Raw genomic sequence first — 57,671 nt, 5'->3', positions numbered from 1 at the left:
ATTTTTCCTAAACGATATTTATATTGAAACATTCCTTCTTTGACTAAAATGGAAACTATAACGACGACGATTGCAATAGTTGTCGGCGCTTCCAACGGGTGAAAAAACAATTCAATGGACGAAATACCAATTTCGATACCGACAAGGAATAATAGAACGGCTACAATAATCGCCGCAATCGATTCTGCTTTTCCATGTCCGTATGGATGATCTTCATCAGGAGGTTGCTTAGCTGCTTTTAGTCCAATCCATACAGCTAATGAACCAGCTACATCCGAAGCGGAATGGATCGCGTCAGCCATCAATGCTTTACTATTACCGTACCAACCAGCCAGCCATTTTAACACAGCTAGGACGATATTGCCGATAACGCCAATCATGGCTGCCTGCTCTGCTTTTTTGAAACGCTCTTCTGTTGACACTTTTTAGACTCCTTTCCATTCCCACTTCCTCACCTGTAGTGTACCCGATTTGACGAGAAATGCCTATGTTCTTTTCCAAAGAAAATAAATATAGGAATCTTCTTCGCTCAGATAAAGTAAAACTCCTATCAGTAGGGGGCTTAATCCCCCACTGATGGTTAGTTCAACTTATCGGACCTTTACGGGCAGTTGATCCCCATCCAATCTTCTTTTGTTTCATTGTGGGATCTTAATCCCGTTAAGGTGGGATAAAAATAAAATCGGGGCCATCCCCCGATTTTGTTATACTTGTGGTTCATCTGTCCATGTACGCTTTTCTTTGTACGTTTTAATTGTCCCTTTTTTCTTTAGTTCTTTACTTTTTAAAACATACCAGAGTTGGGCAGCAATAAATAGGGACGAATACGTACCTGAAATTAAACCTACGAGTAATGCAATAGAGAAGTTTTGAATTGAATTACTTCCAAATAACAGTAAAGCAATTACTGTTAGGATAACTGTTAACACCGTATTAATGGAACGAGACATCGTTTGTCGCAAGCTGCGATTCACCACTTCAGCAATATCCTCGTTCGATTTAAAGCGTTTTTTACGACGCATATTTTCGCGAATTCGGTCAAACGTAACGATCGTATCGTTAATGGAATAGCCGACGATGGTTAACACGGCAGCAATGAATGGGACATCTACCTCTAAACGCGTTAAGCTGAAGAATGCGATAATAAAGAAAGCATCGTGTAATAGCGCCACAATAGCGGCTAAGGCCATCGACCACTCAAATCGAAGCGTGACATAGAGAATAATACCAATGGAGGCGATGGCTAATGCTTTAAGTGCGTTTTTCGCTAACTCTTTACCAACGATTGGAGAAACGGTACTTACATTTGGTTCGATACCGTATTTGTCCTTAAAATGTGATTTTATTTTACTTATTTCATCTTTTTGCAATACCGTTTTGTAACGAACGACGGCGGTTTCGTTTTGGTCTCCATATAAAATGATATTATCAGAGGCAAAACCAACCTCCTCTAGTTCTTTTGACACTTCTTCCATCGTTAATGGGGAATCACTTGTTAATTCGACTCGTGATCCGCTTGCAAAATCAATTCCTAAATTTAAACGGAAAATTCCTATCACAGCGATTCCTGCTGCAATGAGCAAGGAAGAAATAATAAAGAACATTTTACGCTTCGCCACAAAGTCGAACCGGTCAAATTTGGTTGGTAAATCAAGTGTATCCATGTTCTCCGCTAAGTCGTGAATATCGGAGCGTTTCACGCCAAACCAATGTGGCTTGTCCTTTAAGAAACGGCTCTTTACCCATAATCCTAATAAGAAACGTGAACCGAAAACAGCTGTTAAAAAGCTTGTTAAAATACTGACAATGAGCATCGTCGCAAACCCTTTAACAGAGCTCGTTCCATAAATGAAAAGAACAATACCAGCTAAAATGGTGGTCACATTCGCATCCAAAATCGTCATAAATGACTGTTTGTTACCAGCTTCAAATGCTGAACGAATCGGTTTTCCAACTTTAATTTCTTCACGAATTCGCTCATACGTAATGATGTTGGCGTCAACAGCCATTCCGACCCCTAAAATAAGAGCTGCAATTCCAGGAAGGGTTAACACCGCATTCATCCAATCGAATATTAACAAAATTAAATAAATGTATATGGACAATGTGATTGTAGCGATAACTCCAGGAAAACGATAATAAAAAATCATAAATAAATACACTGCTAAAATACCGATTATACCGGCAAATACCGTTGTCTCAAGCGCTTTTTCACCAAATTTTGCACCAACGGAAGTGGAGTAAATTTCTTTTAGTTCTACAGGAAGTGCACCTGCATTTAAAATCGCTGCAAGGTTTTGCGCTTCTTCTACTGTAAAGCTCCCTTGAATGGTAACTTCTGTTGTGTTAAACGTTTGCTCAACAAACGGTGCGGAAACGAATTTCGGATTGGCTTTTCCTTCTTCTTCGCGGAACGAGTCAACCCCTTCTTTAAAATCCATCCAAATAACAAGACGATTGTCTGGATATGGCATGCTTGAAATTTTTTGTGTGACTTCTTTAAACTTATTAGCATCTTTTAATTGAACAACGACGTTAGGTTGACCGGTTTCCGTGAACGATTGTTTCGCTCCACCTTCTTTTAAATCGGAACCGTCTAACATCAAGTTATCATTTACATCACGAAACGTTAAATTAGCTTGGGTAGCTAACAATTCTCTCGCTTCGTTTTGATCTTCCACACCCGCAAGCTGGATTCGAATCCGATTATCACCTTCTGGTTCGATAATCGGTTCGCTTACACCAAGTACATTAATCCGTTTATCTAACGTTTGAATGGTATTTGTAATGGTATCTTTATCAATTTTTTGCCCCTCTTTTATTGGGTAGACTTCGTAAAGAACTTCAAATCCACCTTGCAAATCTAGGCCTAGTTTCATATTGTTCAAGATGTTGGACGTTGTCATTCCCATTCCGCTTGCTAATAAAAGAAGAATGAGAAAGAACGCCACAATGCGACTTCGTTTTACCATTATGCTAAGTTCCTCCTTAGTTATGTACCACAACAAGCTGCCTAATTTTCCATTTACATTATGGAGTAGATAATGAAAGCTGTCAAATTTTGCCCCTAGGCTTTGAGCGTAACAACTCTCGCAACTCTTCTTCATCTAAATCGACGAACCAATTCGGAGATCGGTACGCTTCTACGGTGGCAAACGTCATGTATTCGGTCGGTTTAATAGACAATATATCATTCACTAATTGAAATAATTTTTTTTCTTCCTTCACATTTTTCCATTTTTTTCTTAACAAATACGTCCACAGTTGATCGGTCGTTACATCATCATAACCAAGAACTTCAAACTCCTCGACTTTACTAAGAAGTGCAGGCTTTAACTGTTCAAAATATTTCTCATAAGGATGACCTTGCATAACATCTCCCCTGTCTTCACAAATTATTTTTTTGAAAATAAAGAAAACTCCATTTAAACGACGGTACACTAAATAGTGCAATATAGAAATAAGGTCGCTTGTCATTCTTTGTCCTACTTCATGCATATATATCATTGTATATGAATTTTCCATTTTTGAGAAGGCAGGGAGTCGTATGTCTAAATTCCTAAAAGGTACGATCATCCTTATGGCGGCAGGTCTAATTACTAGAATTTTAGGGTTTATAAATCGAATAATAGTGGCCCGATTTATCGGTGAAGAAGGGGTCGGTCTCTTTATGATGACCTTTCCAACCCTTATTTTAGTCATCACGATTACCCAGTTAGGACTTCCGGTGGCCATCTCAAAATTTGTCGCCGAAGCCCTTGCACAACACGATTATCGCAAAGTGAAAAAAATTTTAGTCGTCTCGTTGGCAACGACGTTAACTCTGTCGCTTTTATTTACACCAGGCCTCATCTTACTAGCACCATTTTTAGCCGAAACACTTTATACAGATCCGCGGACGTACTACCCTTTAGCGGCCATCTCGCCAATCATTCCCATTATTGCTGTCTCATCTGTCATTCGTGGTTATTTTCAGGGCCGCCAAAACATGAAACCTGCGGCTATTTCACAAATTTTAGAACAACTTGTTCGTATTACATTAATTGCTGTTTTAACGAAAGCCTTTTTACCGCTTGGAATTGAATACGCAGCGGCGGGAGCGATGCTCGCATCGATCATCGGTGAACTTGCTTCACTTATCTATTTGGTAACGATGTTTAAACTTCGGAAAAAATTTCGGTTACGCCGTCAATTTTTCCAATATTTTCTCAAAGGGAAACATACATTTTTTGAACTAATGAGCATCGCTTTACCAGCTACAGGAAGCCGACTTATTGGGTCGATTTCTTGGTTTTTCGAACCAATTGTTGTCGTTCATAGCCTAGCGATTGCTGGTGTACTTGCTACAGAAGCAACCAAACAATACGGAGTGTTAACAGGTTACGCTCTTCCGCTGTTGATGCTACCTTCTTTTATTACGTATTCACTCTCGACGAGTCTTGTCCCGGCCATTAGCGAAGCGTACGCCCAAAAACATTATCAAACGGTCGAGCATCGTGTTCAACAAGCATTACGATTTGCCCTTCTTACAGGGGGGATAGCAGTCGTAGTCTTGTATACGTTTGCAACACCAATTATGAAATTGATGTATAATTCTACAAGTGGTGTTGCCTTACTACAACTTATGGCTCCGTTCTTCATCTTTTATTATTATCAAGGGCCATTGCAAGCCGTTTTACAAGCCCTGAACTTAGCAAAAGCAGGAATGATTAATAGCTTTATAGGGGCCATTGTCAAGATTGGTACAATTTTCATTCTAGCTTCCCAACCGATGTTTGGTATACATGGTGCAGCCCTTGGTATTATTACTGGCTTTGTTCTTGTAACTTTGTTACATTTTGTAACGGTGTTAAAAGTCGTCCCTATGACCATTGTCGTTTCTGATTATGTAAAATTTATCTTGATTGTTGTGGCCAGTAGTTTAGTTGGAAAATGGCTCATTAACCACTTATCAATGGTCAACCTAATCGGAAACCTCCTAAGTTCCGTAACATTAACCACCATTTTTTACTGCCTTTTGCTATTTGCTCTACGTTTGTTACGAAAAGAAGACTTACAACGCATTCCGTTTTTACGCACTTGGTTAAAATAAAAATTGGATAGAAAAAGACCCTCGTATTTAACGAGGGTCTTTTTCATCAATGTAAAATTCACCATTTTGATAACTACAAAATGATATATCTTCAATGTTTTCGTAACCCTTTTTCTTTAATTCCTCTTTTAACCAATGAATGGTTTGATTGATTTTCGATAAATTTTCTTGTTGAATTTTCCCATCTAAAATAAGCGGAAGTGTAAAGGTATTTTCTTTTATACTATTTTTTCTTTTTTTAAAGACGGATAGCCTTCCAGAAGGTTCTAATATCGCATATTCTACATCTGCAATATTATTGATATCTTTTTCACGAAGTTGTACCAACAGGTCATCAAAGTTATACCGTTGTGATTTCATCGCCTTTTCATCAATCCGCCCTTGATTGATAATGATCGTCGGTCTTCCTTCTACAAAGGAACGGACTTTTTGACTTTTCAAGGAAAGCCATGCGCTAACCAGTTGAATCAACATTAATAAAAGCATGGGCCCTGCCGTATGAATAAACGGATCTTTCGGATCTTCAATACCTAATACCGCGATTTCAGCTATCATGATAAAAACAACTAAGTCGAGTAAACTTAGTTCGCCAATTTCTCTTTTCCCCATAACTCGGAAAATAATTAAAATAAGAACATATAACAAAGCTGTTCGTAGGATGATTATGCTTAATTCTTCCACCTTGGTTAAACTCCTTCCAATTTGTTTATGTTTAGTATGGATGAGAACGTAAAATCCATGCGTTACATAAAAGGAAGAAGATAGCGAACATAGACATAGATGGTGGAAATAATTAAGGAAAGAAACATAATTGGCATCCCAATCCATAAATATTCTCGAAAAGAAACCGGGGCTTGCTCTCTAGCAGCAAGACCAGCTATGACGAGATTAGACGATGATCCGAGTAACGTTCCATTACCACCTAAACATGCACCGAGGGCTAACGACCACCAAAGAGGATCCATATGCATAATACCGATTTCTTGAAATTCTTGTAACACCGGAATCATAGCAGCGACAAACGGAATATTATCAATAAATGCCGATAATATCCCTGTACTCCACAAAATAAATAAAGACGTCTTCACCATGTCCCCTTCGGTTATCCGAATGATACTTCGGGCTAATTCATCGATAAATCCCGCTTCTTCCAATCCCCCTACGATTAAAAAGAGCCCGATAAAGAAAAAGATCGTTCCCCATTCGACTTGTTTTAATACTTCTTCCGGTTGATACACGCGTTGAAGCAATAATAATAACAATACTGCCCCCGCTAAGGCCACGGTGGTTACATCTAAATGGAGAAGAGGGTACAACATAAATCCGAGCATGACCATACTAAGAACAATTATGGACGGATAAAGTCCTTTCTCCTTTTTTAAATAGTTAGCTGCACGGATTCCAGCCAATAATAGCTGCTTCTCTCTTTTTACATACAGTTGTTCACGATATAAAACAGCAATCAACAGAATTGTGATAAACATGATGAGAAGAACGACAGGGAGTAAATTTTGCAAAAACGCATTAAACGTTAAATGCTGGACCGTCTGCCCAATCATCATATTTGGGGGATCTCCAATAAGGGTGGCTGTCCCTCCAATATTACAGCTTAAAATGGTAGCAATCATATAAGGAGTCGGTGGCAATTGTAACAACCGTGTTAAGGTAAATAAAATCGGTACAATCAACATTGCAACCGTTACATTGGCCAAAAAAGCTGAACCGACAGCAGATAGTAAAAAAAAGAGAATAAGAAGCAAAATACCATCTCCACGAACCATTTGGGCTAACCGAATAGCTATATATTCAAAAAATCCAGTTTGGCTCGTAATCGATACAATTAACATCATGGCAAATAACAAAGCAATCGTTTTCCAATCTATATACGTAAATAGGGCATCATGGATGGTAAAGGCACCAACAATCAGCATGGCGACCCCTCCAGCGCCCGCAACTAGCATCCGGTCCCATGTTTCCGTAATTAACAAAATATAACTAATGATAAAAATACAAAGTACAACAATTGGTACCATGTAACACTCCCCCCTTACCGATGGGTTCATATCATTGTATGAAACTTGTACAAAAAAAATTTCTATTCTATTTATCTATGACAAACATATGCATGTACTAGAGGAGAAATTGTTTATAACTTTTAGGGGGAGGGAATTCTTATCAAACCAAAAAAATATGGTGGTGCCGTGATTTATGGCCTTGTTACGATTTTTGTAATTGCGATGATATTAAGCTTGATTTTATCAATCGTCCTCCGATTTAGCTCCCTACAAGAACAGTCATTTCAATTGTTCATTACAATTGTTTCTTTTATCGGCTTATTTATCGGTGGGTTTATTTCTGGAGGAAAAGCGAAAGAAAAAGGGTGGCTTATTGGCGGATTGACAGGCGGGGGATATACACTCATCATTTTCTTATACCAATATTTAGGACACGATACGTTATTTACAGTTCAACAATGGATCTATCATACGTGCTACGTGTTAGTCGCCATGATGGGTGGCATCCTTGGTGTTAATCTCATTGGGGGATCTCATAGAGAAGCCTCATAATAGAAGATACCTCTAAAAGAAAGGCTCTACCCTAAAATAACTGTGGATAACTCTTGCTGTTATTTCACTTGCACTCTTCTAGAGAGTTACTTTGTCACAGGGCGCTGGCCTGGATTTCTCCTCCAGTTGCCTGTCAGCTACCGAGCGTCTTGGCACTTACTCGGGTTGGACTTGCACCAACTAGCAGAACAGCTTTGCTGGGCGCGCGCAATGAAAAAGGAGAACTAGCTTTCTTTAAAAGCAGTTCTCCTTTTTTATTATTTATTAGCAGATTCAATCACTTCGCGCACGGCGGAGCGATCGTATGTAAGACGGCTTCCATCGCCACATTTAATGACGATTTTATCTTCGTCTAACGAATCAATGATTCCATGTAAACCACCGATTGTAACGATCTTATCTCCTTTTTGCAAATTGTTTTGCATATCTTGAATCGCCCGTTGTCGTTTTTGTTGCGGACGAATTAAGAGGAAGTAAAAGATCGCAATCATTAGTAAAAACGGAAGTAATTGGTATATCAATTCCATCTTTCTTTTCCCTCCTTTCATGGTTAATTTAGAAATTTTTTGCGTTCGGACGATTAAATCCGTAGCGTTCAAAAAATTCTTCTCTAAAGTCACCAAGACGATCCTCGCGAATCGCTTGTCTGACCTGCTCCATTAATTTTAACAGAAAATACAGATTATGATAAGTCGTCAAACGAATTCCAAACGTTTCGTTACATTTAATTAAGTGACGAATATAGGCTCTAGTATAGTTTTTACATACGTAACAATCACAATTTTCATCTAACGGTCTAAAGTCACGCGCATATTGTGCATTTTTTACGACTAACCGTCCATTGCTTGTCATTAACGTTCCGTTACGAGCAATCCGTGTTGGAAGTACACAGTCAAACATATCAATTCCGCGAATCGCTCCATCTATTAATGAGTCCGGAGACCCTACTCCCATTAAGTAACGAGGCTTATTCGCAGGCAGTAACGGAGTAGTAAATTCTAATACACGATTCATCACTTCTTTTGGTTCACCGACAGACAACCCGCCAACAGCATAACCAGGAAAGTCTAAGGAGACTAAATCTTGGGCGCTTTGACGGCGTAAATCTTCGTATTCTCCCCCTTGGACAATTCCAAACAATCCTTGGTCGTTTGGACGTTGATGGGCTTTTAAACAGCGTTCTGCCCAACGAGACGTTCGTTCAACGGATTTTTTCATATAGTCGTAGGTGGCTGGATATGGAGGACATTCATCAAACGCCATCATTATATCTGACCCAAGTGCATTTTGGATTTCCATTGCTTTTTCAGGGGATAAAAATAATTTGTCTCCGTTTAGATGGTTACGGAAATACACCCCTTCTTCCTCAATTTGACGGAAATCGCTTAAGCTGAATACTTGGAAACCGCCGGAATCAGTTAAAATCGCTTGATCCCAGTTCATGAACGAATGAAGTCCACCCGCTTCTTTGATGATGTCATGTCCTGGACGCAGCCATAAATGATACGTATTGCTTAAAATAATGCCCGCTCCAATTTCTTTTAATTCTTCCGGTGACATCGTTTTCACGGTCGCCAATGTACCAACGGGCATGAACATTGGGGTTTCGTAAGTTCCGTGTGGCGTGTGAATGCGACCTAACCGAGCCCCCGTCTGTTTACACGTTTTAATGAGTTCATATCGTATTGCTGTCACTTCGTACTTTCTCCTTCCAACGATTAAATAATAAGCATGGCATCTCCAAAGCTAAAAAAGCGATACTTTTGTTTCACTGCTTCTTCATACGCACGGAGTACGTTTTCACGTCCAGCTAGTGCGCTTACTAACATAACGAGTGTTGATTTAGGGAGATGAAAATTTGTAATCATCCCATCGATGGCCCGAAATGTAAACCCAGGATAAATAAATATATCCGTCCATCCGCTCTGGGCTTTAAATACTCCATCATGATCACGCGCAATCGTTTCTAGCGTTCGTGTGGACGTCGTACCAACTGAAATAATTCGACCGCCTTTTTGCCTTACTTCATTTAGTAATTGGGCGGTTTCTTCCGACATTTGATAAAACTCGGCATGCATTTCGTGCTCTGTCACATCATCCACACTGACTGGACGAAACGTACCTAGCCCCACATGCAGGGTAATAAACGCTAAATGAACCCCAATGGCCTCAATTTCTTTTAGCAGTTCTTTCGTAAAGTGTAATCCAGCCGTTGGAGCTGCTGCCGATCCCCGTTCACGAGCATAAACCGTTTGATACCGATCACGATCTTCCAACTGCTCTTTAATATAAGGCGGAAGCGGCATTTCTCCTAGGGTATCAAGAACTTCATAAAAAATTCCTTCGTATGTAAACTGCAATATCCGACCACCGTGCTCTTTCATACCGACACAAGTGGCTTTCAACATTCCGTCGCCAAACAAAATGACGGTTCCTTCTTTTACTCGTTTCGCAGGTTTGACTAACGTTTCCCAACAATCGTTGTCCTCTTGCTTTAATAATAGGACTTCAATTTTCGCCCCCGTTTCCTCTTTGACACCAAATAATCGTGCCGGGAGTACTTTCGTATCATTTAGTACTAAACAATCCCCAGGACGTAAATAGTCACTAATATGTTTAAAAATATCGTGCTTTATCTCACCCGTTTGCTTATTAAGGACCATTAATCGACTATCTGCCCGATTATTTAACGGTGTTTGCGCAATAAGTTCTTCCGGTAAGTAAAAATCAAACAAATCTACTTTCAATGCTGTCACCCTTACGTAAAAGTTATTTGAACTTTCCTAGAAAATAGAACACGAGAGATAATAATACACTTAACAAGATGGACGTCATAATGGGAAAATAAAACGTCGTATTTCCTTTTTTTATTAAAATGTCCCCTGGTAATTTGCCAATTTTAATAAACTGGGCTAAAAAACCGATGACAAATATCAATACACCGATAAACATGAGCATTTTTGGAACATTCATCGTTCATTTGGCACCTCCATTTGAAAATGACGGTACACTTGTTCTGTCACCATCCGCCCACGAGGGGTGCGTTGCAAAAAGCCAATTTGAAGTAAGTATGGTTCGTACACGTCCTCAATCGTATGGGCTTCCTCTCCAATCGTAGCGGCAATCGTTTCTAGACCAACCGGGCCGCCACGAAACTTTTCAATAATTCCCTTTAACAACTTATGATCAATGTGGTCAAGTCCAAGTCGATCGACTTGTAATAAGGTGAGTGCTTCGTTCGCTAAAGCAAGTGTAATTTTTCCATCTCCACGAACTTGAGCGTAATCACGGACGCGACGTAACAAACGGTTCGCAATCCGTGGTGTCCCACGTGAACGCCGAGCAATCTCTTCCGCTCCTTGCCTTTCAATGTCTGCCCCGAGGATATCGGAAGTGCGCTCGACAATTTGGGTTAGTTGTTCCACCGTATAATATTCTAACCGACTCAACACTCCAAATCGGTCACGCAATGGCGCTGAAAGAGCACCAGCGCGAGTCGTCGCCCCAATTAACGTAAACGGAGGAAGGTCAAGGCGTACCGAGCGGGCACTTGGGCCTTTTCCGATTACAATATCTAAACAAAAATCTTCCATCGCGGGATAAAGTACTTCTTCTATGGAGCGATGCAGACGATGGATTTCATCAATAAAAAGCACATCCCCTGGCTCTAACGATGTTAAAATGGCTGCTAAATCACCAGGGCGCTCAATGGCTGGACCGGACGTGGTTTTAATGTTGACGCCCATTTCATTCGCAATGACGGTAGCTAAAGTGGTTTTTCCAAGTCCTGGTGGACCGTAAAGTAACACATGATCGAGCGTTTCTTTTCGCATTTTTGCCGCTTCAATAAATACTTCTAAATTGGACTTTACTTTATCTTGGCCGATATATTGTGCTAACCTTTGAGGGCGTAAGCTTTGTTCAAACCTTTGCTCCATCGCTTCCGCTTCCGTCGAGACAAGGCGCTCGTCCATTCCGATCCCCCCTTTACTTTAAAAGTAATTGCAACGCTTTTTTAATAAATTCATCCGTAGATAACGATTCTTGCTGCAATGTTGGTGTAATCTTTTTAATTTCTTTTTCTGAATAGCCTAGCGCTTTTAACGCTAACAGGGCTTCTTCCAGTTCGGCTTGCTCTTGCTTCTTTTGATCGAGCTTTTCTACATTAAACAAGTTTGGTACAAAATCAGGAACAACTTCCGCTAGTTTCCCTTTCAAGTCTAATATCATTTGCCGTGCCGTCTTTTTCCCTACACCAGGAAATTTCGTTAAAAAGGCTTCATCTTCCTCTTCAATGGCTTGAATGACTTGAGCTGGTTCCCCTGAAGCTAAAATAGCGAGGGCCCCTTTCGGCCCAATCCCTGAGACATTTAAAAGTTTTAAAAACATCAACTTTTCTTCACGTGATAAAAACCCATAAAGATGAATAAGATCTTCCCGAACGTATTGATATGTATATACTTTCACTTCTTGTCCTTCGTATTTGGAAAATTGGTACGGATTGGGCGTGAAGAGTTGATACCCAATTCCGTTGTTTTCTACAACAACGTATTCTGGACCTATATAATCGACAATTCCTTTAATATGTTCGTACAACCGTCTTCTCTCCTCTTTACCATGCTTCATTCTATCATAAATCTGCTTCGATTATAAACGGAATGTCTACCGAACGCGTACAGAAAAGCTAAACATAAAAACATCTGTTCTTATATTATCTTCTGTTCTTCTCTAAAAAACAACCGTTACCACAAGAAAAAGGACAGTATCGGCCTGTCCTTTCATTGTTGAGGGAGAGAATATGACTTAAATGTTTCAATCAATTCAAAGTAGCGCTCTTTTGTTCGTACCGGAATTCCATTCATTAATTCTTCCCGTTTTTTACTTTCCAATTTGCTTAAATCAATTTGAAAAAATGATTGAATAATCGTTGAAGGATTCGTTTTTCCATTAAATATCGCCAAGGTTCCATCTTTCGACACTCCAAAATATCCGTTCGCTTTTAATAACGGAGAAATATCTTCTACTTGTTGCTTAAAGATGACTATGTTCTCATCCATATCAACAAGCTGCCAGTGGTCGTATTTTGCCCAAAAATCTTCCATCGCCCAAATCGTTTCATTCACCGTTTCGTGACTCATTTCCCCATCTAAATATTCGCGTTGCAATATAACTTTGACTTGTAATGGGGTAGCGACATGGATCCCTTCATCTGTCTTTGCCTCATAGTCTTTCGCTTCTTTCGTCGATGTAAACAAAAAGATAGATATCGCCAATGTAAGCGTACAGATGAAGATGATTATTCGTCCTAACATAGAGGTCACCTCATTTTCTTCCTCATATGAATGATTGGTGAATGAAGAGTGTAAGCTGCTAACTTTATTTTGTCCCAATGAATACAAATTAATCCAAACTAGACGATTTTTTTAATTTGATGCGAAGGCCCTGAAGTCTTTTGGCAAAAAAAATAACGGTAGCACTAAATGGCTACCGTTTCAATTATTGTTGTTGATAGTTATGGTAAATATCTTGAACATCATCGTCATCTTCAAGCATATCCAGCAATTTTTCCATTTTCGCCTCTTGTTCTTCATTTAATGACGTATATGTTTGCGGAATCATCGTAATTTCAGCAGTAGCAAACGAAAAACCGCTATTTTCTAACGTTGTTTTTACGTCCATGAAACTTTCTGGATCGGTATAAATTTCAAATACTTCTTCACTAGACTCCATCTCTTCCGCTCCAGCTTCAATGACTTGTAGTAGCATGTCATCTTCGTCGACTTCTAGTCCTTCCCGTTCAATCACTAAATACCCTTTTCGATCAAATAAATAAGAAACGCATCCAGTTTCACCAAGGTTTCCACCATTTTTAGAGAAGGCTAGACGAACGTTAGAGGCGGTACGGTTTTTATTATCCGTCAAACATGTCACCATAACGGCCACTCCACCTGGTCCATATCCTTCATATGTAATCTCTTCATAATTTTCAGCCGCTTGGTTCCCAGTTGCTTTATTAATCGCCCGTGTAATGTTATCGTTCGGCATGTTCGCCGCTTTTGCTTTTTCAATGACAAGTCGTAATGCTGGGTTAGACTCTGGGTCACCCCCACCTTGTTTAGCCGCAACATATAGTTCTTTTGCTAACTTTTGAAATATTTTACCGCGTTTTGCATCTTGTGCATTTTTGCGTCGTTGAATGTTTTTCCACTTAGAATGTCCAGCCATTCTAACTTCCCCTCTCATCAAACTTGTCTACCTTACTATATCATAAATGGTTTCATTATAGGTAACAACTCCTTTTCATCAATAGTAAGAATTCCCATCCCGCAAAAGCAGGATGGGAACGTTTATTCATTTCGTTTAACCCAATCGAGTAAATCTTGTAAATCAAAATTAATCGCTTCCCGCGGTCCACCATCTCGGAGGTCATTGTCAATATTACGTACTCGACTAAAAGTCCCTTCGTCTGTCACAACCGTCACCGTGCGCCCATGTAAATAAGGAGTGACTTTTTGACGAATGGTAGCCAATGTCGTTGATTGTTTGGATTCATCCGCTAAATCAACCGCAATTAATATATCGGTACCATAGGCAACGGCTCGGACATCCTCCACATTGGGAACCGATGCGGTCACATCGGCAATTTGTTCGGACAGTTCTCCTTCATACGCATTGTAGTACGACGAGCGCGGGCGATGGCTTTGATCATCTAAGTGTCCATGATAATTAGCATCCCCGCGTGGAAAGCGAATGTCGCGTTCAAAAAAGCTTTTATCATAATTAGCTAGTGGCTTCGACGGATTTTTTGGGTTTCCATATTCGTCTTTTTGGCTCAAATATTTTCTCTTATGCTCTTGAATGGCTTGACCTTCCGCTCCAAACGAATGGTCCATCCATTCGGTTAGTGGACCGTCGTTACGTTCATTCCGCTCATTTGCATGGCCTTCGTTTGAAAAGAAGCCTAACGGTTCGTACGTATCTTCGTACCGTTTTGGTGCAGCTTCTTCATCTTGTGTGTTACATGCAGCCATACTCCCCATGAACAAACATGTTATGGGAATTAGAAGCAAGCTTTTTCGCACGTGAAAACCCCCAATAAAATAAGCTTGAGCTAAATACTTAGCTCAAGCTTATTTTACGTGAAATGTACAAGAACCATTCGAGCAATAATTGGGTTAAAATTTCGGAGGAGCAGCTGCAAGTTGGCGTTTGTGCTCTGAACGTTTATGCAGTCGGTCAATAATTTCACGATCTTTCTCTGGAATTTCTTCTCCTTTTAAGTATTTATCAATCATTTCATACGTCGTTCCCATTTCACTTTCATCGGTTTGTCCTTCCCAAAGACCAGCACTTGGAGCTTTTGTAATTATTTCATTCGGTACTCCTAACAGTTTCGCTAATTCCCTTACCTCTGATTTCATAAAATGAACGAGTGGAACTAAATCAACACCGCCATCACCATACTTCGTAAAATATCCCGTATGCCATTCCGCTGCATTGTCTGTTCCCGTAACTAAGTAATTGTAGTTATTCGCGACCGCATATAATGTAGTCATACGCAGGCGAGCACGTGTATTCGCATCTCCTAAACGAGCACGTTCTTCGTTCCACTCATTTTTTGCTTTTAGCTGTTGTTCAATTTTACTAAATAGTATTTGGTGTGTTTCGGTTAAGTCGATAATGTGATAGTCAATTCCACAACTTTCAACGACTTTTAACGCGTCTTCTTTGTCTTTCGGATTGCTTTTACACGGCATAATAAGTCCTAGAGAATTTTCTGGGAAAGCCCGTTTTATTAAATGAGCGACCACAGCGGAATCGATTCCACCACTAATACCAACAATTAAGCCGTCAGCGTTCGCTTCTTTCACTTTTTCCCGTAACCACTTAATCAGTTGGTCAATTTTTTCTTGCATCACCAATACTTCCTTTCCAATAGTTTCGTCCACTTTATTTTATCATATTTAAAAGGTGTTGATTCAATTGAAATCTCCAAGGAAAGGATCGAATTGTCATATAAATCAATGAGGAAAACATACGTTGTTGATAGGTATAGCCTTTTTTGAAAAAACGATTCCACTCACGAAAAATATCAGTTGGATATAAAAGTGCTACCTTAAAGGGTTCTTGATTTAGGAAGCTTGATATCCCTTTGTGACCATGTAATTCATCCCAATTTCCATGTATATTTGGTATTATTCTATGACAAAATTGCAAATAATCAATCACACTTGGTGCAATCGCTATTAAATCAAAATCGATCATATATAAATGATTTTCGGTCAACAAAAAATTGTGATGGGCTACATCCCCGTGGATAATCGACCATGGTTTTTGGACAAAAAAATCTTCATGATCTTCCATATACTCTAGCGCGTATTCCGCCCATTGTTGATACAAATACAAAAAGTCTGACGGAACCCACTGCTGTATGAGCGGTAACCACATTTTAAATTCCGTATATCTTTCCTTCCATTTTTCCAATTGGTGAAAAAATGGAAGTTGCGATTGAAATTCTGGCACTAGGTAAAAGGTGGTTTCATGAAATTTCTTTAATAAACTGAGCACTTGCTGACGAAAACACGGTGATGAATAAGTTCCCTCTTGTTTTTTATCGCCTAAATAACTCATAACCCCCACGTATTTCCCATCAAACGGCAGAAGTTGATATTGATGGAGGGGATGGAACGTATACGTTTCTCGAAACTGTAAATCAAATAATCTTTTCGTAAACTCGATTTGACGTTCTAATTTTTTTTTCGACGAAAATAATTTAATCAACCATGTTTCTTTTCCAGTCGCTATCCAGACGCCTTCTTTTACAAACGTTAATGTATCTATGGGGAGAAACACTTTGTTCTTTAAAAAAAGAAGGAGACGAGCTTGTAGTTCGTCTCCCCTTACAACAGTACTAAAAATCATTACTTTCCTCATCGCTACGCGGCATTCCAAACGGTTGTTGATATCCCATTCCATACATTGGATAGCCGCCCATCATTGGTTGACCATATCCATAGCCATAAGGATACGGCTGCCCATATGGGTTACCATAGACTGGTGAATCCTCTTGTGCTTCGTGATCTTGAGGGGCAGTTGGTTGCGAAGCACTTCTTGTTGGCATCATTTGACTCATTGGATACATTTGTGGCTCTTGCACTTGTGGCATTGGCGCTCCTACACCATACATTGGATAGCCTGCTCCTGGCATCATAGGAGAAACTGGATAACAAGGACTTGGTGTTGGGTAATAAGGCATCATTGGATATCCCATTTGCGGCATCATTCCATCTATTGGCATTTCTGATGATGTTTGAGCAAAACCTTGTTGCCCATCGTACATTGGCATCATTCCATATGGAGACGATTCATCATCATCGTAATTCCCCATTTGTTGCATCATTTGGCCATCTGCTGGCATCATTTGATTCATTGGATACATCGGCATTCCTGGTTGTGGCATCGGAGCTCCTACACCATGCATCGGATAATGAAAGCCTGCTCCTGGCATCACGGGAGTTACTGGAACGCAGTGTGGGTACGGATAACAATACATTGGTGGAATATATGGCACTTTAGGCATTTCCTTCGGTGGTACCTCAGGTTTTACTTCCTCTTTCACCGGAATAAGTTTTGGTGGTGTTGGAGGAATTTGTTGTGCTTGCTGTACTTGCATATTTGCCATATTCATCATGTAATAATTGTTAATATCGATTTCTGGGACAACTGGTTGAGGCATTTTCGGGATGTATGGCTTCATCGGTACCTCTTTCTTAGGTACTTCTTTTGGAGCGGGAGGTTTCATGTCTGCGTATGGATGTGGTGGGATCGGTACTTCTTTTTTTGGGGCATAATTAATTTTTGTTTCTTTTTTGACCGTACCTCCAGTTGTTGGAACTTTAATTTTCATACCTGGCATAATCATATCGGGGTTCGACAATTGGGTATTCATTTTTTTTAACTCTTCAAAATTAACGCCATATTTTTTGGCGATTTTCCAAAGAGTATCCCCTTTTTGGACAATATGAATTTTCACTCTTTTTCCCTCCTAAGACATAAGTCCATATATTGTATGAAAAAATAGGCCATTTGCTAATAATCTTCATCAAAACTTATGCGTTTTTTTAGGAAATTATGATTCGTGAAGAAAAAAAGGCCTTACCAACCAGTTATTGATCATAAGATGATAGAGGGAAAATATGGAAGTATAGTACATTAGACAAGGGGAAAAAGATTGGAAAGCTATTGGGGTCACTCCTTCCAGCCAGAAAGGGAACTGACGATAAAAAGAGGCCCAACCACGGTTTATCTTGGTGATTAACAACAAACAACACTTTCTCCAGGTTGCTATTTATGAGGTAACCATGTCCGATATGAATGGGTACAAGACTATGGGCCCCATTTAAGAATCGGGAAAAAAATTTGTCGCTTTCATGATTTATTTGTGTACCAGTATATAGAAACAAAGGAGTCGCTAAAAATTTTCCACTCAATTCGATGCTGAGCAGAAGAAAGAGGAGCACAATGGTTACAATGGAACGGCAATCCGACCACTATAAACTTTTAAAAAGGGCTATGTTATATGTCATGGTTGATATTTAAAAAGTTTATTCACATGGAAGCGAAAGGCGGCGACTCCAGCGGGAACAAGAAGCCGCAAGACTCTTACTTGAGCGTAGCGAGGGAAGCGGCTTGCGGCTTGCCCGCGGAAAGCGTCCGCCACAAGCGTAATGTATAAATATCAACAGAATCATTTAACATATCCTTTAAAAAAATCACTTTTTTGACACCCTCAATGATGGATCAACTTCATCATAAGATAATGTTGTCACTTCTGTGTAATCACCTCGAGCAATCTCCTCTTTTGTTGCCTCTTGCCCAAGTTCTTCATCGTCATCAATTCCAGGTGCAATAGTTGGCTCAATATTTTTCATTTCCTTTTTCAACAATTGTGATCATTCCTTTTTAGTATATTTATTCCCAGCATAACTTGAAATTATTTAGACGTGTCTTATTCTCCGGAAGAACCAATCTAAACGTGAATCACACTTATATCATATTTTAACACTATAGCTAATTTAAACTTTTTTAACGATAAAAGGCTGTCCCTAACGCCTAAATTTCCCCCACCATGCAAACATTCTACTATATTGCAATCGTCGCGTGAGTGTCAGACACTTATGGGACAGCCTCTTTTAGTTATATTCCATTTTTTTACGAACGTTGCAACATCCGTTCAAGAGCCAGTCGAGCGTCATTAGCGGTTTGTTCGTGAACTTGAATACGATTGACTGGCTGCCCTTCTACAATGCTTTCGAGAGACCATAATAAATGAGGTAAATCGATTCGGTTCATCGTTAAGCATGGGCACATATGCGGATTTAAGGAAATAATATGTTTATCTTGATGTTGCTGAATTAATCGATTCACCAAATTCATTTCCGTACCGATGGCCCAGGAAGAACCTTTTGGTGCTTTGGCAATCGTTTCAATAATATAATTCGTAGATCCATTTTCATCGGCAAGTTCCACCACTTCTCGGCGACATTCTGGATGAACAATAATTTTCATCTCCGGATACTGTCGTCTCACTTGATAAACATTTTGTACGGTAAAATTCTCATGAACCGAGCAATGCCCTTTCCATAAAATCACTTTTACAGAAGCGATGTCGCCTGCAAAGATTAGCTCTTCTTGAATCGGATCCCACACAGCCATCTCATCTAGTGGAACTCCTAAGTCACAGGCTGTATTTCTCCCTAAGTGTTGGTCAGGTAAAAACAAAATGCGTTCTTTTTGCGTAAATGCCCATTTGAGCATTTTTTTCGCATTCGACGACGTCACCGTAGCTCCACCGTTTTTCCCGACAAACGCCTTAATTTCCGCAGTTGAATTCACATACGTTAATGGAAGAATCGTATCACCAAACATTTCTTGAAGCTTTACCCAAGCCCTGTTCGTCTGATAAATGTTAGCCATATCTGCCATAGAACAACCTGCCCGCATATCTGGTAGATAAACCAACTGTTCGTTATTTGTTAAAATATCGGCCGTTTCTGCCATAAAATGAACCCCACAAAAAACGATGTGCTTCGCTTCTTTATTTTCAGCTGACAGTTGCGCTAATTTCAACGAATCCCCCGTAGCATCTGCAAATTGAATGACTTCGTCTTTTTGATAATGATGACCGGGAATAAATAAGGACGTACCTAGTTCTCGCTTTATTTCAAAAACTCGTTGTTCCATTTCTTCACGCGTCAATTGTCGATACGTTTCAGGAATGGTTTGTTGAGATGACTGAATTGCTTGCAGGAAACTCATTCAAAACCCCTCCATCCTTTATTTAAAAACTTTTGCACTTATGTCCAGTGCTTTTACCGAATGGGTTAAGCACCCAAGAGACAACACATCAATACCGGTTTCGGCATATTCACGAACATTTTCTAAATGAATGCCACCAGAAGCTTCGGTTAAGATGGATTTCGGAACGAACGGTAGCCATTCGCGTAACGTCTGTGGTGAACAATTATCAAACATGATGATATCGACACCGGCTGCAATCGCTTCTTCCATCATTTCTTTTGTTTCTACTTCCACTTCAATTTTTAGCGTATGACCGGCCTTTTTTTTCACCCGGTTCACCGCTTCGGTAATCGAACCAGCATAAGCGATATGGTTGTCTTTAATCATGATGGCATCATCTAAGCTGTTCCGATGATTTTTGCCACCCCCACATCTAACAGCATACTTCTCCAACATCCTTAGCCCCGGTGTTGTTTTTCGGGTATCAGTAATGATGACACCGGTATGAGCGGTTAATTCGACGGCTTTTTTTGTCATAGTCGCGATGCCACTGAGTCGTTGAAGAAGATTTAAAATCACCCGTTCCCCTTTCAACAAGGTAGCGACCTGACCTCGTGCAACCGCAATCGTGTCAAACGGTTTCACGATGTCTCCATCGCTTTTAAATGTGGTCACTTCAATGGAGTCATCTAACACACGAAATCCCACTTCCAAAATGTCCTTACCACAAAAAATACCTGCTTCTTTTGCAACAAAGTACAGTTCATCTTTTTCGGATTCTCGAAAAATGAAATCGCTCGTCACATCAGTATCACCAATATCTTCAATAAAAAATAGTTCAAGCATATGCTTCAATTTCAATACATTCATGCTGTTTCCCCCAACCGTAATCGTTCATTTGTTGCATAATCGTTTTTTGGCGCCAACGTTCATCTTCTAACGGGAAATCTGAACGAAAATGACCTCCGCGACTTTCTCTTCTCTTTATCGCTCCTTGAGAGATTAAATAACTCGTCACCAGCATAAATAACGTTTGAATGTCTTCCTTTTCCATCTGATCTAACGAATGAGTTAACCAGTACGAAAGGTGAAATTGTTCAAGCCACCGTACATGCTCGTTCAATGCTTGTTGATGACGGACGATACCTACCCGTTCCATGTTAAGTTTTCGAATTTCATCCTTTATCGGGAACGATGGCTTTAGTTCGGCAGTTGGCCAGTTTTTTTCTGTGTTTGGCGTGGCGGAAAGGGAGCTCCTATCACTTTTTATCCAAGAGGCTAAACGACGCCCAAAGACAAGCCCCTCTAATAAAGAGTTACTTGCAAGCCGGTTGGCCCCATGAACGCCACTAAAAGCTACTTCCCCGATGGCATAAAAATGAGGCAGTGTGGTCCGACCAACCGAATCTGTCACAATCCCTCCCATAATAAAGTGACAACCCGGGGCAACAGGAATCTTTCCGCTGCTAATGGAAATACCTTGCTTTTCACAAAACTGACTAATGGTCGGAAACTTTTGCTCAAAATAAGACACGCGTGATATGTCTAAATACACGTTTCTTCCTTTACGCATCTCATCAAAAATCGCTTGGGCAACGACATGTCTCGGCGCTAATTCTTTTAACGGGTGTATTCCTTCCATAAAATAGTAGCCGCAGTCATTGACAAGTCTCGCTCCTTCTCCTCGAACGGCTTCAGAAATTAATCCTTTTGCTTTACCATCTTTATAAAATAACGTAGGGTGAAATTGGATAAATTCGACATCAGCAACGGCGACACCATGTCGGTAAGCGATGGCTAATCCATCCCCGACTACTGTTGGGTCGTTCGATGAAAACTCGTATATGCCTCCAACACCACCGGTCGCAAACACGACATGTTCCGCATACATCTTTTGGATTGTTCCATCGTGAGAAATGGACTTAACGCCAATACACCGATGGGTCGTCTCATCCACGATTAAGTCATAAACAAATTCGTTTTCTAGCCATTCTACATAAGGAAACACTTGTTGAAGAAGAAAATCAATGATCTGTTTCCCTGTTTGATCCCCACCACAATGGACGATTCGTCTCGATTGGTGAGCCCCTTCCATCCCTAAAAGAAGCTGGCCTTTTGGATCTGTATCAAATGGCGCACCTTCTGCAATCAACTGTTCGATAGCATTTTTTCCTTCCTTAATAAACGAATAAACTGAATCTTCGTGTTGAGTAAATCTCCCTGCGTTTAACGTATCTTGAACGTGTAGTATTATCGAATCATCCGGTGCAAGAGGTGCTGCAATTCCCCCTTGGGCTAGATAAGAATTACTATGTGTTTTTAATGACTTTGTGATTATCCTCACATGATAGTCCCTCATTAAGTGTTTGGCTAACTGTAAAGCAGCAATGCCACTACCTACAATTAACACGTCACATTTCATCATAAAAAGTCCTCCTGATTCAACAGGTGTCTTGACACTTATATTTACATATATTTAAACTAATGACAAGAGTTTTTCTTCAGAAGATTGAAAAAGGAAAAATTTTTATGTTACATGAAGAAGGGATTTAACATGAGATATTTAGATTTTGCTGCAACAACGCCAATCGATAAGGAAGCTTTACAAGTATACATGGAAGTAGCCCAATCGTTTTATGGGAATACGCATAGCCTTCATGATATTGGGAGTAAGGCCGCCCAATTACTAGAAAACTGTCGCCTGACGTTGGCCAATATTCTTAATGTACCGAAAGAAGGGATTCATTTTACAACTGGTGGAACCGAAGCGAACCAACTCGCTTTATTTACATTTGCTTGGAGTATTAAAGATGGAAAAAATCATATGATTACGACAAAAGGAGAACATTCGTCGATTCGCTCGACGTTTCCTCTTCTCGAACGTCTCGGGGTGGAAATAACAGAGCTTTCTTTAACATCCACAGGGGAAATCGATCTGAAACAATTAGAAAACGAAATTAGACCGTCAACTTTTTTAGTAGCAACCCATCATGTGAATGGGGAAACCGGAGTTGTCCAACCGATCGACGAGCTAAAAAAAATATTGGCTCCACACGATATTTGGTTGCACGTTGACTGTGTCCAATCGTTTGGTAAATTACCGCTATCCTCTATCGTTTCGAACGTTGATAGTCTAAGTATTTCTAGCCATAAAATATACGGACCAAAAGGGGTAGGAGCCTTGTACATTCGCCCAAATTTGTACATCCACTCACTATTTGCCCAAACACCTTCAGATAACCGTTTACGTGGTGGAACGGTTGATCTTCCTAGTATCGCTGCGTTTGTATATGCCGCTAAGAAAGCCGAGTCGAATCAACAAGCGTATTATGCGTTAGGTGCACGCTTACGAAAATTGTTTTTGAACAAGCTTACCTCCCCATCCATTCGGATTATTCAACACCATGATGCGGTAAAACAGCTCCCCCATGTGATAGGCTGTATAATTGATGGAATGGAAGGCAGTTATGTCATGTTAGAAGCGAATCGTCATCAATTTGCGATTTCAACGGGGTCGGCGTGTCAAATTGGTATGCAGCAACCATCCAAAACGTTAACATCGATGGGGATTTCTGAGGAACAGGCGAAACAATTTATTCGCCTATCTGTAGGAAAAACGACTACCGAACAAGACATGATTGATTTTGCTTCTTTTTTACATCATATTTGTCACTGATGATGCATCTTTACGTTAACCTTTAGAAATATGGTACAATGCAATTATGACGAATTTTGTTCGAGGGGAGTCATGATGAAAGAACAGAAGAAGTTATTAGGCGAAGAGCGTCGAAACTTATTACTAAATATGTTAAAAAATAGTCAACAACCCATTACTGGTGCGGAATTAGCGAAAAAAGCGAATGTAAGTCGCCAAGTGATCGTAGGCGATATTACGTTATTAAAGGCACGAAATCAACCTATTATCGCTACCAGTCAAGGATATTTATACTTACATCCCGTCAATGGACAAAAAGAAGCAACAAAAACGATCGCCTGTTATCATCCACCGGAACGAACGGAAGAAGAGCTTAATTTACTTGTTGATCATGGGGTGACCGTCAAAGATGTCAAAATCGAACATCCAGTATATGGTGATCTTACCGCCTCGGTGATGGTGTCTAACCGGAAAGAAGTACAAATGTTTATGGAACGAATACGGTCAACCAATGCCTCTTTTCTTTCAGAATTAACTGATGGAGTACATTTGCACACTATTTCCGCACCGAACGAACAATATTTATTGGAAGCGGAAAAGGCGCTTGAGAAAGCTGGATTTCTAATGATTGTAGAAGAACAAGAGTAATAAAACAACCCACTCAAAAGAGTAACGGGTTCACTTTTGAGGTGCAAAATGATAATTATCAATCTAAATATCAATCCATTTCGCATCTATGCCACACCATAAATCACGTAATAAATCACACAAAAAAGGAGCTTAATTCTAAGCTCCTTTTGACTTGTATTGGAAATTTCAAAAAAAAGATTAACTAATTAGGACTTTTTTAGTTTATTTAACCATTCATCATTCCACTGGAATAATACTTCCTCAGAAGGCGACTCGAAAACTGATTTAGGATATGGTAATGCAAGTTCAGGCATTTCATTTAAGTTGAAATATCTTAATTCAAAAGTTTCATCGTCTATCGGGTTTAGTTCTCCACTTTGAACTTCACATTCAAACAGAAACACATTATATTCAACTTTATGACCGTTTGGATATTGATAACGAAAGTCTTTTCCTCCGAATACTCCTAATAGTTTCTTTGGAGTAACATATAAGCCTGTCTCTTCCCAAACTTCCCGAACCACGGCTTCAGCAGGAGCTTCTCCAAGTTCTATCGCCCCAGCAGGCAGACTCCACTTTTCTCCGTTACCTTTGTTCTGAAATAATATTTCCCCCGAATCATTCCGAACTATTCCTGCTACACAAGGCATAAAAATCAAATCTGCACCAAGTTTATCTCTTAATTTTTTATAGTAGTCTGACATAGCCATTTCTTTCATCCCCTCATTTAATTGATTGTATTTTCTAAAAATAAATTCACAATTAATATTAACATAAAAATCCAATTAACCTAAAAAATCGTCCATATAAAATAGACGATTTACATTGGAGTTCACTTGTGAATTCCAATGCGTTAATGCTTGTTTTTTACTTGTTTGCACCTCTAAACTGAACCCTTTATCAAAAGAGTGGGTTGTTTTATTATGTAAACGAATAGGAAGGGTAGCTCCCTAACACCTTTACTTGACAACCAAGCGCTTCCATTTCCGCTACCGCTCCCGGTAACAATACATCATCCCATTCTTTTTCAATATCGATAATAAAATAATAATTGCCTAATCCCGTTTTCATCGGACGGGATTCGATTTTAGTTAAGTTCAACTTCCGCCACGAAAAAGCAGAAAGAACTTGATGTAACGCTCCTGCATAATCGGACGGTAGCATCACCATCACCGTCGTTTTCACTTGTTTCGTAGACTGGGAAATACAGCGGAAATTTTCTCGAGAGACGACGATAAAACGTGTATGATTATGTTTGTAATCGTGAATATCTTTTTTGAGAATGGTTAAGTCGTACTCTTTTGCTGCTAGTTCATTTCCAATCGCTGCGTACTTTTTCTCGGGATGCTCGCTAATCCATTTAGCAGCTGCGCTTGTTGAAGAAGTATACTCGACAGGAACACCTTTTAGTTGTTGGTGTAAAAATTTGTGACATTGGGCAATGGCATGACTATGCGATAAAACTTTTTCGGGACGTATCTCCTCTTCAGCTGCATACTGAGCATGCATCATTAAATGTTGGCGTATTGGCAAAATCAATTCTGCGATAATTTTTAAGTCTGTCTCTTGTACTAAATAATCGATAGTTAAATTCACTGATCCCTCAAGTGCATTCTCTAACGGAACAACCGCTATATCTACCTCTTTTGCGGAAGCGGCTTCGATACATTCTGGAATCGTCATATATGGATTCAATTGAACATTTGTAAATGCTCGCTTTACAGCTAAATGCGTGAAGCTTGCATTCGGACCTAAATAGCCTACCTTCATTATGCTCCCCCTTTGTTTACATCCATCTCTATAAAAAATTTCTTTTATTATTAAGTATAGCTTCTATCAGTAGAGGTCCCCCGCTGATGGTTAGTGATAAAAAGAAAAGGTCGAGCTGTCGACCTATGCACCTGAGCCGAGCACCTCGACCTTTTCCACAAATTCTAACTGCCGAAGTTGATCAAGTAACTCATCTAACGTAATGGACATGTCAGTAACATTTAATGATAACGTTACATTTGCTCGACCTTGTAATGGAATCGTTTGGTGAATGGTTAACACGTTACAGTGATGTGATGCAACCACACTTAATAACTGTGATAACGTTCCTGAACGGTCTTCTAAATGAAAAAAGAGGGTAATAATTTTTTCCTTCACAATCGTGTGAAACGGAAAAACCGTATCGCGATATTTATAAAAGGCACTGCGACTTAAATCCACCTTTTTAACCGCATCCCATATGGATGAAACTTTTTTTCGTTCAATTAATTCTTTAGCTTCAAGTGTTTTTTTCATCGCTTCTGGAAGAACATCTTCCCTGACTAGATAAAACTTTAGTCCTTGATCCTTTTTATTCAATGGAATTTCCCCCATCTTTGATGCCTCTTATTCAATAAATTCAAATTCATAATCCAATAAGCGTACGGTATCTCCATCTTGGGCTCCTTTTTGCCGCAGAGCTTCATCAACACCCATCGCCCGCATTTGGCGTGCAAAACGACGGACGGATTCGTCTCTAGAGAAGTCGGTCATTTTAAACAATTTCTCAATTTTCTCTCCAGATAAAACGAAACTACCGTCTGAATCTCTCGTAATTGTAAACTCTGGTTTCGGTTGTTCATGCTTATAAACGACGCGATGAACACCCGTTTCTTCTTCGTGAAGCGGAAACTCAGGTGTTTCTTCTAGCTTATCTGCAATTGCAAATAATAAATCCCGTAATCCTTGGCGAGTAAGGGCCGAAATTGGGAAAATCGGTACGTCGTTTCCTACTTTTTCTTTAAATGTCGCTAAATTCTCTTCAGCGCCAGGCATGTCCATTTTGTTCGCAACAATGATTTGAGGTCGTTCTGTTAAACGTAAATTGTATTCTTTCAATTCTTGATTGATGGTGACATAGTCTTCATACGGATCTCTTCCTTCCATAGCCGCCATATCAATGACATGGACGATGACGCGAGTCCGCTCTATGTGGCGTAAAAATTGATGTCCGAGCCCGACTCCTTGGTGGGCACCTTCAATTAATCCTGGTAAATCAGCCATGACAAAACTGCGACCATCTTCTGTTTCCACCATCCCTAAGTTCGGAACAAGTGTCGTGAAATGGTACTCAGCAATTTTCGGTTTCGCCGCTGAGACAACGGAAAGAAGAGTTGATTTACCGACGCTTGGAAAGCCTACAAGGCCAACATCAGCTAATAATTTAAGTTCTAGAATAACTTCACGCTCTTGACCAGGCTCCCCTTTTTCACAAATTTCTGGAGCCGGGTTCGATGGTGTCGCAAAACGAGTATTTCCTCGACCACCTCGTCCACCTTTGGCAATCACAGCTCTTTGGCCGTGTTCGGTTAAATCGGCGATCACTTCTTTTGTATTGGCATCCATTACAACTGTACCTGGTGGAACTTTTACAACCATCTCTGGGGCATTTTTGCCGTGCTGATTTTTTGACATACCGTTTTCTCCACGCGGGGCTTTAAAATGACGTTGATAACGGAAATCCATCAACGTACGTAACCCTTCGTCTACTTCAAAAACGACATCCGCTCCTTTCCCGCCGTCACCACCAGCTGGCCCACCTTTTGGAACGTATTTTTCACGACGGAAGGCGACCATTCCGTTCCCGCCGTCGCCACCTTTCACATAAATTTTGACTTGATCGACAAACATGTTCATTCCCGTCCTTTCACATAATCTGTCATTCTTTTACGGACGAATGTTATAAACATAACTTAAACGATAGCAATTGTGTGTCTACATGAAAAATTTCTATATGTTTAATGTGACCTTTCGCATTCTCTTCTAACCACGTTTTAATTCGATGTGGCTCCTCCATACGACCTGTTAAGCGAAAGGAAAACGTAATGGCTTCTTTAAATGTATGTAAGGTGAGGTGGAGTATGTTTTCGACATCTTTCGATAGTTCGCAGTCGAGCATTTGAAAAAAAGCATCAATCCATTGATCGAGCCACTCATCTGAAATAGAAATTTCATTTGCTTTCGCATGTATTTCGTACGAAATTTGGAATGCATGAGGCTCCCAATTGTGCGTAATTAACCGCTCAGCTACGCGCGGAAGTTGTAAATTGGATAGTTTCGAATCTTCCTGGGCTCGAGCTACAATCTCGTTAATCAGTTCTTTTACCCGATCCAATTTATTTAACGTAATATACCCCTGAATTAATTGGAGCTGATTTAACCAATCATGTCTTGCATGGCGCAAAACTTCCACAATCGTCCATTTTTTATCCATGTTCATACTCCTATTTTATTGACAAAATAAAGATTCATCTTCTTCTTGTAAGTATAACAAAAAAGAGAAGAATCGTTCTATTATTTATGAAATAAAAATAAGAAAACTCTAACCACTAACGGTTAGAGTTTTCTTATCGTCTTATGCTTCTTTCGCTACTGGGTATACGCTCACTTTTTTCTTGTCACGACCCATACGCTCGAAACGTACGATACCGTCAACTTTTGCGTATAATGTGTCGTCACCACCACGACCAACGTTTAGGCCTGGATAGATTTTGGTACCGCGTTGACGATAAAGGATAGAACCACCAGTTACGAACTGGCCATCCGCACGTTTTGCACCAAGACGCTTCGCGATTGAGTCACGACCGTTCTTAGTAGAACCTACCCCTTTTTTGGATGCGAAGAACTGTAGGTCTAGTCTTAGCATTCGTTCCACCTCCTAGCTGAAGGTAATGTGTATATATTTTCCGTAATCACGTTCAATTGTTTGCAAGGAAATGACCATTCCTTGCAATAACAATTGAACTTTTTCTTCTACGTCTTTTGGCAATTGCTCTGGAACCGTAAATCGAAGATATCCACCATCAGAACTTTGATCAATGCGTGGCTTAATCTTCGTTAATTGAAGAATCGCATTAATTGTTCCGAATGATACGGCTGAAGCACCAGCACAAACAATATCTTGACCGTGTTCCGCGAAGTTCGCATGTCCTTTCATGGTAAAGGACATGATTTTGCCATCTGAAGTTTGTTGAATAGCTACCCGTATCATCGTTCGTCGCCTTACGCGTTGATTTTTTCAATCACAACTTTTGTGTAAGGTTGACGATGACCTTGTTTACGACGGTAGTTCTTTTTCGGTTTGTATTTGAATACAACGATTTTCTTTTGACGGCCGTGTTTTTCAACTTTCGCTGTAACAGTAGCACCTTCAACTACAGGGTTACCTACTTTTACAGACTCACCGCCAACGAAAAGAACTTTGTCAAACGTTACTGTTTCACCCTCTGCAACGTTTAACTTCTCAACGTAGATTGTTTGACCTTCTTCTACTTTGATTTGTTTTCCGCCAGTTTCAATAATTGCGTACATGTTTCGCACCTCCTTAGACTAAGACTCGCCAAACTCAGGTGATTGCTAATGCAATGCTTTAAAACCTGGTGTTGTGCGGTTGTAGCATGGGTGCTGCTACAAACAATAACAATAAAAATCCTAACATATTCACTTAATTACTGTCAACTTATTTCTTTTTATGTTGGTTCTGTTAAACGATACTGTTGATATTCATACATATCGCTTGTGGCGGACGCTTTCTGCGGGCAAGCCGCAAGCCCAAGTAAGGGTCTTGCGGCTTCTTGTTCCCGCTGGAGTCGCCGCCTTTCGCTTCATGTAAATAACTTACTAAAAATCAACAATGACATATAACATAGCCTTTATGTTAAAAGAATTCGCTCGGCATCACGTTGTTGTCCAACAAATGAGATACGATAGAAAGGATAGGCATTGTTGATTTCTTTCATATGTATACGAACAAATAACGTTTCTTCTAGCTGCTTATGGTGCTCCCCCTTTTCCCCAATAAAAAATTGTTTTACATCAGGAGTTAATTCAACAATGACCGCTTCATACTCCCCATTTTTTAATTCCCATAGCTCCCTTTCTAATCGAAATGCTAACGATTCTGCGGATACGACTCTCCCCCTACCATCACAAATCGGACATGTCTCTGTTGTCTCGGTTAACCACGAATTTCTTGTTTTTTTACGTGTTAATTGGAGTAATCCTAATTCCGTAAATCCGATTACATGAACGCGTTTTGTGTCCTGCTTAATTTCATTTTGCAGTGCTGTAAGAACAATATTTCGATCCACATCCGATTTCATATCGATAAAATCGACGATGATAATACCGCTTATATCCCTTAACCTGAGCTGTCTAGCAATTTCAACCGCTGCTAATCGATTCGTCTCAACAACCGTGTCTTCCAGGCTATTTTTCCCCGTAAACTTTCCTGTATTGACATCGATGACCGTCATTGCTTCGGTTTGTTCAATCACGATAAAGGAGCCATTCGGCAACCACACTTTTGGTTGACGTAATTTATCCAACTGCCCTTCTACTTGATAAGCAGAAAAAATATTTTCGTTTCCTTGATACCGGTAAATCGACCATTTTGGTGTTTGCTTAAGCCATGTTTTTATTTGCTGGTAGAGGGAAAATTCATCAACGAGAATGGTCCCTCCTTCTCCTGTCAAGATTTCATTTTTTAACTGGGTGAGCCATTCATCGTGTTCATATAAAAGGGCAGGTGGTTTTAGACTTGACAAACGGGATATCATGTTGGAAAAAGCGGTTCGTAATGTGATTAATTCCTGCTCAATCTCATTTGTCGTTGCATTGGCACATTGTGTACGTATAATAACCCCTTCATCATCTTTTAGTAGCTTCCTCACAAAACTTTCTAACTGATACCGAGTTTGTTCATCGGTGATTTTTTTCGATAAATGAATGCGTCGGGCAAACGGTAAATAGATGAGGTACTGTCCTCCCCATTCAATCAGTCCAGTTAAAAACGGCCCTTTTAGTTCTGTTCCGTCTTTTTTTACTTGGACGACGATTTTTTCTCCTTCCCGAACCCAATGATGAATAAGCTTTTCTTTTTTGGTGGATTCATCGAGAGGAGAAAGTAGGTAAGAAGGGAGTTGATCACGATGCAAATACCCGTTTTTTCCTATTCCAATGTCAACAAAGGCGGCATTTAAGCCCTTTTCAATGGAAACTACTTTCCCATAAAATATATTTCCAACTAAGGTTGAATTGGTTACAGGTGATAGTTGGAGCCGTGACAGTACCCCATCATGTAAAATGGCATAGCGCTTTTCTCTTTGTAAGGCGTTAACTATCAATTCGACCAAACGGCATTCTCCTTTTATGTATCTCGAAAATAAGAAAAGGTCTTTATACAGACCTTTTTCTTTAAGTATACACGTTTTCAATACGCATATAAAAGCTCATCGATTCGTGCTGAAAACATGTTGTACGAAAAAAAAGCATGGAGTACTTCATTTTCGTCTAGCGATCCTATTTCTTTTCCGTTTTTTACAACAACAATCGGATGTTTGTATCCTCTTTGAAATTTTTCCAATACGGAAAATAATTTTTCGTCAGCTTGGACATAAATTGTTTTTAATTTTTTGATTGTCGACGCTTTTCCATAATAACGGTCCATTAAAAACCTCATAAACGTATAATGTCTCTTTTTCCATTCCATCCATATAGAAAAATATAGAAAACTAAAAATAATCCATAAGTTTAAATGATATGGGGATAGCCAAAGCATACAACTATGAAATATAAGCAAACTGACTAGTGACCATGCTAAAATGGCTTGATACGCTTGCTGGAACGATAAAAATCTTGATAGGCCTAATAACAGTAATTTTCCCCCATCAAGCGGCCAAATCGGAAGTAAGTTAAAAAATAGAACCATATAGTTAAACGTCATCCATTCACTGTACAGGTATGGTGACATCCAACCTAACCGAAACAATATAAAACCAGCAGCAAGCATCCAAACGTGCTGCAGCGGACCAGCAATAATGAGAATGAATTCTTCTAGCTCGCTGCGATTGCCATGTTCATCTACTTCAGCTACTCCACCAAAAGGTAATAACGAGATTTTTTTTATTCTCCAAGAAAAAAAGAGTGCGGCAAAGGCGTGTCCGAGTTCATGAACAAACACAATGATAAATAAAATAAGCAATGAAATAAAATGTCCAGTAACAATTGCCAAACACATGACAAGCCAAAATAAAGGATGAATCGATAGTTTTTTTCCGATAGAGACCCATTTATTCAAAGGAGATCACCTGTATTGGATCAATGAAATGATTATCTTTTTTAATCGCAAAATAAAATTGTCCGGCCTGCTCGTTCGTCACTTGGGCCGTTCCTATTTTTTCTCCGCTACTAACCGGTTGATAAAGGGTGACATCAATTGTTTGTAAATGTCCATACCACGACTCCGTACGGTCCACATGCTGAATAATCACCGTGTTACCCAATCCTTCTTTTTTCCCAGCAAAAACAACAAGTCCATCGTTAATCGCTTCAATATCCGCCCCAGCCTCTGTTTCGATCATCACGCCTTGTCCGGTTTCATCAAAGCTTTCTTTCACTTTTCCCGAAGCTGGAACCGCATAATCAGGTGTTGCTGTAAAGTTACTTTTATTTCCTGACTTCGTTGGGAACAAGGCTAGCGGTTGATCAAACGTATTTTCGTACCAGTTGGCAATTGACGCAAATTGAAATTCTTGACTCATTGCTTCTTGAATGAGTGCTCTTGTATTTTCTAAGGACGGGGAGGTGTTTTTAAAAATAATGGCTACAGCTAAAGTGAGCAAGGCAGAGCAGAGAATTTTAAACATCAGCACTTCTTTGTTAAACAACGGATGATCATCATCTCCTGATACTTCAAATGATGGATATGAATCCATTCCGAATCGCTCTTCATCCATCGCAGACCAATAGGTTGGAGGTTGACGACTTTTCCTTCTTTTTTCAATTCTTTTTCGGATTTCATCTCGCCGATTCCCCATACGCACATCATGCTCCTTTATCAATTTGTACCAATGTATGTCTTGTCCGAAAAAGATATGACAAGGGAGATGATGAATGTTCATCCGAACTTCATTGGTAACTTTATTACAAATAGTTTAGATTTTTCGTAAACAGCTCCTCAATTTTGCATGAATGACCAAAAAATCCATTAATTACAAGCATTGAACAAGTATTTATTTTGTTTAAACAAACAAATATAAAGTAACTTTATCGTGATTTATGAAAAAGGCTGGGTTATATTTTATTGTTGATTTTTAGTAAGTTGTTCACACGGCGGCGACTCCAGCGGGGACAAGAAACCAGGCAAGACCCATACTTGAGCGTAGCGAGGGAAGCATCTTGCGGCTTGCCCGCGGAAAGCGTCCGCCACAAGCGAAATGGATAAATATCAATAGTATCATTTAACAAAGCCATAAAAAAAGAGACTCAAAGTGAAAAACACTTCAAGTCTACAAATCATTTATCTTACGCCAAACAGTTTTTTAATTTTCGAAAACATACCACCTTTTTCATCTTCTAGTGGCTGTAACGGAATCGATTCACCGAGGATACGGCGGGCAATGTTTCGATAGGCAATTGATGCCTTGTTATTTGGATTTAATACGACTGGTTCTCCTTGATTAGAAGATTTAATTACTTCCTCATCATCGACAACAATACCAATTAATTCGATCGACAAATGGGTCGTTATCTCATCAATATCGAGCATATCACCGTTTTTCATCATTTGACTGCGAATTCGGTTAATGATCAATTTTGGTGGTTCAATGTCTTCTTGCTCCAATAAACCGATAATGCGATCTGCATCGCGAACAGCGGAAATTTCAGGCGTTGTTACAACGATAGCTTTATCCGCGCCAGCGACCGCGTTTTTGTAGCCTTGTTCAATTCCGGCCGGACAATCAATAATTACATAATCAAAATCGTGCTTGAGCTGCTCAACTAGTTCTTTCATTTGCTCCGGCTGAATAGCTGATTTGTCACTTGTTTGAGCGGCTGGTAAAAGGTATAATTGGTCATCAAACCGTTTATCTTTCACTAGTGCTTGGTGCATTTTACAACGTCCATTGACGACGTCAACGAGGTCATAAATAATTCGGTTTTCCAGCCCCATAACAACGTCTAAGTTTCTTAGTCCAATATCAGTATCGACTAAACAAACTTTTTTCCCTTGTAGGGCGAGGGCCGTTCCAACATTTGCAGATGTTGTCGTTTTCCCTACGCCACCCTTTCCGGAAGTAATGACGATTGCCTCACCCACGTTCAAAATCCTCCTTTAAGCTTTGTAATATTCGGTCGAAGCTGCTTTAACACTTTTATACGATCAATGACAATTTGATAAGAATCGTCTATATATGCACATTCCATTTCATGTGATTCATTTTCGTCGTATTGGTCTGGTGCTCGGTTTAAGCAATGATTAATGCGGAGCTGGGATGGCTTCATGACAGAAGCTGCAATGACCGCCTCATCGTTACCAGAGCATCCGGCGTGAGCAATGCCTTTTAATGCTCCCAAAATATAAATATTTCCACCGGCCACTACCGTACCGCCTGGGTTGACGTCGCCAATTAGCAACAAATCACCTGGGACTTCTAAAACTTGTCCAGAACGAACAATCCCGACTACAGAAGTAATTTCTTGCTCGTCTAGTATTCTCTGAACTTCTTGTTTTGTCATCACATTGGAAACAATATCATCAACCACTAAATTTTTTTTATGTCGAACTAACTGCTTGATTTCTTCTATTTGTTCATCGGTTAAAAACCGATTGCCAACATCAATTCGCACGGTAATTAATGGATAGTCGTCTTGATTGATATATTGGGCTGTTAATTTTTCGTCTAATTCTTTTTTCAATTCTTCATAGGAACACTGATCATTTAAAAATAAAGTTAAACCATCTTTTGTTCCTTTTATAAGTACATTTTGCTTTTTCTTCATGGCGTGTCATTTCACCTCAGTTAAACAATAATTCGACAATGAACCACCATTTTCCTCTTTTTTATCATTTTTTCGTGAGTGAAAATCGTTATTCTTCTGAACGTTCATTTTTCCAGCGAAGCAGCTGTTTCCTTAATGGGAACACGACAAGTAAAAAGAAAACGGTGTTTACGAATAGTGTTGGCCACAATCGAAGTTGGACAAATTGGTCAAAAGAAATGGTTGTCGTCTGGATAAGCAGATGGAATTGGTAGACAATAAATTCTAGGAAAACGTTACCAAATAATATAAGTAACGTTACAACCAGCACGTTTGACTGAAGCACAATCATCAACTTCGATGTCCCATAAACTATAAAAGGGAACAAAGCTAAGTAAACACCAATGATTTCCGTGTAATACATATCGTAGAATAAGCCGAATACAAATGATAAAAGAAGCGCACTGCGACGATGATCATATATGACGATAGTCATTAAGATAACTAAGGTGAAATGGGGTATGATGATCCATTCTTTTCCGAATATAGTTGGTGGAAAATGCATCACAAAAATACTTTCAAAAACAAAAGACAAAGCGACGATGAGTGTAAGGATAAAGCGTCTCATTCAGCTTGATCCTCACTTTCATCCTCTAATTGTACTTCGGTTATACTTCGTTTGACGACCATTACATAGACGATATCGTTTAGGTCTGCTGCTGGTTTGACGTACGCCGTTTGGTTTAACCCGTATTGATCTGGTTCAACTTTTGCTACTTCCCCAATTGGAAGCAATCTTGGAAACACGCCACCGAGTCCAGATGTCACTACCTTTTGTCCTTCTTTAATTTCGACATCAAATGGTATTCGTTTCATGAGCAACATCTCTGACTCTTCATCATACCCTTCAATTAATCCGTAAACATTTTCTTTTCCTTGAATAAGAGCAGAAATACGGCTTTTCGAATTGTTCATACTCAATAATTCAATGGTGGAAGTAAACTTGTTGGTGCTTCTTACTTTCCCAATTAATCCTTTCGAAGTGATGACCGCCATATCTTTTTTAACGCCGTCTACTTCTCCTTTATTAATTTTTATATATTTATTCCATTGGTCTGGATTACTGGCAATTACTGTTCCGTGAATCACTTCATAATCTCGAAGGCTTTCCTTCATCCCTATAATTTCCCGTAATTCTTCATTCTCTTTTGTTAATTCACTGACAAGTGTTTCTAATTTCGCCAATTCTTCTAACCGAATTTTTAACTTCTCGTTTTCTTCATATGTATTTTTGATTTCTTCTAAAGTTTCAAAGAAGCCCGCAATATAATGAGCGGGCTTAGCAATTACTACTTGGCCTATTCCAATCATGTCGTTGGCGAACTTTTCCGGCCATGTTAGGCTTCCGCGTTCCCTAAGGGAAAACCCAATCAATGCCACAAGCACAATGATACTTACTAACAATACAATCAGACGTTTATTTCGAAAAAATAGTGGCATGATGTACACCCCAGTTTGTTATCTTAACGAGATTCTTTTGCTTTATTTTTAAACATATGAATATTATCTAATGCTTTTCCTGTTCCTATAGCAACGCAATCTAGCGGGTCTTCGGCAATTAATACAGGCATTTTCGTTTCTTCGCTAATCACTTTGTCTAAGTTTCTTAACAGCGCTCCTCCACCGGTTAAAACAATTCCACGATCCATAATATCAGCTGCGAGCTCTGGAGGAGTTTTTTCAAGCGTACCTTTTACGGCTTCAACAATTGCATAAACGGTATCATGAAGTGCAGCGGCAATCTCTTCAGCGGTTATTTCAATCGTTTTTGGAAGTCCTGTGAGCAGGTCGCGTCCTCGAATTTCCATTGGTCCAATTCCTTCTGGGTTTGCTGCTGAACCAATTTCCACTTTAATTTGCTCGGCTGTTCGATCACCAATCATTAAATTGTATGTCTTGCGAATATATTGAATAATCGCGTCGTCCATTTCATCACCAGCTACGCGAATCGATTGGCTCGTCACGATACCACCTAGCGATATAATTGCGACTTCTGTTGTTCCTCCACCAATATCCACAACCATGCTTCCGGTTGGTTCCCAAACAGGAAGATTTGCACCGATCGCTGCTGCAAATGGTTCTTCAATCGTATACGCGTCTCGTGCACCAGCGGAACGAGTAGCATCAATAACAGCTCGTTTTTCGACAGCTGTTATCCCTGATGGAACACACACCATCACATACGGTTTTCGAGAGAATAGTCCTTGATTTTTCATTGCTTGATTAATGAAATACTTCATCATGGTTGCCGTTGTATCATAGTCAGCAATGACCCCATCCTTCATTGGTCGAGTGGCGACGACATTTCCTGGTGTCCGACCAATCATATTTTTCGCGTCATTTCCTACAGCCACAATTTGTTTCGTATCTTTTTGTAGTGCTACAACCGATGGCTCGCGTAATACAATTCCTTTTCCTTTCACGTAAACGAGCGTATTCGCCGTTCCTAAATCTATTCCAAGGTCTTTTGTTCCAAATCCAAACATGCGTGTATCTCCCTTTCTGATACAGAATCCTTAATATAGTCTTTATACCAAACCTACGTTTAAAGTAAGAAAATTAGTAGCAAAATAATTCTTTGACGAAAAAATCATAACCAATATTATAGCCGAACGTCAATGAATTTCATAGAGTGGAAACCTATCTGTTATAAATATCCTTTTTCTTTTAAGCTAACATATTTCTTTTCGCCAATGATTAAGTGATCGAGTACTTCAATTCCTAACATCTGTCCGCATTCCACTAATCGTCTCGTCACTTCAATATCTTCACGACTTGGCGTTGGATCACCCGAAGGATGGTTGTGTACACAAATTAGAGAAGCAGCAGATCGGCGAAGGGCTTCTTTAAAAACTTCGCGGGGATGAACAATCGATGCATTTAAACTCCCGATAAAGACGGTCTGTTTATGCATTACTTGATTTTTCGTATTTAAATATAAACAGACGAAATGTTCTTGGGATAAAAAGCGTAGCTCTTCCATGACATATTTAGCCCCGTCTTCAGGGGACCGAATGACGTACCTGTCTTCAAACGTCAAGTTATGGATGCGCCTGCCCAACTCAACGGAGGCTAACAATTGAACCGCTTTAGCCTTTCCAATTCCTTTGACCGCCATCAACTCTTCTAACGAAGTATCTTTTAACATACGTAAACCTTCAAAATAAACAAGAAGACGATTAGCCAATTGTAAAACAGATTCTTCTTTCGTTCCTGTCCCAAGCAATATCGCTAATAATTCTTGATTGGAAACACTTTGCGGTCCGTTTTGAATAAACCTCTCCCTCGGACGGTCATTTTGTGGCACATCACGTAGCATCATGCTATTAATCAATATTTATCCTCCTTTTTTAGGAGGAACTTTTTAGGAGCTTACGAAAACTCTACTGACAAACGCTTTAACACACGATGTACCTTTGAGATTGGTAAACCGACTACTGAAAAATAATCTCCGTCAATTCGTTTTACAAATGTTGCACCAAGACCTTGAATACCGTACGCTCCCGCTTTATCAAACGGTTCACCACTATTCAAATATTGTTCGATTTCTTCAGCAGACAGCTCCCAAAAAGTTACCTCCGTCTTTTCGACAAAATGATGAACCGTTTCGTTATATACGATAGCTACCCCAGTTAATACTTCATGTGTGTTTCCTGATAACGCTTGCAACATGTTTCGAGCATTTTCACGATCGACAGGTTTCCCTAATATCTTTCCATTTAATACGACAACGGTATCAGCACCTAAGACGACGTCGTGAGGATATTTATTAGCAACGTCTTTCGCTTTACGTATGGCCAATTCAGCGACTAACTCTTTTGGCGGAAGGTCAGCTTTTACTTCTTCACTAACAGTACTAGGGTGAATGTGAAAAGGTAAGCGAATTTGTTGTAGGAGTTCCTTTCTTCTCGGGGAACTTGAGGCTAAGATGAGGTTTGGCATAAAACCTACACTTCCTTTCTGTTATCGAGGGAGATACAGTATAATCGTACCAAATTCTTTTTTTCCGGACAATAAAAAGCCCGGGATTTGTCGAATTTTGATTTCCCGGAAAATATATATCGATTAATAGATAGAAAACATCGATAAGAGCGTCGCTTGTGTCTTCCACCATTGTATATCATTTTTCCCTTCTCCTAATGAGAGCAATTGTTGAAAGGTTTGATCTATGATTCTAACATACTCCTTTAATTGAGGAGAAAACTCCTTTTCTTTCAACGATTGAATGTTAATATATTCCTTCTCCAATGCCGTATGATCGAGGGAACTACTTGACACGTATTGATCCATTTGTTGCAAAAGGACCTGGAACGATTCATTCAACATAAGGAGGGCGTTTTCTTCCGAAGGTGTAAGCTCTATTGTTTTTCCCGTTAACGTCCATTTTTTTGCATAAGCGTCAATCCCTTTTTCTTTTAATGTGGCTGCTAATTGTTTAGCCGTAGTCAACTCCTTCGTCATGCCAGCAAAAATAAAATACTGGTTCCCATCGTGAACAATTTTTGTCGGTAAGCCGTTTTGTTTCAATGATTGTTCGAATTGCAGGGCCGCCTCTTCTTGCTGAAAGGCTCCTAATTGAATAACACTAACGGAAACGGTAGGTAGTTGGTACGTTTGATTTTCTTTATTTACTGTGGGGGTAGTTTTTGTTACCTTTTGAGATACGGGTTCGTCGCTCGAAAAAAAATTTAACATGATGAGCCCAAATACTCCCCCTGTTACTAAGGCTGATACAATGGTTGTCCACCATTTCAAAATATCTCTTCCACGAAATGGTCCAAAACCTTTTTTACGGTTCCATAAGCTTTTATATGATGAACTCACTACTGGCTTTTCTTCATTTTCGTCTACAAGCACAGCTTCGTCCGTGCTAGCTTGCTCTTCCATTCCTTCGTCCCAGCGGTGAACAATGACACCTTCTTGAAAATGGCGTTCTTTCCCGTTTATTTTTACCGTAATTCGATGTTTTTTATCTTCCGGCTTGTCCAAGCGGAGACACCTCCTGCCTTTTTGTTCCATGCTACCATATGGAATAAAAAAAAGAACAAGACTTTTGTCGTCTTGTCTAGAAAGTTATCGTCAATTTTCGCGGATTAATTCAACCGATAAAGCTTTCAATGGAATCGGTTGAACGCTACCGTCAAAAAAGCATAAATTTTTAGTGTGTCCTTTTAAACAGACACCTTCAACCGTTCCATCTTTGACTGAAACATAGGAATGATTTTCTTGATGGTTAAGTTTTGTAGATGTATATGGATCTATTAATTCTTCCATCCAATCTCTTTCTACTAATAATTGATAAGGTATTCTACCAACGGATTGTCCTTGAATTTGTTGTTCTGTTAGATAAAGGCGAGCAGCTTCTACTAACATATAGGCATTTCCTACAAAGGCTTTGTCACGTTGGGTTTGGATGATGTTCCCAATCGCTATTACGGACACGGTAGCAATAATACTTAAAATAACGACAACAACCAATAACTCTACTAATGTCACACCACGATTGTCTCGAGATAGTTTAACCATTATGAATCACCGTCCGAAAAGAATGGAAACGGATCTTGTTTGTTAGTTGAAGCAGGGACTTGAAGTCTTGGTACTTCATCGAGTAATTCTGTTAAGGTTGGGTAGTAATACGTTGTCACGACGACTTCAAATATGAAATCTTCCTGTGTTTCCATAATCGATGTCACTTCTTTCGGACCTTCAAATACGAGCTCCTTAATTTCGGTAATGCGTTGTAATTCTTCTATTTTGGATAAAAACGATTCCATTTCAAAATAATCGTCTGCCTTGACGCGAAGTTGATAACTCATTCGTTCGATACCGGTTGGAACGAATCCATTGTCAATCGATTGTTCAGAACTTGTCGCTTCCCCCTGCTTGGCCATGTTAAGCGATGGATCTATTTGTTCTTGTGCTTCCATTTGTGAAATTTGTTCAATTGAAACTCCCGATAGCATTTCGGCCATTTCTATGTCCAGCAACAACTGATCGGTTAATGGCTTTACCGGCAATTGTTGTTGTAATCCAATCGAACTCATTATCGTTTGTTGTTCCATGTTCTCGGTTTTTTTACTAATCACAGCTAACAGTTGTTGTTCCGTTTGTAATTCGTTTTCGATTTTTTTAAGCGTATGAACGTTTGGTTGATAAATCAACAGATGAATTGCGATAAGTGCCAAAAAACAGCATAAAGTCACCAGAAGGAGAATGGTCCATTCTTTACGAGTAAATGACTTCATCTATGACGATCCTCCTTCCTGCTCAAAGTGCTCTTTAACCAGTTGTTTATTTAATTTGATTTCATATAGGGCGATATAGCGTGGTAATACGTCTTCATTCTCGTTATTTTCAGCATCATCCGCTACGACTGGTTCTGTTTCGATGGATCGAAGCTGGACGTCACTAATCCATTCTATTTTTGTTAATGAAGTAAAGTAATAGGCTGCATCCCGCTGGGAATCGAACTGAATGGACAATTCAATCGTTTGCTGTTCCATCCATTTAAAATGACGGAAAAAACCGCGCTCAGGCAAAATAGAAATAAGTTCTTTCATGATTGGAACCGCTTGGATAGGATATTGAGAGGCCCAAGTAACCGCCTGTTCTAATTGTTGATACGCTTTATTGGAGGTATATGATAATGATTTTTGTTCCTCTGTTTCACGAATTTGTCTCGTTTGATTAACCATTTGCTCCAACGTCTCTATTTTTTGAAAAACAATATGAAGTTGAAACCAATATATTCCTCCTGTAATAAGCGTAAGGGCGATGATAATAATTAATATATATTTAGGTGCACGATGCCTATCTTCTTTTCTCGGTAGTAGATTAATATCAATAATCATTTTAGCACCTCTTTTAATGCTAACCCAATCGCAAGTTCCATAGATGAAGGTATCGGCTCGTTGTCGCGGTCCATGAAATGTTGTTCAGGAACTTTAAACACTTCTTTTCCCCAGCGTTCTTTTAACGCTTCTCCAAATACATCTAATACAGGGTAGTCGCCGCTTAGTAAAAAGCACGTAATATCCACATCCCCATGAAAGAGGGAATAACGGTAAAAGTTGATGACCCGCTCAATTTCATTATATAAATCTTCCAGAGGCAAACTCCAATGATTAACCTCTTTTTCTTCCACCTGATTCCATTCAACCGGAATGGGTCGCATAAACACCGGTTGATAACCGTGAAAAATGGAAACGGTTAACAAATGACGATCAAGCTGTAACATCATATAATGTCCGTTTCCATCGATTACCTTTGAATATAAAAACAAGCGGTAAAGGGCTAAAATGGACATATCAGCGGTAAGTGGCTTCAATTTGGCTTCCTCCAAGAGATTGGCATACGAAGCCACAATATCTTCACGAGAAGCAAAAAGCAATGCTTCTTGTTTTTTCTCTTTTTCCCCTAATGGAATAACATCGAAAGCTGGATTTTCAAATGGCAAATGAATACTGGTGCCGATCTCTAAAAAAATATAGCTATGTAATTCATCTTCTTTTACATCTTTCGGAATCGAAAGTCGACGGACGATGGCGTATTGATCGGGTACTAAAAATTGGACAGGACGATGTTTAAGACCCCAATCGGCCACTATTTCTTCTAATATAAATAATAGTGTTTGCGAATCATAAATGATGCCCCCTTTAATCGTTTCTGGCGGAAGCTCTCGTTCCGTCCACCGAGTAACCGCAAATGGGGGAGTCGTTTTTGCTTCGACCACCCTAAGTGCATAATCAGTAAACACGATATTGATCACTTTCCTACCTTGAGAAAACCACGGTAGCTTCATACTTCTTTGCCCCTTCTAACAAAAAATTAATAGAATGAAAAATACCATTGTAAAATGTCCTGTCCATAAAAATAGCTAATAAGGGCACCTATCCCGATAAATGGACCAAACGGCATCGGTTGTTTCTTCTTCACTTTTCCGACGGCCAGTCCTATCACTCCACCAACTGTTCCGACGAGGGTGGCTAAAAAGAAGGTTAGCAAAATGAGTTTTGTTCCTAAAAGAAGGCCTAACACCCCAAATAGCTTAATATCACCGCCACCCATTCCACCTTTGCTCACGATGCTGATGAATAAAAGTAAGCCGAAGCCAACGACTGCACCAAAAAGACTATCCCACCAAGGATGTAACGGGATTAAAATTCTCTCAAGAAGAAACAATCCCAAAAAAAAGAGGAGTATTCGGTCAGGAATCATCATATAACGAATATCAGACACCGTAATAATAATCAGTAGCGAGATTATTGATAAACTAATCAACAACTGAAACGAAATTCCATGATAGAGATACGCAAAAACGAACAAACAACCTGTTAGCATTTCAATGAATGGATAAAGGGGGGAAATCCGTTCGCGACAAAAACGACATTTTCCCCCTTGAATGACATATGACAAAACAGGTATCAGCTCCATCGGCGTCAACACGTGCTGACAATGCGGGCACGCCGACCTAGGTCGAACGATCGACTGCTTCATCGGTACCCGTAACCCAACGACGTTAAAAAACGAACCAAATATGAGGCCGTAAAGAAATAATATAATTTTCATTGCTTTTCTAACGATTAATAATTGTGAAGATCCTCTTCAGTTGCTTCCTTAGCACTACTGCCATTAACTATAGTTACAGCATTATGATTCTTTATTGTGTAGCTATATTTCCCAGTGGTTTCGTCTTGATCTACTACCACTTCAAAACCATCATCATGTACATTTTCTAAGTAATTTTGTAAATCAGAGTATTTTAATGTTTTATCCCCAGGATCTTCGGAAGCAACATACAACTTTGCCGCATTAATAATTTGAATCGCTTCGGCAACTTTCGCATCATCTTTCGTCTTGTTAATAAGCCCACCAATACTCGGCACGGCAATCGCGGAAATAATCCCTAAAATAACGATAACAGCTAAAAGTTCTACTAAGGTCAATCCTCGCTGCTCTTTTAAACGTTTTTTCAATTGACTCATCATCATTCATTTCCTCCTATTCGACTATATATTTATGAGTCTAAAGTCATTATACCGTACAATCTATTTTCAGTGGGGTAATTTTTGTCAAATTTTCAATAATATTGTATTTGATTAAACATTTCAAACATTGGGACTATGATAGCAGTCACGATTATCCCGACAAGTCCAGCTAACAGCACAATCATCAATGGCTCAATCAACGATTTTAACCGTTCGGCCGTATTTTCTACTTCTTTTTCATAAAAGTCGGCCACTTTATCGAGCATTAAATCGAGCGATCCCGTTTCTTCACCAATCGCAATCATATGTGTGACGAGTGGCGGGAACACCCAGTGGCGTTTCAACGGAACGGTTAATGAACTTCCTTGTTCTAACGATTTTCGTGCATCACGAATGACTTTGGCGATGACTTCGTTTCCGACCACTTTTTCAACCATCGTTAACGCTTGTAAAATGGGAACCGAACTTGTGACAAGCGAGCTTAACGTTCGAGTCATTCGGGCAATCGCTGCTTTTTGTAACATCCCACCAAACACAGGAATGCGCAGCAAGACATAATCTAGATACCTTCTCGTTCGATCAAACTTTTTTAAAACAGCAAAAACAATGGTAATAACTCCAACCGTAAGTAGTACCAAGTACCAATATGTTTGCATTATTTCACTGGACTTTAGAACAAATTTCGTAATGGCCGGTAATTCCCCGCCAAAATCTTCAAACATGGAGACAAACGTGGGAACAACCGCAACGAGAAGAAAGAGGACGACACCGATCGCTAGCGTTCCGACGATAATGGGATAAGCGAGTGCTGATTGCACTTTTTGTCGCATCTGATATTGCTTTTCGTAATGGTTCCCGAGTCGCTCCAGCGTATCATCGAGGTTACCAGACATTTCTCCAGCCTTAACCATGTTAATAAATAACGGTTCAAAAATCCGTTTTTGCTTCGCACACGCTTCGGACAACGGATGTCCTTGTCGAACGTCTTGCTCCATTTCAAGCAAAGCTTTTTTTAGCGCTTTACTTTCTGTTTGAGCGGCTAAAATGTTTGTCGCCTCAACGACGGTTACCCCTGCGCGCAGCAAAGTAGAAAATTGTCGCAAAAAGATGACGAAATGTTGGAGTTTTACCGGACTCCCAATCACAATTTCCTTCGTCCAAATATTTTCTGGAACTTCCGCTATTTCGGTAACGCGAATTTGTTGCTCTCTTAACTTTAATAACGCATCCCGTTTCGACGAGGCGACGATGACGCCTTTTTTCTTCCCACGTGGATCTCTTCCTTCATATTGATACCTTGGCATTACGACCCGTTAGCCTCCTGTAAAAATGGTAAAGCGTCTTCTTTTGAAATGACTCCGGACTGATATAGCTCCCGAATATGCCCTTCCATCAATTGCATTCCTTGCGCTTTGGACGACTGCATAATGTTTTTAATTTGATGAATTTTTTCCGAGCGAATTAAGTTGGCAATGGCCGATGAATTAATTAAAACTTCGACCGCTGCTCGTCTTCCCTTTTTATCTGTCGTTGGAAATAATCGTTGCGAAATAATGGCTTTTAAAACAGAAGCCAGTTGGATTCGAATTTGCGACTGTTGCTGTGGTGGGAACACGTCAATAATACGGTCAATCGTCGACGGTGCGCTTGACGTATGGAGCGTACCTAAAACTAAATGCCCCGTTTCCGCTGCAGTAATAGCTGTTTGAATCGTCTCTAAATCGCGCATTTCGCCAACGAGAATCACATCTGGGTCTTGACGCAGGGCACTTCTTAAACCGTTGGCAAAATTTTTCGTATCAAAGCCGACTTCTCGTTGATCAATAATACAATTCCCATGTTTGTGTAAATATTCGATCGGGTCTTCTAATGTGATAATATGCTTTTTCATCGTTTGATTCATATAATCAATCATCGCTGCTAAGGTTGTTGATTTTCCGCTTCCGGTCGGTCCAGTTACGAGAACAAGCCCTTGGGGATATTCGGCGATTCGTTTAATTACATGTGGTAATTTTAACTCGTCAATGGAAGGAATCGTCGTTGGCACGACTCGAATGGCCATGGAAACACAGGAGCGCTGGTGAAACACATTCACACGAAAGCGTGATACTCCAGGAATACCGTACGAAAAGTCTAATTCTCCTTCCTCTTTAAACGTCTCCCACAAATGCTCAGGAATGATCGCTTTAGCCATTCCTTCTGTATCAGCCGGCGTCAACACTGTTCGTCCGTACCTTTTTAACTCCCCGTGAATTCGTAATACAGGAGCCGAACCGACTGTTAAATGGATGTCGGATGCTTGTAATTCAAACGCTGAACGAAGTAAATAATCAATTTTATCTTTCATACGCTCACCTACTCTATAACAGCTACACGCAATACTTCTTCTGTCGTGGTCAAACCTTGCTTCACTTTTAATAACCCATCATCTATTAAGAAAATCGTTTTGTTTTTAATGGCAATTTCGCGAAGTTTAGATAATGGTTCACCGTTCATAATGAGTTTTTTCATTTCTTCATTGACCATTAGTACTTCATGGATGGCAATTCGTCCCTTATACCCAGTCATATTACACGAAGCACAGCCTTTTCCACGGACGATCTTCGAAATGGAAATTCCTCGCCGTGCAAACATTTCTTTTTCCCGTTTGGAAGGAGGATGGACTTCGGCACAGTCACGACAAACTTTTCTAACTAAACGTTGGGCGATGATTCCACTAATGGACGTTGCGACGAGAAACGGCTCAACACCCATATCGATTAATCGGGTAATGGTGCTAATGGTGTCATTCGTATGGATCGTACTTAACACTAAATGACCTGTCAGCGACGCACGAATCGCGACTTCAACGGTTTCTTTATCCCGAATTTCTCCGACCATGATAATATTTGGGTCTTGACGTAAAATGGCACGTAATCCTTTCGCAAACGTTAACCCGACGTTCGGATTGACTTGTATTTGGTTGACCCCTTCTAATTGGTATTCGACAGGATCTTCAATAGTAATGATGTTTACCTCTTCATCGTTTAAATAATTTAACGCGGCATATAACGTCGATGATTTACCAGAACCTGTTGGTCCAGTAATTAAAATAATTCCGGTTGGTTTTTCGATTAACGTTTTAAATCGTTTTAAATTGAGTGAATTGAAACCAAGTTGTTCAATATCGTTTAAGGCACTGCTTAAATCAAGAATCCGCATCACCACTTTTTCGCCGAATACCGTTGGCAAAGTGGAAACACGTAAGTCCACCGGGCGAAATTCAATGTTTGTTTTAATGCGCCCATCTTGAGGAATCCGAAATTCCGTAATATCCATATTGGCCATAATTTTTATACGGGCAACTAACATGCTTTGCATATGTTTCGGCAGAGTACGCTCTGTTCGTAAAATGCCATCGATTCGATAGCGAATGACCACTTTCGATTCTTGGGGATCGATATGAATGTCACTGGCTTTTTGAGCAATCGCATTCGACAATAATTGGTTCACGAGGCGAACGACCGGAGAATCTTGGTCTACGATCGCTTCTTCTTCAATTCCTTCTCCTTCCTTCGACGCATCAGGAATGTCGTCAAACACATCATCTACATCGTAATATTTATTAATGGTACGGAGGATATCATCTTTTGTAGCAATCGCTGGTTGAATTTGAAAACCTGTTGATAAACGCAAATCTTCGATGGCATAAAAGTCCATCGGATCGGCCATGGCGACAAATAATTTGTCTTCTTCCTTTTTTAAAGGAATCATTAAATGGCGTTTCGCTGTTTCTTTGGGAATGAGGTTAAATAGCTTCGTATCAAACGGATATCGGTATAAACTCACATGGGGAATGCCTAATTGAAACTCCAACACTTCAATTAATTGTTGTTCTGTAATGTGCCCGCGCTGTAATAAAGCATCCCCTAATTTTTGATTAGGGCTTTTTTCTTTTAATGTTGCTTCAAGCTGTTCCTTTGTAATTAAACCGGATTCAACGAGTAAATCCCCTAAACGTTTCCGTGTTGTAACCATATGAATCCCCCGTTTATGGTTATTTAATAATGGTTTCCCCATTATCGTAGACCGATTCTAGCTCGTTTTTGTCGTTTTGTTCGCTCTCACTCGTCATAGAAGTGGTTTCACCGTCAATCGGATGAAGCTCGACCCGATGAATCGGTGGATAATAATCTTCCGATATCGTTTCTTCGGTAAGTAATTCCCCTTTTGAAGTATACGTTTGTCTTACGACTTTCGCGTATTCACCGTTTTTTCCTTTTTCGATTACTTTCACTTTGTTGTCTTCAACAAAAGGATGATAACGAACAATCGTCTTTGGGGTAAACGTCTGATAATCTTTTACTTTGATCTCATATTTATGAGAAAAAGGATATCCAGTTAGCACTAAATATAGGTTCCCTTGAACCATCGACCATTCAATAGAATAAGCCACATTATTTCCATTTAAAAAGGAAAAATCATACTGATCTTTTCCTTTTACGTATACGTCATAACCAATTTTGGCATATTCAGGTAACTGTTGGTGACGATTCCGTTCAATGATTTGAAAATTGGTCGGGAGAATTAATTCATACAAATACGTTCCTAGTACACTTAAATCATTGTCAGAAAGATAGGAAATTCGTTCTTTTTCGATCCAATTTAATAGGGAAAAAATTTGATGTTCTTTTATTTCTATGGTCGGATGTTCTTCAACTAGTTGTTGCAAACCTTTCGTAGTGAAAGAGGATGGAGCTAACACTTCGTTAAGCACCGTGATGTTTTGATCTTCCAATTGAAAATTAGTAAGATCAACATTTACGGTATGGTTTTTCCAATTAGAAGCCCACTCTTTAAGAAAAGACGTTAGTTTGGCTAAATCAATGTTTTCTTTCTTAATTGATAAGAAATTTTCAACTATCTTGTCTGCTAACTCTTTACTGTTTACGTTTATAATAGGGGAATTAAGTTCACCACTTTGTGAACGATTAACCGATTCTTCAACGTTGAGGTCAAAAAAAAATTTTCCATCAATTTCTACTTGTTCATCCGACCAAGATAATTCAATATGAATCTCTCTTTCCTCCCACGATCGCCGTAATAGAAGGATGGCTTCGTTTTTCGTTTTCCCCGACACATCCACTGTAGCGATGTATGTGTTTTCAGCAAACACTTCACCATCTTCTGAGAAAAAAAAGGCGCTAATCCGGGAAGCAGCGTAAAAATAGAAGGTACAGATCACGATAGAAAGTAAAGTGAATAAAAAGGGTCTTGCATGCACCCTAACAGCGCCTCCTTAATGTTATTCTTTAATATTCATTGTGAGCTCGACCATCACTACTGGTCCAGCTGCTTGTGCCTGCTCTATTTGTTCTTTCGTTAGAACGGACCCTTTGGAAATTAACAGTTGGCCATTGGCATCATAAAGGTCTTTCGCTACCTCTTTTCCTATTAATAACTCAACTTGTTTTTTACGAATGTCTTCTAATGGATTTAGGTCTTGTAACTTACCAATGGATTCTTCGTCCACTTGAACTAACTGGTCAGCTGAATCAACAGCATGTTGGGAGGCTTCTTCAGAAACGATGATGATATCTTTTCCATATGTAGAAACGAAGGAAGCAGGTAAAATAGCCTCTCGTTCTCCCCATTTCATATCTAATCCAATAATTTCACCTGTTTCGTCATTGACAAAAAACTCAGTTACTTGTCCGAGAAGTTGTCCTTTTCGGGTCATCACTTTCGTATCAATGACGCGAATATTTTTATTCACTAGGTTGTTCGCAATCGGAATTTCATTCAAATCTATAATGGCACTTTCATTTTCCACCGTTACGGCATATTCTCCAATTCCAATCACTTTTTTAAAAGGGATCGCTTTGACACTGACTTGCCAATCTTGGTGTTCAACTGTTAAAAAATCAACCGATCCTTTTTCTGGATTCACAATAAGTGACTTCACCTTTCCTAATTCAGTTCCATCAGAAAGACAAATAATCGGTAATCCTTTGATTTCCACACTTTTCTTCATCCTACTTCACCACACCTATCTTATTGTCATTCAGTTAGTTGTTTTATCATTTGCAATTGTTTCATCAGTAACGGATACGCTTCATATCGGTTTTCAATCGATTGAATAAATGATTTTAATGCTTGTTTATTATCTGTTTCTACATAATGCTCCATTAATAGTTGAGCAAAAAGAAAATATTCATGGTCGTGTAACGAAGGATGTAAATGATGGCGAATCAATTGTTCGTATTCGATTGGAGATACAAAGTTTTTGGATAAAATTAATTGTTCGACCATTGTATGTAACAACTCTTTTTGAAGAGCGGTGCTACTGTTTTGTTCGTCCTCCAAACGTACCTCTTCTACGTTTTTATTTTTAATAGTTTCGTAGTTTTGTTTGATTTCATCTTTCGGTGTTTCTTGTAAACTAAGCTCTTCTTCTCCATCGTTTTCACTCGATGTTGATTCATCAGACAACCACTCTGGCATTTCGTGATTACGTTCGATAGAATCTTCTATCAGCTCAACATCTTGCTGTTCTGAGGATTCATCTAATTTTTGCTTTTGTATATCCTCTTCAAGTTGGTTATTTGGCATTCCGAATGAATCCGTCAATTCTTCAATGTCCTCAGTTCTTTCTAGTTCGAGCACGTCAAATTGATTTTCATCAAGCTGTTCATTTTCATAAATCCTATCAATGATTGATTCATTCTCTTCAGCAATCCATTTTTCGACATCGCTAAAATCATTGTCTTGTTCGCTGAAAAGTTCATCTTCACCTAATGGTTCAATGACATCGTCATTCTCCTCAGCAATCCATTGTTCCACACGGCTTACAACATCATCAACTTGTTCTTCAACTTCCTTTTTTTCAATCGGCTCAATCCCATTGTTTTCTTCACGGACCAACCATTCTTCCATATTTGTTGATGTTTGAGTATCACTTTCGTCCTCTAATTGCACTTTTAAAACGTCCATGACATCCTCTTTTTTAATCAACACATTCGATTCGTGGTCAAAGGTATCGTTTAAATCCGTACTGGATGACCCCGCTTTTTCTTCAACATGATTCGTTTCAAATTCAGATGTAGATGTCATTCCGTCTATTTCATTTTGGTCCTTACGTTCATTTTTTTCGACGTCCAAAACTTCTTCACCGGTCTCCCATATGTCTTCTTCTGTACTACTTGAACCGTGAGCAAATAAAAGAGGGGAGTACCTTTTCACTAAAAAATACGACGATAATAAAGCCAACATTGAAAGGAAGAGGAGTATTTGCCATGGCCCATAAACGGATTGGGCAAATATACCTAGAAGAGCGATTATACAAGAAACGCTAGCAATAATTGATTTTCCTTTATTAGAAAACGGTAAAGGTAATACAAATAAAATAATGACTAAAACGATCAGCGAAATGCCTATCCCAATAAATTGACCCATTTACTCACTCCCATCCGTTCAAACAAAAGTCCTAAAAATAGACAAAAGGTGCCATATTTTGACTACTAAATATTGTATAATAAAGTTACATATTTTGAAAGAAGGGATGAAATGAAAAAATCTATCATCAATCAAGATGGAATGACGTTATTAGAGCTTTTAGCCTCGGTAACGATTTTATCTATCATTCTTTTGTCCTTCTTAAAATTTTTTATCCAAGGCTACCATTTTACGAATCTTAATCAGAAAAAAACGGTCGGAGTGAATGTGGCTCGTAACGTTTTAATGTATATGGAAAAGCAAAGCTTTATTGCGATGCGGAACGAATTCGAAGGAGTAAATACGGGAGAGGTCAAACCTGAAAACCAATACTTACGAGTCGTCGTTTGCAATGATTCGTACAAATATTTTCGCCCAAATGAAACGATTCCAGCTTTTTGTCAACCGATCACGATTAATAATTTACCTTATGAAGTTTTCGTCTATTCAGAAAAAGCAGATCCGGAAGAAAATGTCAATTATTTTATCCCGATTACAGTGGAAGTGCGGTGGGAAATTAATGGAAATGAATTTCATACAGATGTGGACGGAACGATTCAAAGCGAAGATATCCGATAATCATGGAATGACCCTTCTGGAGTTGTTATTGACGATCACGATTATGATGATTTTACTCCCCGCCACTTACGGGATATTTGTGATGGGGTATAAAGTGTACGAAAAAATAAACTATGATTCTCAAATGCGCGAAGACGCTGACTACGTATCCACTATGATTATGAATACGCTCTACTCCGTTCCCTTTGATCGTGTCCAATTATGTCAAGAGGGAGATACTTGTTTAGAAATTATTAATGACCAAGAAACGAGTGTCCAAAAGTACGAAAAAGAAAATAGTAAGTTTTATGATATAACAACTTCTGAAAAGGGAACTCCTGAAAGTGAAAAGATCGTGTTAACGACTTCCTCTGATGGCAATAAAAAAGTGTTTAATATCAATCATCATGAGTTAACGACTGTCTCTGATTTTACGAATTCATCGATTGGGTTAATCTGCTCCGAACAAGAACAAAACGGGTGCACAAGCGGCATTATTAAACTTCATTTTGAAGTAAGACACCCAAAAACGGAAGATGATTTAACACTTGAAAGTCAGTTCGGCTTTTAGAAAGGAGGATAGGATCCCTTGAATGAACGTGGAAATACGCTCATAAATGTATTAGTGACGACCCTTGTTTTTACAGTGATCGGAATGTCGATCATCGCCTCTACCATTGGTGGAGCGAAACGAACCGAACTTCGGGAAAGTGAAATATCGGTAACTTTTGATGCGATGAAAGCGGTGGATGAATTTGTCACTAACTTATCTATTCAATTAGATCAAATCGATATTTCCTTGATCCAAGCAAATGCCTTTTCGACTCAGATAAGCGAATGGATAAAGAATTTTATCGAGACGGCTAGTCAAGAGAAATCATTTATGGAGTGTATGTATGTAATCGATTTAAGCGGAGAAACTGCTACGTACGTCGGAGAAGAACCACCATCAGCATGTGGGGAAGAAAATTTAAACGCTCGTTCCACATTTCATATTGATTCAGATTTTACTAAAGTGTACGAGCTCGTCCTAGTCACTAAAAATCCGAATAACCATGAAGGAAATGTAAAAAAAACGATTCGAAAACGACTTTTTTTATCTCCCATTCCTAGCTTTTTAAAATATGCGGTAGGGACGAACAATGAGCTTTATTTAAATGGCTCCCCTCATATTGTCGGAAACATTTACTCTCCTAAACTAACGATTCAAGAGGATGCGTACTACTATTTGACCAATGGAATGAAAAAAGAAGTAAGCACCCCTTTCCCATCGGTGTATGGTGATATTTATACGAATTCGATTGATGTATTCCAATCGTTAACGAAAGACCAATTTTATCAACAACAAATGCCTAAGATCAAACACGAAAGCCGTTTTGTTCCTATACAGTTTGATGAAACGATTAAACAACAAGGTGAAAAAATGTTGGAAGATGTCGGTATTACCTTTTCTATTACCGATGAAATAACATCTTCGTTACAAACAGCAATTGAACAACAGTTTGGACTGGAAGGTCTTTCGTGGAGTTCTGTCGCCGATATTTTTGGACTAGAAGAACCGACCGATCAATTTTTTCTTATCAATAGAGATGTCGCAGGTCCATTGAAAGTCCCTGGTGATTTATACATTTCCTCAACTATAGAAAGCGTTTTGACATTTGATGATTTAATAGTAGATGGAGATGTATGGGTGATCGGTAATGGACCAATTAACTTTTCTAATATTATCTCTACAGGTAATGTTCATTTCATTAACGAAGGTGGTAAACTCAATATATTCGGAAACATCGTTTCTTCTGGCCAAATTCATATCGAAAGTAGAAACAATTTAACGATTGAAGGAAACCTTTTTGCAAGCGATGAAATTGCCTTCCGTCCATTAAATGGAGATATTCGTGTCAATGGAACGTTAGTCACTTTTGGAAATTTAGAAATCAAAGGAGACGCAAACGATCCATCCCAAGAAAATGACCAAATGATCGTCGATTCAGTTATGTACGTGAATGGTGAGACACAAATTTCAAATGTCAATATTTTAGGCTCTAACAACCAAGAAAAACAATTAATCTTACTTTCAAAAGATAAACTTACAATTACCCGTATTAATGAATTTACTAACTTTCAAAATAGCCAGGAACCAGAGTTGTATGATGGTATACCGTTAGATGACCAGATTAAACCGCTTAAAGCGTTCTTTTATACAGAGAATAAAGCCGAATTATATGGGGTTGGTTCATTATTTTACATTCACGGTGGCTTGTTTGCGAAAAATGTTTTAGAAATTAATGCCGTTAGAGGAGAAGTGGACGATATCACTAATGTTCAAACGATGACCATTAGTCAGCAAAATAACCGCTTATCTCGGTTTAATGTGATTTATAACAAAGATGTGTTGTTACAACGAATTGATGCCTTACCACAAGTGAAGCATGTAAGTTTATTCGCAGATGAAGTTTTTATCGAATAATAAAAGGCTAATGCCTGCATCTCGGCATTAGCCTTTTTCCTTACCATTTTCCTTCGGTAGATGAATCGTTACCCCCACTTGAATCGTGTGGAATCACTTCAAATAGGGCCGACGCTTGTAGACCTTCTTTTGTTTCGACTGTTACGGTCGCGTACCCTATATCTACTCCTTCGACAAACCAATGCTCTCCATCTTGGTATACGTTTATTATTGCCGGTGAAGTAATGACGTTTGTAATCTGTTTATTCGTTGAATTTGATGGTGACCATTTTAGTTCTCCTGTCAAGTTCATTTTGTTACCTTTTTTCAGCGTATACTTGCCTTTTTTAAATTGAACTGACTCTAAAGGGATTATAGGGTCCTTCACATAAATGGGAACCATTATTTGAATGTCTTCTCTTTCTTTTGAAGAAACAATCAATGTGGTTTCTCCTTCTGATAAGCCAACAATACGACCATTTTCATTTTGATATATTGCAATATCTGAGTTAACTACATGAATATTTAAATCGTTCCATTTAGCTTCGTATGGAGAAGTTTGAATATGAAGCTCCACCGATGTCCCCACATCCAGTTCAATCGGGTTCGGTTGCACTTCTATTGATTGAATTTTCGACTTACGAATCGTTTTTGTGACTGTTTTCTCTCCACCTAATACAAATCCACTAGACGCTTTTACAGACACTTGAATCGTTCCATAGAATGATTTAGGTATAGAGATAATATCCTCTGGTTGCAATTCTGTCCAATCAATCAAACCGTTATCAGCAATGATTCGGAACATATAGGAAGTATCGTCACCAGCCACTTCTTCGGTTAATTTAAAGTATGCATCGCCATCTACCCATCCGTTTTCATTAATCGGTTCGCTCGTCGATGAATCAAAAATATCAAAATCATGTACAAATCGCCATTGGTCAACCGAATCATCGAAGTAAATGACTTCTAAACCGACTCCCCCTTGTGAAAATTTTAACCCTTTCACCGGCTTAGTCACCCGTTTACCTTCAGCTAAAATCAATCCTTCAAATCCGTCTACTTTGCGAACATTTCCTAAATGATCTCCTACGTAAAATACAGAGCTGGCAAACTCATCTAATCGAATTTTCATACTAATTTGTTGATTAGTCGTGTTTAAATGTAATGAAGAATAACCGAAGCGACTGTCATGATAGGTTAATGTTGCTCGTGGTAACGTCACATAACTCATCGCATAATCGACATGCAATACAACCTCAAATACAAGTTCATCGACGGAAAATGCGCCGTTTTCATATGTAATTGGGTGTGGAATGGTGATGACTAGTTGCTTCTCTCCATTATTCTCTGATAAGACTACTTCAGCTTGATGTAATATTTCGTTTCCTTTTAAAACTATTAGCTTATCCTCTTTTAAAACCATTCCCTGTGGAAGCGGCTGAACGATTTGGATGTTCGTAAGCTCACCCGTCATTCTCTTACTAATTACTCCTTCCGGTTCCAATGTATACCGAATTTTGAACGAGTTCGTATCAGAATGACTTGTTCCAAACTTTATTAATTGGTCAGGAGCATAGCTCGAGTTTTTTCGTACTTCTACAAAACTATGAAACGTTGGTGCCACCTCTTTTTTTACTGAAATCGTTACTGGTGGATGATCAACGACCACTCGTTTTCCTTCCAAGTCTGTGTAAACTAAATGTATACCTTCAAACGTAAAGTCTCCGACTTGTGTAAACTGAAGCGGTAAAGAAATTTGTTTCAACGATGGGAGGGGTGAACCGTTCACAGGAAAGTTAAATGTAAACGGAACATGAACAACGCCTCTTTCATCGATATATGCCCCATTTACTTCTTTCAATGAAGCGCCTTGATGTTGTAACTCAGCAAGTGGAATCGTTACCTCCCCGCTAATAGATGGAGAGTCAAATTGATTGGAAATTTCCTTAAACAAGGAAGACAAACTTTCTGGATTCGCTGAAATCGCATAGCCACCCGTTTCATTTGACATCTCTTCTAGTAATTGATAGTTTACATCCCCTTCTTCAGCAAAGGCAATACTATACATGGTAACATTATGTTGGGCTAGTTTTTTAGCGGTGTTTTTCGCTTCTTGTTCAATGATTTGTTTTGTCTCATTGAAATCCAGCCATTTCCATTCACGTATTGGATCCCACCGAGAAGCCGTGTTATCTGCATAAAGGTAATACTCTACTATTGTGGTTTCAGTAACCCACTCATATCTCTTATTGTTTCCATATCCAATCCGTTTTTCATAACTCACTTCTTCTTCACGATATAGCGTTGTCGGCTCTCCATCAGTTAGAAAAATAATGTATTTGCTTTTTTCAGAGTAAGGTTCAAACAAATTTAAGGCAGTGTGTAATGCTAGCGAATAGTTTGTTCCTCCGTAACTAACATCATCCAAATGCTTTAGCACAAGACTAATTAAATGCAAATCATTTGGATGATCTTTCGTGTTCGGATTCGGACGTATCTTTACACTTTTATTGTTTGTAATCTCACTGTTAAAAGGAACAAACCAAAACTGATCGTCTTCGATTCTATTTTTCTCAAAATATTCAAGTGCTTCCGCTAAGGCATATTTCGCGCTTTTATCTTTTCTCACCCCATGAAACTTGTATGCCATCGAACCTGACGTATCATGAACAAAAATCAGTTCAATAGGCTTTCGTTGTTCATTCGTTGCCATACCGACCGGTTGAATTTGGATATCAAGCCTTCCTTCAGCCACTCCATCTTCAGGAAGAACGATTTCATTAGAGGAAGGTTGAATCGTAAAGTGAACTCCAGGTGGTTGTGTAGTCGAGTGAACCTTACTTGTGGAATAACAACCGATGAACAATACACAAATGAGAAACGGTATGAGCCTGATCCTTTTCTTTTTCATTCTTCCCCCCACCTTATACGATAACAGTCGTGGCGAAAAACCCACATAAGTAGTTATTTTGTCCCATTTATTCTAATCTTATTTTCTCATAAACTATTCCAATTTTCACTTAAAATTGTATTGTTGATTGAGTCAAGTATTTGTGGGCAGTTTTTTTCTCCCTAACAATGAAAGCGGATTCACTATTTTAGGGTACTCTCT

The 57,671-nt window shown here is 39.3% G+C and carries 62 protein-coding genes and 1 other annotated feature (1 of these 63 running past the window's edge); of the genes, 9 read left to right on the top strand and 53 right to left on the bottom strand.

What is annotated here, in order from left to right; all coding sequences use genetic code 11:
* The 3 genes from H0Z31_08870 to H0Z31_08860 form a co-directional block, all read right to left on the bottom strand.
* A protein-coding gene (locus tag H0Z31_08870; GenBank protein ID MBO8177553.1) for a cation transporter crosses the window boundary here: on the bottom strand, positions 1 to 422 show its 5' end (the start). 475 nt of this gene lie to the left of the window's left edge; 422 of the gene's 897 nt are visible here — the first part of the coding sequence; the start codon lies at positions 420 to 422; its stop codon lies off the left edge, out of view.
* Between the two features lie 282 nt (positions 423 to 704).
* Positions 705 to 2,972: a protein translocase subunit SecDF gene (secDF, locus tag H0Z31_08865; GenBank protein ID MBO8177552.1), complete on the bottom strand. Its 2,268-nt coding sequence runs from the start codon at positions 2,970 to 2,972 to the stop codon at positions 705 to 707.
* 82 nt (positions 2,973 to 3,054) lie between these two features.
* On the bottom strand, positions 3,055 to 3,372 hold the full coding sequence (locus H0Z31_08860; protein ID MBO8177551.1) for a post-transcriptional regulator: 318 nt from the start codon (positions 3,370 to 3,372) through the stop codon (positions 3,055 to 3,057).
* Between the two features lie 175 nt (positions 3,373 to 3,547).
* Here H0Z31_08860 and spoVB point away from each other — a divergent pair, with 175 nt between their 5' ends.
* Positions 3,548 to 5,092, top strand: coding sequence for a stage V sporulation protein B (spoVB, locus tag H0Z31_08855; GenBank protein ID MBO8177550.1), 1,545 nt, complete (start codon positions 3,548 to 3,550; stop codon positions 5,090 to 5,092).
* 27 nt (positions 5,093 to 5,119) lie between these two features.
* Here the strand turns inward: spoVB and H0Z31_08850 are convergent, their stop codons facing one another.
* On the bottom strand, positions 5,120 to 5,920 hold the full coding sequence (locus H0Z31_08850; protein MBO8177549.1) for a DUF421 domain-containing protein: 801 nt from the start codon (positions 5,918 to 5,920) through the stop codon (positions 5,120 to 5,122).
* Positions 5,836 to 7,155, bottom strand: a complete 1,320-nt coding sequence (locus H0Z31_08845; protein ID MBO8177548.1) for an ArsB/NhaD family transporter — start codon at positions 7,153 to 7,155, stop codon at positions 5,836 to 5,838. Before H0Z31_08845 ends, H0Z31_08850 begins: the two co-directional genes overlap by 85 nt.
* Positions 7,156 to 7,260: 105 nt before the next feature.
* On the opposite strand from H0Z31_08845, the gene H0Z31_08840 reads away from it, so the two are divergent.
* Positions 7,261 to 7,659, top strand: a complete 399-nt coding sequence (locus tag H0Z31_08840; protein MBO8177547.1) for a TIGR04086 family membrane protein — start codon at positions 7,261 to 7,263, stop codon at positions 7,657 to 7,659.
* Positions 7,660 to 7,916: 257 nt separating this feature from the next.
* Here H0Z31_08840 and yajC read toward each other — a convergent pair whose 3' ends face one another.
* From yajC to safA, 12 genes are all read right to left on the bottom strand, one after another.
* Positions 7,917 to 8,186 (bottom strand): preprotein translocase subunit YajC, encoded by a 270-nt coding sequence (gene yajC, locus H0Z31_08835; GenBank protein MBO8177546.1) that lies wholly within the window; start codon positions 8,184 to 8,186, stop codon positions 7,917 to 7,919.
* A gap of 28 nt (positions 8,187 to 8,214) precedes the next feature.
* Positions 8,215 to 9,354, bottom strand: coding sequence for a tRNA guanosine(34) transglycosylase Tgt (gene tgt, locus H0Z31_08830; GenBank protein MBO8177545.1), 1,140 nt, complete (start codon positions 9,352 to 9,354; stop codon positions 8,215 to 8,217).
* Positions 9,355 to 9,377: 23 nt separating this feature from the next.
* The gene (gene queA / locus H0Z31_08825) at positions 9,378 to 10,406 is read right to left on the bottom strand and encodes a tRNA preQ1(34) S-adenosylmethionine ribosyltransferase-isomerase QueA (protein MBO8177544.1); all 1,029 of its coding nucleotides are present in this window, start codon (positions 10,404 to 10,406) and stop codon (positions 9,378 to 9,380) included.
* A gap of 22 nt (positions 10,407 to 10,428) precedes the next feature.
* On the bottom strand, positions 10,429 to 10,632 hold the full coding sequence (locus tag H0Z31_08820) for a DUF2905 domain-containing protein (protein ID MBO8177543.1): 204 nt from the start codon (positions 10,630 to 10,632) through the stop codon (positions 10,429 to 10,431).
* A complete protein-coding gene (ruvB, locus tag H0Z31_08815) occupies positions 10,629 to 11,633 on the bottom strand; it encodes a Holliday junction branch migration DNA helicase RuvB (GenBank protein MBO8177542.1) in 1,005 nt (334 codons plus the stop codon). Before ruvB ends, H0Z31_08820 begins: the two co-directional genes overlap by 4 nt.
* Positions 11,634 to 11,646: 13 nt before the next feature.
* Positions 11,647 to 12,255, bottom strand: coding sequence for a Holliday junction branch migration protein RuvA (gene ruvA, locus H0Z31_08810; protein MBO8177541.1), 609 nt, complete (start codon positions 12,253 to 12,255; stop codon positions 11,647 to 11,649).
* A 182-nt stretch (positions 12,256 to 12,437) separates the two neighbouring features.
* Entirely contained in the window at positions 12,438 to 12,971 is a 534-nt protein-coding gene (locus tag H0Z31_08805) for an intercompartmental signaling factor BofC (protein MBO8177540.1), read from the bottom strand.
* 184 nt (positions 12,972 to 13,155) lie between these two features.
* Complete coding sequence (locus H0Z31_08800; protein ID MBO8177539.1) at positions 13,156 to 13,884, bottom strand: YebC/PmpR family DNA-binding transcriptional regulator; 729 nt, start codon at positions 13,882 to 13,884, stop codon at positions 13,156 to 13,158.
* A 122-nt stretch (positions 13,885 to 14,006) separates the two neighbouring features.
* Entirely contained in the window at positions 14,007 to 14,699 is a 693-nt protein-coding gene (locus H0Z31_08795; protein ID MBO8177538.1) for a YhcN/YlaJ family sporulation lipoprotein, read from the bottom strand.
* A 135-nt stretch (positions 14,700 to 14,834) separates the two neighbouring features.
* Positions 14,835 to 15,575, bottom strand: a complete 741-nt coding sequence (gene nadE / locus H0Z31_08790; protein MBO8177537.1) for an NAD(+) synthase — start codon at positions 15,573 to 15,575, stop codon at positions 14,835 to 14,837.
* A gap of 34 nt (positions 15,576 to 15,609) precedes the next feature.
* A complete protein-coding gene (locus tag H0Z31_08785) occupies positions 15,610 to 16,581 on the bottom strand; it encodes a phosphotransferase (protein ID MBO8177536.1) in 972 nt (323 codons plus the stop codon).
* Positions 16,571 to 17,692 (bottom strand): SafA/ExsA family spore coat assembly protein, encoded by a 1,122-nt coding sequence (gene safA, locus H0Z31_08780; GenBank protein MBO8177535.1) that lies wholly within the window; start codon positions 17,690 to 17,692, stop codon positions 16,571 to 16,573. The genes H0Z31_08785 and safA overlap by 11 nt, the downstream gene beginning before the upstream one ends.
* Positions 17,693 to 18,238: 546 nt before the next feature.
* Between safA and H0Z31_08775 the strand changes: the two genes are divergently transcribed.
* Entirely contained in the window at positions 18,239 to 18,394 is a 156-nt protein-coding gene (locus H0Z31_08775; protein MBO8177534.1) for a hypothetical protein, read from the top strand.
* 37 nt (positions 18,395 to 18,431) lie between these two features.
* Here the strand turns inward: H0Z31_08775 and H0Z31_08770 are convergent, their stop codons facing one another.
* The 4 genes from H0Z31_08770 to nadB all read right to left on the bottom strand — a co-directional run bounded on the left by H0Z31_08770 (position 18,432) and on the right by nadB (position 22,384).
* Complete coding sequence (locus tag H0Z31_08770) at positions 18,432 to 18,605, bottom strand: hypothetical protein (GenBank protein ID MBO8177533.1); 174 nt, start codon at positions 18,603 to 18,605, stop codon at positions 18,432 to 18,434.
* 265 nt (positions 18,606 to 18,870) lie between these two features.
* A complete protein-coding gene (gene nadA / locus H0Z31_08765) occupies positions 18,871 to 19,977 on the bottom strand; it encodes a quinolinate synthase NadA (GenBank protein ID MBO8177532.1) in 1,107 nt (368 codons plus the stop codon).
* A gap of 18 nt (positions 19,978 to 19,995) precedes the next feature.
* Positions 19,996 to 20,829, bottom strand: coding sequence for a carboxylating nicotinate-nucleotide diphosphorylase (gene nadC, locus H0Z31_08760; GenBank protein MBO8177531.1), 834 nt, complete (start codon positions 20,827 to 20,829; stop codon positions 19,996 to 19,998).
* Complete coding sequence (gene nadB / locus H0Z31_08755; protein ID MBO8177530.1) at positions 20,798 to 22,384, bottom strand: L-aspartate oxidase; 1,587 nt, start codon at positions 22,382 to 22,384, stop codon at positions 20,798 to 20,800. The genes nadC and nadB overlap by 32 nt, the downstream gene beginning before the upstream one ends.
* A 129-nt stretch (positions 22,385 to 22,513) precedes the next feature.
* On the opposite strand from nadB, the gene H0Z31_08750 reads away from it, so the two are divergent.
* Together H0Z31_08750 and H0Z31_08745 are read left to right on the top strand one after the other, a co-directional pair.
* Positions 22,514 to 23,635, top strand: coding sequence for an IscS subfamily cysteine desulfurase (locus H0Z31_08750; GenBank protein ID MBO8177529.1), 1,122 nt, complete (start codon positions 22,514 to 22,516; stop codon positions 23,633 to 23,635).
* A 75-nt stretch (positions 23,636 to 23,710) separates the two neighbouring features.
* Entirely contained in the window at positions 23,711 to 24,262 is a 552-nt protein-coding gene (locus H0Z31_08745) for a transcription repressor NadR (GenBank protein MBO8177528.1), read from the top strand.
* A 188-nt stretch (positions 24,263 to 24,450) separates the two neighbouring features.
* Here the strand turns inward: H0Z31_08745 and H0Z31_08740 are convergent, their stop codons facing one another.
* The 11 genes from H0Z31_08740 to H0Z31_08690 all read right to left on the bottom strand — a co-directional run bounded on the left by H0Z31_08740 (position 24,451) and on the right by H0Z31_08690 (position 33,090).
* Positions 24,451 to 24,954 carry an NUDIX domain-containing protein gene (locus tag H0Z31_08740; protein MBO8177527.1) on the bottom strand — a complete coding sequence of 168 codons (504 nt, stop codon included), beginning with the start codon at positions 24,952 to 24,954 and terminating at the stop codon, positions 24,451 to 24,453.
* A gap of 211 nt (positions 24,955 to 25,165) precedes the next feature.
* Entirely contained in the window at positions 25,166 to 26,014 is an 849-nt protein-coding gene (gene pheA / locus H0Z31_08735) for a prephenate dehydratase (GenBank protein MBO8177526.1), read from the bottom strand.
* 123 nt (positions 26,015 to 26,137) lie between these two features.
* Positions 26,138 to 26,608, bottom strand: coding sequence for an ACT domain-containing protein (locus tag H0Z31_08730; protein ID MBO8177525.1), 471 nt, complete (start codon positions 26,606 to 26,608; stop codon positions 26,138 to 26,140).
* A gap of 12 nt (positions 26,609 to 26,620) precedes the next feature.
* Positions 26,621 to 27,904 (bottom strand): GTPase ObgE, encoded by a 1,284-nt coding sequence (gene obgE, locus H0Z31_08725; GenBank protein MBO8177524.1) that lies wholly within the window; start codon positions 27,902 to 27,904, stop codon positions 26,621 to 26,623.
* 49 nt (positions 27,905 to 27,953) lie between these two features.
* On the bottom strand, positions 27,954 to 28,487 hold the full coding sequence (locus H0Z31_08720) for a Spo0B domain-containing protein (protein MBO8177523.1): 534 nt from the start codon (positions 28,485 to 28,487) through the stop codon (positions 27,954 to 27,956).
* Between the two features lie 141 nt (positions 28,488 to 28,628).
* Positions 28,629 to 28,919, bottom strand: coding sequence for a 50S ribosomal protein L27 (gene rpmA, locus H0Z31_08715; protein MBO8177522.1), 291 nt, complete (start codon positions 28,917 to 28,919; stop codon positions 28,629 to 28,631).
* Positions 28,920 to 28,931: 12 nt separating this feature from the next.
* A complete protein-coding gene (locus H0Z31_08710; GenBank protein ID MBO8177521.1) occupies positions 28,932 to 29,264 on the bottom strand; it encodes a ribosomal-processing cysteine protease Prp in 333 nt (110 codons plus the stop codon).
* A gap of 11 nt (positions 29,265 to 29,275) precedes the next feature.
* Entirely contained in the window at positions 29,276 to 29,584 is a 309-nt protein-coding gene (rplU, locus tag H0Z31_08705) for a 50S ribosomal protein L21 (GenBank protein MBO8177520.1), read from the bottom strand.
* A gap of 11 nt (positions 29,585 to 29,595) precedes the next feature.
* Positions 29,596 to 29,675: a sequence feature (ribosomal protein L21 leader region), on the bottom strand.
* Between the two features lie 250 nt (positions 29,676 to 29,925).
* On the bottom strand, positions 29,926 to 31,407 hold the full coding sequence (locus H0Z31_08700; GenBank protein MBO8177519.1) for an Rne/Rng family ribonuclease: 1,482 nt from the start codon (positions 31,405 to 31,407) through the stop codon (positions 29,926 to 29,928).
* 77 nt (positions 31,408 to 31,484) lie between these two features.
* Positions 31,485 to 32,351: a M50 family metallopeptidase gene (locus tag H0Z31_08695; GenBank protein MBO8177518.1), complete on the bottom strand. Its 867-nt coding sequence runs from the start codon at positions 32,349 to 32,351 to the stop codon at positions 31,485 to 31,487.
* The gene (locus tag H0Z31_08690) at positions 32,344 to 33,090 is read right to left on the bottom strand and encodes a M23 family metallopeptidase (GenBank protein MBO8177517.1); all 747 of its coding nucleotides are present in this window, start codon (positions 33,088 to 33,090) and stop codon (positions 32,344 to 32,346) included. Before H0Z31_08690 ends, H0Z31_08695 begins: the two co-directional genes overlap by 8 nt.
* 266 nt (positions 33,091 to 33,356) lie before the next feature.
* Here H0Z31_08690 and H0Z31_08685 point away from each other — a divergent pair, with 266 nt between their 5' ends.
* Positions 33,357 to 33,497, top strand: coding sequence for a hypothetical protein (locus tag H0Z31_08685; protein ID MBO8177516.1), 141 nt, complete (start codon positions 33,357 to 33,359; stop codon positions 33,495 to 33,497).
* 75 nt (positions 33,498 to 33,572) lie between these two features.
* Here the strand turns inward: H0Z31_08685 and minD are convergent, their stop codons facing one another.
* The 20 genes from minD to H0Z31_08585 all read right to left on the bottom strand — a co-directional run bounded on the left by minD (position 33,573) and on the right by H0Z31_08585 (position 51,516).
* On the bottom strand, positions 33,573 to 34,373 hold the full coding sequence (minD, locus tag H0Z31_08680) for a septum site-determining protein MinD (protein MBO8177515.1): 801 nt from the start codon (positions 34,371 to 34,373) through the stop codon (positions 33,573 to 33,575).
* A gap of 2 nt (positions 34,374 to 34,375) precedes the next feature.
* Entirely contained in the window at positions 34,376 to 35,056 is a 681-nt protein-coding gene (minC, locus tag H0Z31_08675) for a septum site-determining protein MinC (protein MBO8177514.1), read from the bottom strand.
* Positions 35,057 to 35,144: 88 nt separating this feature from the next.
* Positions 35,145 to 35,663 carry a rod shape-determining protein MreD gene (mreD, locus tag H0Z31_08670; protein ID MBO8177513.1) on the bottom strand — a complete coding sequence of 173 codons (519 nt, stop codon included), beginning with the start codon at positions 35,661 to 35,663 and terminating at the stop codon, positions 35,145 to 35,147.
* On the bottom strand, positions 35,660 to 36,535 hold the full coding sequence (mreC, locus tag H0Z31_08665; GenBank protein ID MBO8177512.1) for a rod shape-determining protein MreC: 876 nt from the start codon (positions 36,533 to 36,535) through the stop codon (positions 35,660 to 35,662). Before mreC ends, mreD begins: the two co-directional genes overlap by 4 nt.
* Before the next feature lie 23 nt (positions 36,536 to 36,558).
* Positions 36,559 to 37,581, bottom strand: a complete 1,023-nt coding sequence (locus H0Z31_08660) for a rod shape-determining protein (GenBank protein ID MBO8177511.1) — start codon at positions 37,579 to 37,581, stop codon at positions 36,559 to 36,561.
* A gap of 161 nt (positions 37,582 to 37,742) precedes the next feature.
* Positions 37,743 to 38,414 carry a DNA repair protein RadC gene (gene radC / locus H0Z31_08655; GenBank protein ID MBO8177510.1) on the bottom strand — a complete coding sequence of 224 codons (672 nt, stop codon included), beginning with the start codon at positions 38,412 to 38,414 and terminating at the stop codon, positions 37,743 to 37,745.
* A 53-nt stretch (positions 38,415 to 38,467) separates the two neighbouring features.
* Complete coding sequence (gene maf, locus H0Z31_08650) at positions 38,468 to 39,037, bottom strand: septum formation inhibitor Maf (GenBank protein MBO8177509.1); 570 nt, start codon at positions 39,035 to 39,037, stop codon at positions 38,468 to 38,470.
* Between the two features lie 123 nt (positions 39,038 to 39,160).
* Positions 39,161 to 40,084 carry an SPOR domain-containing protein gene (locus tag H0Z31_08645; protein ID MBO8177508.1) on the bottom strand — a complete coding sequence of 308 codons (924 nt, stop codon included), beginning with the start codon at positions 40,082 to 40,084 and terminating at the stop codon, positions 39,161 to 39,163.
* 90 nt (positions 40,085 to 40,174) lie between these two features.
* Positions 40,175 to 40,621 carry a prepilin-type N-terminal cleavage/methylation domain-containing protein gene (locus H0Z31_08640; GenBank protein ID MBO8177507.1) on the bottom strand — a complete coding sequence of 149 codons (447 nt, stop codon included), beginning with the start codon at positions 40,619 to 40,621 and terminating at the stop codon, positions 40,175 to 40,177.
* Entirely contained in the window at positions 40,621 to 41,340 is a 720-nt protein-coding gene (locus H0Z31_08635) for a hypothetical protein (protein ID MBO8177506.1), read from the bottom strand. Before H0Z31_08635 ends, H0Z31_08640 begins: the two co-directional genes overlap by 1 nt.
* Positions 41,341 to 41,946 carry a hypothetical protein gene (locus H0Z31_08630; protein MBO8177505.1) on the bottom strand — a complete coding sequence of 202 codons (606 nt, stop codon included), beginning with the start codon at positions 41,944 to 41,946 and terminating at the stop codon, positions 41,341 to 41,343. It abuts the gene before it with no gap.
* Positions 41,943 to 42,896, bottom strand: a complete 954-nt coding sequence (gene pilM, locus H0Z31_08625; GenBank protein ID MBO8177504.1) for a pilus assembly protein PilM — start codon at positions 42,894 to 42,896, stop codon at positions 41,943 to 41,945. Before pilM ends, H0Z31_08630 begins: the two co-directional genes overlap by 4 nt.
* Positions 42,897 to 42,922: 26 nt before the next feature.
* The gene (locus H0Z31_08620; GenBank protein ID MBO8177503.1) at positions 42,923 to 43,663 is read right to left on the bottom strand and encodes a prepilin peptidase; all 741 of its coding nucleotides are present in this window, start codon (positions 43,661 to 43,663) and stop codon (positions 42,923 to 42,925) included.
* A 14-nt stretch (positions 43,664 to 43,677) separates the two neighbouring features.
* Positions 43,678 to 44,082, bottom strand: coding sequence for a prepilin-type N-terminal cleavage/methylation domain-containing protein (locus H0Z31_08615; GenBank protein MBO8177502.1), 405 nt, complete (start codon positions 44,080 to 44,082; stop codon positions 43,678 to 43,680).
* A 92-nt stretch (positions 44,083 to 44,174) separates the two neighbouring features.
* Entirely contained in the window at positions 44,175 to 45,386 is a 1,212-nt protein-coding gene (locus tag H0Z31_08610; protein ID MBO8177501.1) for a type II secretion system F family protein, read from the bottom strand.
* Positions 45,386 to 46,429 carry a type IV pilus twitching motility protein PilT gene (locus H0Z31_08605; protein ID MBO8177500.1) on the bottom strand — a complete coding sequence of 348 codons (1,044 nt, stop codon included), beginning with the start codon at positions 46,427 to 46,429 and terminating at the stop codon, positions 45,386 to 45,388. Before H0Z31_08605 ends, H0Z31_08610 begins: the two co-directional genes overlap by 1 nt.
* An 8-nt stretch (positions 46,430 to 46,437) precedes the next feature.
* On the bottom strand, positions 46,438 to 48,099 hold the full coding sequence (tadA, locus tag H0Z31_08600) for a Flp pilus assembly complex ATPase component TadA (GenBank protein MBO8177499.1): 1,662 nt from the start codon (positions 48,097 to 48,099) through the stop codon (positions 46,438 to 46,440).
* A gap of 19 nt (positions 48,100 to 48,118) precedes the next feature.
* The gene (locus tag H0Z31_08595) at positions 48,119 to 49,345 is read right to left on the bottom strand and encodes a VanW family protein (GenBank protein ID MBO8177498.1); all 1,227 of its coding nucleotides are present in this window, start codon (positions 49,343 to 49,345) and stop codon (positions 48,119 to 48,121) included.
* Between the two features lie 21 nt (positions 49,346 to 49,366).
* Positions 49,367 to 50,095, bottom strand: coding sequence for a PRC-barrel domain-containing protein (locus H0Z31_08590; GenBank protein MBO8177497.1), 729 nt, complete (start codon positions 50,093 to 50,095; stop codon positions 49,367 to 49,369).
* 26 nt (positions 50,096 to 50,121) lie between these two features.
* Positions 50,122 to 51,516: a hypothetical protein gene (locus tag H0Z31_08585; GenBank protein ID MBO8177496.1), complete on the bottom strand. Its 1,395-nt coding sequence runs from the start codon at positions 51,514 to 51,516 to the stop codon at positions 50,122 to 50,124.
* A gap of 111 nt (positions 51,517 to 51,627) precedes the next feature.
* Between H0Z31_08585 and H0Z31_08580 the strand changes: the two genes are divergently transcribed.
* The 3 genes from H0Z31_08580 to H0Z31_08570 are packed head-to-tail and all read left to right on the top strand — an operon-like array spanning position 51,628 to position 54,580.
* On the top strand, positions 51,628 to 52,134 hold the full coding sequence (locus H0Z31_08580) for a type II secretion system protein (GenBank protein ID MBO8177495.1): 507 nt from the start codon (positions 51,628 to 51,630) through the stop codon (positions 52,132 to 52,134).
* The gene (locus H0Z31_08575) at positions 52,076 to 52,684 is read left to right on the top strand and encodes a prepilin-type N-terminal cleavage/methylation domain-containing protein (protein MBO8177494.1); all 609 of its coding nucleotides are present in this window, start codon (positions 52,076 to 52,078) and stop codon (positions 52,682 to 52,684) included. The genes H0Z31_08580 and H0Z31_08575 overlap by 59 nt, the downstream gene beginning before the upstream one ends.
* Before the next feature lie 18 nt (positions 52,685 to 52,702).
* Positions 52,703 to 54,580, top strand: a complete 1,878-nt coding sequence (locus tag H0Z31_08570) for a hypothetical protein (protein MBO8177493.1) — start codon at positions 52,703 to 52,705, stop codon at positions 54,578 to 54,580.
* Positions 54,581 to 54,620: 40 nt separating this feature from the next.
* Here H0Z31_08570 and H0Z31_08565 read toward each other — a convergent pair whose 3' ends face one another.
* On the bottom strand, positions 54,621 to 57,470 hold the full coding sequence (locus tag H0Z31_08565) for a VWA domain-containing protein (GenBank protein MBO8177492.1): 2,850 nt from the start codon (positions 57,468 to 57,470) through the stop codon (positions 54,621 to 54,623).
* Positions 57,471 to 57,671: the final 201 nt, after the last annotated feature.

Source organism: Bacillus sp. (in: firmicutes), from assembly GCA_017656295.1.
Classification (GTDB): Bacteria; Bacillota; Bacilli; order Bacillales; family JACDOC01; genus JACDOC01.
The sequence above is the reverse complement of the archived record's forward strand: the minus strand, read 5'-3'. Positions and strand labels throughout refer to the sequence as shown.

Excerpts from the sequence above, each read along its gene's own strand:
- H0Z31_08605 (MBO8177500.1), bottom strand. The coding sequence starts at position 46,429 with ATGAAAGATAAAATTGATTATTTACTTCGTTCAGCGTTTGAATTACAA.
- H0Z31_08745 (MBO8177528.1), top strand. The coding sequence starts at position 23,711 with ATGAAAGAACAGAAGAAGTTATTAGGCGAAGAGCGTCGAAACTTATTA.
- H0Z31_08660 (MBO8177511.1), bottom strand. The coding sequence starts at position 37,581 with ATGTTTGGATTTGGAACAAAAGACCTTGGAATAGATTTAGGAACGGCG.
- H0Z31_08860 (MBO8177551.1), bottom strand. The coding sequence starts at position 3,372 with ATGCAAGGTCATCCTTATGAGAAATATTTTGAACAGTTAAAGCCTGCA.
- H0Z31_08795 (MBO8177538.1), bottom strand. The coding sequence starts at position 14,699 with ATGGGGAGTATGGCTGCATGTAACACACAAGATGAAGAAGCTGCACCA.
- minC (MBO8177514.1), bottom strand. The coding sequence starts at position 35,056 with ATGAAGAAAAAGCAAAATGTACTTATAAAAGGAACAAAAGATGGTTTA.
- nadA (MBO8177532.1), bottom strand. The coding sequence starts at position 19,977 with ATGAGTTTCCTGCAAGCAATTCAGTCATCTCAACAAACCATTCCTGAA.
- H0Z31_08845 (MBO8177548.1), bottom strand. The coding sequence starts at position 7,155 with ATGAACCCATCGGTAAGGGGGGAGTGTTACATGGTACCAATTGTTGTA.
- mreC (MBO8177512.1), bottom strand. The coding sequence starts at position 36,535 with ATGCCACTATTTTTTCGAAATAAACGTCTGATTGTATTGTTAGTAAGT.
- secDF (MBO8177552.1), bottom strand. The coding sequence starts at position 2,972 with ATGGTAAAACGAAGTCGCATTGTGGCGTTCTTTCTCATTCTTCTTTTA.
- mreD (MBO8177513.1), bottom strand. The coding sequence starts at position 35,663 with ATGAGACGCTTTATCCTTACACTCATCGTCGCTTTGTCTTTTGTTTTT.
- H0Z31_08690 (MBO8177517.1), bottom strand. The coding sequence starts at position 33,090 with ATGGGGAATCGGCGAGATGAAATCCGAAAAAGAATTGAAAAAAGAAGG.
- yajC (MBO8177546.1), bottom strand. The coding sequence starts at position 8,186 with ATGGAATTGATATACCAATTACTTCCGTTTTTACTAATGATTGCGATC.
- spoVB (MBO8177550.1), top strand. The coding sequence starts at position 3,548 with ATGTCTAAATTCCTAAAAGGTACGATCATCCTTATGGCGGCAGGTCTA.
- H0Z31_08800 (MBO8177539.1), bottom strand. The coding sequence starts at position 13,884 with ATGGCTGGACATTCTAAGTGGAAAAACATTCAACGACGCAAAAATGCA.
- H0Z31_08575 (MBO8177494.1), top strand. The coding sequence starts at position 52,076 with ATGGAAATGAATTTCATACAGATGTGGACGGAACGATTCAAAGCGAAG.
- maf (MBO8177509.1), bottom strand. The coding sequence starts at position 39,037 with ATGCCAAACCTCATCTTAGCCTCAAGTTCCCCGAGAAGAAAGGAACTC.
- H0Z31_08720 (MBO8177523.1), bottom strand. The coding sequence starts at position 28,487 with ATGGATAAAAAATGGACGATTGTGGAAGTTTTGCGCCATGCAAGACAT.
- obgE (MBO8177524.1), bottom strand. The coding sequence starts at position 27,904 with ATGTTTGTCGATCAAGTCAAAATTTATGTGAAAGGTGGCGACGGCGGG.
- tadA (MBO8177499.1), bottom strand. The coding sequence starts at position 48,099 with ATGGTTACAACACGGAAACGTTTAGGGGATTTACTCGTTGAATCCGGT.
- H0Z31_08730 (MBO8177525.1), bottom strand. The coding sequence starts at position 26,608 with ATGGGGGAAATTCCATTGAATAAAAAGGATCAAGGACTAAAGTTTTAT.
- H0Z31_08710 (MBO8177521.1), bottom strand. The coding sequence starts at position 29,264 with ATGATACGGGTAGCTATTCAACAAACTTCAGATGGCAAAATCATGTCC.
- H0Z31_08615 (MBO8177502.1), bottom strand. The coding sequence starts at position 44,082 with ATGATGAGTCAATTGAAAAAACGTTTAAAAGAGCAGCGAGGATTGACC.
- H0Z31_08630 (MBO8177505.1), bottom strand. The coding sequence starts at position 41,946 with ATGATTATTGATATTAATCTACTACCGAGAAAAGAAGATAGGCATCGT.
- H0Z31_08750 (MBO8177529.1), top strand. The coding sequence starts at position 22,514 with ATGAGATATTTAGATTTTGCTGCAACAACGCCAATCGATAAGGAAGCT.
- H0Z31_08620 (MBO8177503.1), bottom strand. The coding sequence starts at position 43,663 with ATGAAAATTATATTATTTCTTTACGGCCTCATATTTGGTTCGTTTTTT.
- nadE (MBO8177537.1), bottom strand. The coding sequence starts at position 15,575 with ATGCAAGAAAAAATTGACCAACTGATTAAGTGGTTACGGGAAAAAGTG.
- H0Z31_08820 (MBO8177543.1), bottom strand. The coding sequence starts at position 10,632 with ATGAATGTTCCAAAAATGCTCATGTTTATCGGTGTATTGATATTTGTC.
- H0Z31_08740 (MBO8177527.1), bottom strand. The coding sequence starts at position 24,954 with ATGGCTATGTCAGACTACTATAAAAAATTAAGAGATAAACTTGGTGCA.
- radC (MBO8177510.1), bottom strand. The coding sequence starts at position 38,414 with ATGCTACGTGATGTGCCACAAAATGACCGTCCGAGGGAGAGGTTTATT.
- rpmA (MBO8177522.1), bottom strand. The coding sequence starts at position 28,919 with ATGCTAAGACTAGACCTACAGTTCTTCGCATCCAAAAAAGGGGTAGGT.
- H0Z31_08785 (MBO8177536.1), bottom strand. The coding sequence starts at position 16,581 with ATGATTTTTAGTACTGTTGTAAGGGGAGACGAACTACAAGCTCGTCTC.
- H0Z31_08635 (MBO8177506.1), bottom strand. The coding sequence starts at position 41,340 with ATGAAGTCATTTACTCGTAAAGAATGGACCATTCTCCTTCTGGTGACT.
- H0Z31_08610 (MBO8177501.1), bottom strand. The coding sequence starts at position 45,386 with ATGCCAAGGTATCAATATGAAGGAAGAGATCCACGTGGGAAGAAAAAA.
- H0Z31_08805 (MBO8177540.1), bottom strand. The coding sequence starts at position 12,971 with ATGTTAGGACGAATAATCATCTTCATCTGTACGCTTACATTGGCGATA.
- H0Z31_08850 (MBO8177549.1), bottom strand. The coding sequence starts at position 5,920 with ATGGATTGGGATGCCAATTATGTTTCTTTCCTTAATTATTTCCACCAT.
- rplU (MBO8177520.1), bottom strand. The coding sequence starts at position 29,584 with ATGTACGCAATTATTGAAACTGGCGGAAAACAAATCAAAGTAGAAGAA.
- H0Z31_08640 (MBO8177507.1), bottom strand. The coding sequence starts at position 40,621 with ATGGTTAAACTATCTCGAGACAATCGTGGTGTGACATTAGTAGAGTTA.
- pheA (MBO8177526.1), bottom strand. The coding sequence starts at position 26,014 with ATGAAGGTAGGCTATTTAGGTCCGAATGCAAGCTTCACGCATTTAGCT.
- H0Z31_08585 (MBO8177496.1), bottom strand. The coding sequence starts at position 51,516 with ATGGGTCAATTTATTGGGATAGGCATTTCGCTGATCGTTTTAGTCATT.
- ruvB (MBO8177542.1), bottom strand. The coding sequence starts at position 11,633 with ATGGACGAGCGCCTTGTCTCGACGGAAGCGGAAGCGATGGAGCAAAGG.
- nadB (MBO8177530.1), bottom strand. The coding sequence starts at position 22,384 with ATGATGAAATGTGACGTGTTAATTGTAGGTAGTGGCATTGCTGCTTTA.
- H0Z31_08565 (MBO8177492.1), bottom strand. The coding sequence starts at position 57,470 with ATGAAAAAGAAAAGGATCAGGCTCATACCGTTTCTCATTTGTGTATTG.
- H0Z31_08775 (MBO8177534.1), top strand. The coding sequence starts at position 18,239 with ATGTCATGGTTGATATTTAAAAAGTTTATTCACATGGAAGCGAAAGGC.
- pilM (MBO8177504.1), bottom strand. The coding sequence starts at position 42,896 with ATGAAGCTACCGTGGTTTTCTCAAGGTAGGAAAGTGATCAATATCGTG.
- nadC (MBO8177531.1), bottom strand. The coding sequence starts at position 20,829 with ATGAATGTATTGAAATTGAAGCATATGCTTGAACTATTTTTTATTGAA.
- H0Z31_08590 (MBO8177497.1), bottom strand. The coding sequence starts at position 50,095 with ATGAAGAAAAGTGTGGAAATCAAAGGATTACCGATTATTTGTCTTTCT.
- H0Z31_08580 (MBO8177495.1), top strand. The coding sequence starts at position 51,628 with ATGAAAAAATCTATCATCAATCAAGATGGAATGACGTTATTAGAGCTT.